Source organism: Cobetia sp. ICG0124 (assembly GCF_004006355.1).
Classification (GTDB): Bacteria; Pseudomonadota; Gammaproteobacteria; order Pseudomonadales; family Halomonadaceae; genus Cobetia; species Cobetia marina.
On record NZ_CP024893.1, the window covers coordinates 2,348,570 to 2,406,240 of the forward strand.

At 64.0% G+C, this 57,671-nt stretch carries 51 protein-coding genes and 2 pseudogenes (1 of these 53 cut by a window edge); 22 read left to right on the forward strand and 31 right to left on the reverse strand.

The genetic code is table 11. The features are described 5' to 3' along the window. The first annotated feature begins 366 nt into the window (after window positions 1–366). The 7 genes from CU110_RS11025 (at window position 367) to CU110_RS11055 (ending at window position 11,172) form a co-directional block, all read left to right on the forward strand. Window positions 367–2,115: a carbon starvation protein A gene (locus CU110_RS11025; protein ID WP_077372250.1), complete on the forward strand. Its 1,749-nt coding sequence runs from the start codon at window positions 367–369 to the stop codon at window positions 2,113–2,115. Beyond that, on the forward strand, window positions 2,105–2,425 hold the full coding sequence (locus tag CU110_RS11030; protein WP_205632707.1) for a cory-CC-star protein: 321 nt from the start codon (window positions 2,105–2,107) through the stop codon (window positions 2,423–2,425). The genes CU110_RS11025 and CU110_RS11030 overlap by 11 nt, the downstream gene beginning before the upstream one ends. Next, complete coding sequence (locus CU110_RS11035) at window positions 2,416–3,006, forward strand: TRC40/GET3/ArsA family transport-energizing ATPase (RefSeq protein WP_127735993.1); 591 nt, start codon at window positions 2,416–2,418, stop codon at window positions 3,004–3,006. Before CU110_RS11030 ends, CU110_RS11035 begins: the two co-directional genes overlap by 10 nt. A 201-nt stretch (window positions 3,007–3,207) precedes the next feature. Continuing rightward, entirely contained in the window at window positions 3,208–7,281 is a 4,074-nt protein-coding gene (locus CU110_RS11040) for an efflux RND transporter permease subunit (protein WP_127735996.1), read from the forward strand. 195 nt (window positions 7,282–7,476) lie between these two features. Further along, window positions 7,477–8,838: a paraquat-inducible protein A gene (locus CU110_RS11045; RefSeq protein ID WP_127735999.1), complete on the forward strand. Its 1,362-nt coding sequence runs from the start codon at window positions 7,477–7,479 to the stop codon at window positions 8,836–8,838. Continuing rightward, window positions 8,831–10,465 (forward strand): intermembrane transport protein PqiB, encoded by a 1,635-nt coding sequence (gene pqiB, locus CU110_RS11050; RefSeq protein ID WP_084209108.1) that lies wholly within the window; start codon window positions 8,831–8,833, stop codon window positions 10,463–10,465. Before CU110_RS11045 ends, pqiB begins: the two co-directional genes overlap by 8 nt. 11 nt (window positions 10,466–10,476) lie before the next feature. Beyond that, entirely contained in the window at window positions 10,477–11,172 is a 696-nt protein-coding gene (locus tag CU110_RS11055; protein WP_164850358.1) for an ABC-type transport auxiliary lipoprotein family protein, read from the forward strand. Between the two features lie 137 nt (window positions 11,173–11,309). Here the strand turns inward: CU110_RS11055 and CU110_RS11060 are convergent, their stop codons facing one another. Beyond that, window positions 11,310–11,864: a glycine zipper 2TM domain-containing protein gene (locus CU110_RS11060; RefSeq protein ID WP_127736005.1), complete on the reverse strand. Its 555-nt coding sequence runs from the start codon at window positions 11,862–11,864 to the stop codon at window positions 11,310–11,312. A gap of 186 nt (window positions 11,865–12,050) precedes the next feature. Then, window positions 12,051–12,359, reverse strand: a complete 309-nt coding sequence (locus CU110_RS11065; protein ID WP_127736010.1) for a hypothetical protein — start codon at window positions 12,357–12,359, stop codon at window positions 12,051–12,053. Here CU110_RS11065 and CU110_RS11070 point away from each other — a divergent pair. Further along, window positions 12,346–12,846, forward strand: a complete 501-nt coding sequence (locus CU110_RS11070; protein WP_077372220.1) for a hypothetical protein — start codon at window positions 12,346–12,348, stop codon at window positions 12,844–12,846. The two genes, CU110_RS11065 and CU110_RS11070, sit on opposite strands and share 14 nt — an antisense overlap. 111 nt (window positions 12,847–12,957) lie before the next feature. Next, window positions 12,958–13,572, forward strand: coding sequence for a CBS domain-containing protein (locus tag CU110_RS11075; protein ID WP_065392490.1), 615 nt, complete (start codon window positions 12,958–12,960; stop codon window positions 13,570–13,572). A gap of 30 nt (window positions 13,573–13,602) precedes the next feature. Here CU110_RS11075 and CU110_RS11080 read toward each other — a convergent pair whose 3' ends face one another. Then, window positions 13,603–14,025: a hypothetical protein gene (locus CU110_RS11080; RefSeq protein WP_127736013.1), complete on the reverse strand. Its 423-nt coding sequence runs from the start codon at window positions 14,023–14,025 to the stop codon at window positions 13,603–13,605. Here CU110_RS11080 and CU110_RS11085 point away from each other — a divergent pair. From CU110_RS11085 to pcp, 4 genes are all read left to right on the forward strand, one after another. After that, window positions 14,024–15,223 (forward strand): MFS transporter, encoded by a 1,200-nt coding sequence (locus CU110_RS11085; RefSeq protein ID WP_077372213.1) that lies wholly within the window; start codon window positions 14,024–14,026, stop codon window positions 15,221–15,223. The two genes, CU110_RS11080 and CU110_RS11085, sit on opposite strands and share 2 nt — an antisense overlap. 213 nt (window positions 15,224–15,436) lie before the next feature. After that, entirely contained in the window at window positions 15,437–16,210 is a 774-nt protein-coding gene (locus CU110_RS11090) for a DUF969 domain-containing protein (protein WP_077372210.1), read from the forward strand. Next, complete coding sequence (locus CU110_RS11095; protein ID WP_077372207.1) at window positions 16,207–17,118, forward strand: DUF979 domain-containing protein; 912 nt, start codon at window positions 16,207–16,209, stop codon at window positions 17,116–17,118. Before CU110_RS11090 ends, CU110_RS11095 begins: the two co-directional genes overlap by 4 nt. 2 nt (window positions 17,119–17,120) lie before the next feature. After that, window positions 17,121–18,890, forward strand: coding sequence for a pyroglutamyl-peptidase I (gene pcp, locus CU110_RS18020; RefSeq protein WP_205694034.1), 1,770 nt, complete (start codon window positions 17,121–17,123; stop codon window positions 18,888–18,890). Here the strand turns inward: pcp and ppc are convergent, their stop codons facing one another. The 5 genes from ppc to cysM all read right to left on the reverse strand — a co-directional run bounded on the left by ppc (window position 18,891) and on the right by cysM (window position 27,376). Continuing rightward, on the reverse strand, window positions 18,891–21,539 hold the full coding sequence (gene ppc / locus CU110_RS11110; RefSeq protein ID WP_077372197.1) for a phosphoenolpyruvate carboxylase: 2,649 nt from the start codon (window positions 21,537–21,539) through the stop codon (window positions 18,891–18,893). Window positions 21,540–21,757: 218 nt separating this feature from the next. Then, entirely contained in the window at window positions 21,758–22,693 is a 936-nt protein-coding gene (gene mazG, locus CU110_RS11115; protein WP_084209114.1) for a nucleoside triphosphate pyrophosphohydrolase, read from the reverse strand. Then, a complete protein-coding gene (gene relA, locus CU110_RS11120) occupies window positions 22,690–24,954 on the reverse strand; it encodes a GTP diphosphokinase (protein WP_077372191.1) in 2,265 nt (754 codons plus the stop codon). The genes mazG and relA overlap by 4 nt, the downstream gene beginning before the upstream one ends. 56 nt (window positions 24,955–25,010) lie before the next feature. Next, complete coding sequence (gene rlmD / locus CU110_RS11125; protein ID WP_084209115.1) at window positions 25,011–26,414, reverse strand: 23S rRNA (uracil(1939)-C(5))-methyltransferase RlmD; 1,404 nt, start codon at window positions 26,412–26,414, stop codon at window positions 25,011–25,013. Beyond that, window positions 26,414–27,376 (reverse strand): cysteine synthase CysM, encoded by a 963-nt coding sequence (cysM, locus tag CU110_RS11130; RefSeq protein WP_127736016.1) that lies wholly within the window; start codon window positions 27,374–27,376, stop codon window positions 26,414–26,416. Before cysM ends, rlmD begins: the two co-directional genes overlap by 1 nt. Between cysM and CU110_RS11135 the strand changes: the two genes are divergently transcribed. Genes CU110_RS11135 through CU110_RS11145 form a run of 3 tightly spaced genes read left to right on the forward strand, consistent with a single transcriptional unit; the run spans window position 27,375 to window position 30,029 of the window. After that, window positions 27,375–29,291, forward strand: a complete 1,917-nt coding sequence (locus tag CU110_RS11135) for an ATP-binding protein (RefSeq protein WP_127736019.1) — start codon at window positions 27,375–27,377, stop codon at window positions 29,289–29,291. The genes cysM and CU110_RS11135 overlap by 2 nt on opposite strands. Further along, window positions 29,260–29,745 (forward strand): response regulator, encoded by a 486-nt coding sequence (locus CU110_RS11140; protein ID WP_164850359.1) that lies wholly within the window; start codon window positions 29,260–29,262, stop codon window positions 29,743–29,745. Before CU110_RS11135 ends, CU110_RS11140 begins: the two co-directional genes overlap by 32 nt. Next, a complete protein-coding gene (locus tag CU110_RS11145; protein WP_127736025.1) occupies window positions 29,679–30,029 on the forward strand; it encodes an Hpt domain-containing protein in 351 nt (116 codons plus the stop codon). The genes CU110_RS11140 and CU110_RS11145 overlap by 67 nt, the downstream gene beginning before the upstream one ends. Here CU110_RS11145 and acpS read toward each other — a convergent pair. The 9 genes and pseudogenes from acpS to CU110_RS11190 form a co-directional block, all read right to left on the reverse strand. Next, window positions 29,921–30,373: a holo-ACP synthase gene (acpS, locus tag CU110_RS11150; RefSeq protein ID WP_127736028.1), complete on the reverse strand. Its 453-nt coding sequence runs from the start codon at window positions 30,371–30,373 to the stop codon at window positions 29,921–29,923. The genes CU110_RS11145 and acpS overlap by 109 nt on opposite strands. Beyond that, window positions 30,370–31,195: pseudogene (gene pdxJ / locus CU110_RS11155) on the reverse strand (pyridoxine 5'-phosphate synthase). Before pdxJ ends, acpS begins: the two are co-directional and overlap by 4 nt. Window positions 31,196–31,225: 30 nt before the next feature. Beyond that, complete coding sequence (recO, locus tag CU110_RS11160; protein WP_077372173.1) at window positions 31,226–31,942, reverse strand: DNA repair protein RecO; 717 nt, start codon at window positions 31,940–31,942, stop codon at window positions 31,226–31,228. Between the two features lie 21 nt (window positions 31,943–31,963). After that, on the reverse strand, window positions 31,964–32,908 hold the full coding sequence (gene era, locus CU110_RS11165) for a GTPase Era (RefSeq protein ID WP_077373161.1): 945 nt from the start codon (window positions 32,906–32,908) through the stop codon (window positions 31,964–31,966). Window positions 32,909–33,000: 92 nt separating this feature from the next. Continuing rightward, on the reverse strand, window positions 33,001–33,693 hold the full coding sequence (rnc, locus tag CU110_RS11170; RefSeq protein ID WP_077372170.1) for a ribonuclease III: 693 nt from the start codon (window positions 33,691–33,693) through the stop codon (window positions 33,001–33,003). A gap of 310 nt (window positions 33,694–34,003) precedes the next feature. Continuing rightward, a complete protein-coding gene (lepB, locus tag CU110_RS11175) occupies window positions 34,004–34,807 on the reverse strand; it encodes a signal peptidase I (RefSeq protein ID WP_077372167.1) in 804 nt (267 codons plus the stop codon). Between the two features lie 54 nt (window positions 34,808–34,861). Next, a complete protein-coding gene (gene lepA, locus CU110_RS11180) occupies window positions 34,862–36,682 on the reverse strand; it encodes a translation elongation factor 4 (RefSeq protein WP_084209117.1) in 1,821 nt (606 codons plus the stop codon). Window positions 36,683–36,719: 37 nt separating this feature from the next. Next, complete coding sequence (locus tag CU110_RS11185; protein ID WP_127736031.1) at window positions 36,720–38,225, reverse strand: DegQ family serine endoprotease; 1,506 nt, start codon at window positions 38,223–38,225, stop codon at window positions 36,720–36,722. Beyond that, window positions 38,222–38,716 (reverse strand): SoxR reducing system RseC family protein, encoded by a 495-nt coding sequence (locus tag CU110_RS11190; protein ID WP_127736034.1) that lies wholly within the window; start codon window positions 38,714–38,716, stop codon window positions 38,222–38,224. The genes CU110_RS11185 and CU110_RS11190 overlap by 4 nt, the downstream gene beginning before the upstream one ends. Before the next feature lies 1 nt (window position 38,717). On the opposite strand from CU110_RS11190, the gene CU110_RS11195 reads away from it, so the two are divergent. Then, on the forward strand, window positions 38,718–38,969 hold the full coding sequence (locus CU110_RS11195; protein ID WP_127736037.1) for a VF530 family protein: 252 nt from the start codon (window positions 38,718–38,720) through the stop codon (window positions 38,967–38,969). A gap of 205 nt (window positions 38,970–39,174) precedes the next feature. On the opposite strand, the gene CU110_RS11200 is transcribed toward CU110_RS11195, so the two are convergent. Then, complete coding sequence (locus CU110_RS11200) at window positions 39,175–39,897, reverse strand: sigma-E factor negative regulatory protein (RefSeq protein WP_127736040.1); 723 nt, start codon at window positions 39,895–39,897, stop codon at window positions 39,175–39,177. A gap of 138 nt (window positions 39,898–40,035) precedes the next feature. Further along, a complete protein-coding gene (gene rpoE, locus CU110_RS11205; protein WP_077372152.1) occupies window positions 40,036–40,638 on the reverse strand; it encodes an RNA polymerase sigma factor RpoE in 603 nt (200 codons plus the stop codon). A gap of 225 nt (window positions 40,639–40,863) precedes the next feature. Here rpoE and CU110_RS11210 point away from each other — a divergent pair, with 225 nt between their 5' ends. Beyond that, window positions 40,864–41,952: a 3-deoxy-7-phosphoheptulonate synthase gene (locus CU110_RS11210; protein ID WP_077372149.1), complete on the forward strand. Its 1,089-nt coding sequence runs from the start codon at window positions 40,864–40,866 to the stop codon at window positions 41,950–41,952. Here the strand turns inward: CU110_RS11210 and dinG are convergent, their stop codons facing one another. Further along, window positions 41,953–44,091, reverse strand: a complete 2,139-nt coding sequence (gene dinG, locus CU110_RS11215; RefSeq protein WP_084209120.1) for an ATP-dependent DNA helicase DinG — start codon at window positions 44,089–44,091, stop codon at window positions 41,953–41,955. Between the two features lie 14 nt (window positions 44,092–44,105). Continuing rightward, window positions 44,106–45,410: a DEAD/DEAH box helicase gene (locus CU110_RS11220; RefSeq protein WP_084209121.1), complete on the reverse strand. Its 1,305-nt coding sequence runs from the start codon at window positions 45,408–45,410 to the stop codon at window positions 44,106–44,108. 361 nt (window positions 45,411–45,771) lie between these two features. Here CU110_RS11220 and CU110_RS11225 point away from each other — a divergent pair, with 361 nt between their 5' ends. After that, window positions 45,772–46,038, forward strand: coding sequence for a hypothetical protein (locus tag CU110_RS11225; RefSeq protein ID WP_077372139.1), 267 nt, complete (start codon window positions 45,772–45,774; stop codon window positions 46,036–46,038). Then, window positions 46,038–46,850, forward strand: coding sequence for an exodeoxyribonuclease III (gene xthA / locus CU110_RS11230; protein ID WP_077372136.1), 813 nt, complete (start codon window positions 46,038–46,040; stop codon window positions 46,848–46,850). The genes CU110_RS11225 and xthA overlap by 1 nt, the downstream gene beginning before the upstream one ends. 136 nt (window positions 46,851–46,986) lie before the next feature. Here xthA and CU110_RS11235 read toward each other — a convergent pair whose 3' ends face one another. The 9 genes from CU110_RS11235 to CU110_RS11270 form a co-directional block, all read right to left on the reverse strand. Beyond that, window positions 46,987–48,207: a hypothetical protein gene (locus CU110_RS11235; RefSeq protein ID WP_127736043.1), complete on the reverse strand. Its 1,221-nt coding sequence runs from the start codon at window positions 48,205–48,207 to the stop codon at window positions 46,987–46,989. Continuing rightward, window positions 48,204–48,380 (reverse strand): TonB family protein, encoded by a 177-nt coding sequence (locus tag CU110_RS18025; RefSeq protein WP_346427130.1) that lies wholly within the window; start codon window positions 48,378–48,380, stop codon window positions 48,204–48,206. The genes CU110_RS11235 and CU110_RS18025 overlap by 4 nt, the downstream gene beginning before the upstream one ends. A 46-nt stretch (window positions 48,381–48,426) precedes the next feature. After that, on the reverse strand, window positions 48,427–48,885 hold the full coding sequence (locus tag CU110_RS11240; RefSeq protein WP_346427131.1) for a hypothetical protein: 459 nt from the start codon (window positions 48,883–48,885) through the stop codon (window positions 48,427–48,429). Between the two features lies 1 nt (window position 48,886). Further along, complete coding sequence (locus CU110_RS11245; protein ID WP_077372126.1) at window positions 48,887–49,285, reverse strand: biopolymer transporter ExbD; 399 nt, start codon at window positions 49,283–49,285, stop codon at window positions 48,887–48,889. Beyond that, on the reverse strand, window positions 49,278–49,877 hold the full coding sequence (locus CU110_RS11250; RefSeq protein ID WP_127736046.1) for a MotA/TolQ/ExbB proton channel family protein: 600 nt from the start codon (window positions 49,875–49,877) through the stop codon (window positions 49,278–49,280). The genes CU110_RS11245 and CU110_RS11250 overlap by 8 nt, the downstream gene beginning before the upstream one ends. After that, complete coding sequence (locus CU110_RS11255) at window positions 49,870–51,219, reverse strand: MotA/TolQ/ExbB proton channel family protein (RefSeq protein ID WP_127736049.1); 1,350 nt, start codon at window positions 51,217–51,219, stop codon at window positions 49,870–49,872. The genes CU110_RS11250 and CU110_RS11255 overlap by 8 nt, the downstream gene beginning before the upstream one ends. Next, complete coding sequence (locus CU110_RS11260; protein WP_164850361.1) at window positions 51,216–52,022, reverse strand: DUF3450 domain-containing protein; 807 nt, start codon at window positions 52,020–52,022, stop codon at window positions 51,216–51,218. Before CU110_RS11260 ends, CU110_RS11255 begins: the two co-directional genes overlap by 4 nt. 141 nt (window positions 52,023–52,163) lie before the next feature. Then, window positions 52,164–53,090 carry an FAD-binding protein gene (locus tag CU110_RS11265; RefSeq protein ID WP_084209126.1) on the reverse strand — a complete coding sequence of 309 codons (927 nt, stop codon included), beginning with the start codon at window positions 53,088–53,090 and terminating at the stop codon, window positions 52,164–52,166. Then, on the reverse strand, window positions 53,087–53,839 hold the full coding sequence (locus CU110_RS11270; RefSeq protein ID WP_084209127.1) for an electron transfer flavoprotein subunit beta/FixA family protein: 753 nt from the start codon (window positions 53,837–53,839) through the stop codon (window positions 53,087–53,089). The genes CU110_RS11265 and CU110_RS11270 overlap by 4 nt, the downstream gene beginning before the upstream one ends. Window positions 53,840–54,280: 441 nt before the next feature. Here CU110_RS11270 and CU110_RS11275 point away from each other — a divergent pair. After that, a pseudogene (locus CU110_RS11275) lies at window positions 54,281–55,751 on the forward strand (electron transfer flavoprotein-ubiquinone oxidoreductase). Between the two features lie 90 nt (window positions 55,752–55,841). Next, the gene (locus CU110_RS11280) at window positions 55,842–57,077 is read left to right on the forward strand and encodes a dicarboxylate/amino acid:cation symporter (RefSeq protein ID WP_084209129.1); all 1,236 of its coding nucleotides are present in this window, start codon (window positions 55,842–55,844) and stop codon (window positions 57,075–57,077) included. 10 nt (window positions 57,078–57,087) lie between these two features. Here CU110_RS11280 and CU110_RS11285 read toward each other — a convergent pair whose 3' ends face one another. Next, on the reverse strand, window positions 57,088–57,671 hold the 3' portion of the coding sequence (locus tag CU110_RS11285; protein ID WP_084209130.1) for a sulfurtransferase. The gene runs 358 nt beyond the window's last position; the window shows 584 of its 942 coding nt (coding positions 359–942); the start codon falls outside the window, past its right edge; its stop codon occupies window positions 57,088–57,090.

The window sequence follows — 57,671 nt, forward strand, 5'->3', positions numbered from 1 at the left end:
ATCGGGCGCCACGAGCGCCGCCACCGGAGTGCGGTGACACGGGAAAGGCATTCCGCGATCCACGACATCGGCGCCTCCTTGTCATTGTTATCGAGAGCCTCATCCGGATGACGGCAATGAGCGACTCCCTGTGCTCCGACTTGCTTGGAGTATAGAAGAGCTGGGCGGAACACAAGGTCGCGTGGATCAACCCACTGATACTCCTTGGTCGCAAGGCGAGGAAGTGCAACAGCGGCTACGGGGCCACGTCGGGTCAGCCCGGGGCGACCAATGGCGAAGTTATATGCACAAACATAGATGTTAGCGTCACGCCGATGACACGCCATGCATTGCCGTCGCCCACTCACACGCCTACTGGAACGCCCCATGAACGCCATCTGGCTCGCCCTGTTCGGCTGTCTCGCCTTTGCCATCGGTTATCGCTTCTACTCGCGCTTTCTGGCGGAACGCATCTTCCGTCTCGACCCCGATTACGTGACTCCCGCCCATGCGCTGCGCGATGACACCGACTACCTGCCGACCAATCGCTGGATACTCTGGGGCCACCACTTCACCTCGGTCGCCGGTGCAGCGCCCATCGTCGGGCCGGCGATCGCCGTCTACTGGGGCTGGCTGCCGGCGGTGCTGTGGGTCGTGCTGGGCAGCCTGTTTGCCGCAGGAGTCCATGACTTCGGCACCTTGACGCTCTCGGCGCGTCACCGAGGCCAGTCCATCGGCACGCTGGCGGACAAGCTGATCGGCAAGCGCGCCAAGCTGTTGTTCCTGTTCATCATCCTGATTCTGGTGCTGATGCTGAACGCGGTGTTCGCCTGGGTGATCGCCAACCTGTTCATCAACTTCCCGGCCAGCGTGCTGTCGGTGCTCATCCAGATTCCGCTGGCGGTCTGGATCGGCCATCGTGTCTATCGGCGTGGCGGCAAGATGCTGTTGCCCTCGATACTGGCGCTGCTGGTGATGTATGCCGCTGCCCTGCTGGCCGGCCAGTACGAATTCTTGCAGATTGATCTGGCCGGCACCTTCACCGCCATGGCAGGCGGCGAGGATGGCACCTTGCTGTTCGGCCTCTCACCGATCTCCAGTGCCTTCCTGGTGTGGATCGTCGTGCTGATGGCCTATGTCTACATCGCCTCGGTGCTGCCGGTGTGGAAGCTGCTGCAACCGCGCGACACCATCAATTCCCATCAGCTGGTGGTCGGACTGGTGCTGCTGTATCTGGGGCTCGCCGTGGGCGGCCCACATCTCACGGCGCCGGCCTACAACACCGAAGCCGAGATGTCCTTCTATCCGCTGCTGTTCATCACCATCGCCTGCGGCGCGATCTCGGGCTTCCATGGACTGGTCGCCTCGGGGACCACCTCCAAGCAGCTTGCCCATGAGCCGGATGCACGCATGATCGGCTACACCGGCGCACTGGGCGAAGGCATGCTGGCGCTGATTTCCATCATCGCGGTAGCGACCCTCTTCGGGACCCAGGCCGATTTCACCGCCACCTATTCAAGCTTCGCCGCCGCCGGTGCCAACGGGCTCTCCAGCTTCGTGGAGGGTGCAGGACAGCTGATCTCGCACCTTGGCCTGCCGGCCAGCATCGGCAGTACCCTGGTGGCGGTCATCGTGGTGAGTTTCGCGGCCACCACACTGGATTCCGCGGTACGTCTGATGCGCTACATCATCGCGGAGCTAGGCAGCGAGTACGGCATGCCGGCACTCAGCCACAAGCACGTCGCGACCAGCATCGCGGTCATCTCCAGCGCCGCGCTGGTCATCCTGCCGCAGGGGCCCAAGGGCTTCGGTTCCGGCGGCTATCTGCTGTGGCCGCTGTTCGGGACCAGCAACCAGCTGCTGGCAGGGATCTCGCTGATGCTGATTTCGGTCTGGCTCAAGCGTCAGGGACGCCCGGTGATCTACACCCTGGCTCCGATGGTCTTCCTGATGATCATGACCCTGTGGGCGATGGTGCAGCAGGTAGTCCTGGACTGGTCCGGCATGGGCAGCAACGACCCGCAATGGCTGCTGTTCACCTTCGGCAGCCTGATCATGGTGTTCGCGCTGTGGATTCTGCTGGAGGCCAGCCGCAGCCTGAAGGCACCCGCTCAGGTGAGCGCCCATGAGAGCTGATGACGACTCCCGCGTGACGCGCTCGCCACGACACCCCGGACTGACGAGGCGCCTGCTGACAGGTGCCGCAGGGCTGCGGGATGGCTGGGAGGCCATGCTGCGCGTCAATCAGCAGCGTGACCTGGCGCAGCTCGCCCGCGAGGAGGAAGACATCTTCATGATGATGAGCTTCGCCGAGCTGATGGGCATCCCCAATCCGGCACCCGCCGTCTCACTGGAGATGCTGCCGCTGATGCTGGAGCGCATGCACGACTGGCACCTGCGCCAGGGGCTTGAGCATTCACCGCTGGAAGGGATCAAATGCTGCTGAACTGGCTCAGGCGGCGTCGCCCCGAGATCTGGTTCTTCGGCGGCAAGGGCGGTGTCGGCAAGACCAGCTGCGCGGCGGCGCAGGCATTGGCGCTGGCAGAGAAAGGCGAGCCGACACTGCTGGTGTCGACGGACCCGGCGCACAATCTGGGCGATCTGTTCGGGGATCTGGGAGGCAGACCGCGCGCCATCGCGGCGTGCCTGGATGTGATGGAGCTGGACCCCGAACAGGAGTGCGAGCGCTATCTCGAGGAGGTACGCCAACGCATCGCGCCACTGGTCAGCGGGGAGCGCAGCGCCACGGTGATGCGCCAGCTGGCACTCGCACGCCATGCGCCGGGCACCAGTGAAGCGGCGCTCTTCGATGCGCTGGTCGAGATCATCCTTACCCCGCCTGCCCCACTGACACCGGACAGCTCATCGTATCGACACATCCTGTTCGATACGGCTCCCAGCGGGCACACCATCCGACTGCTGAGCTTGCCGGAGGTGCTGGGCGGCTGGCTGGAAGGCATGCTGGGCCAGCGCCGGCGAGCCGTCGCGGAGCGCAGCCTGTGGCTGGACAGCCAGCAGACATGCTGATCACCTGGCAACAATCTGTTGCAGCACGATGCGCAATAACTGCACAAAACAACCATACAGCCGCCTCGCCATTCCGATAGAATAGCTGGCTAAATATTTTTCTCATCATGACACCATTGCCTTGGCGTGCCGCACCCGCGGCGGGCCAGGGTGTGACGATTGAAACGCACCTCAGCCCCTGAACTTCGTAAAGGACGCTCCATGGCCCCGACTTCCCTCCGTCTACCCCGCCTGCAGAGACAACCCTTGGCCGTCAATGCCCGCCGCCTTGGCTTGCTTCCGGCAAGCCTGCTGCTGATCGGTGCCCTGTTGGCCGGTTGTAGCGGCGACAAGGAAGAGGCTGCCCAAGGCCCCTCCGCAGGTGCAAGCCAGGCCGCTCAGGTCGATGTCATTACCGTCACCACGCAGGATGTGCCTATCACCACCGAGCTGCCGGGCCGCACGCGCGCCTATCAGATCGCTGAAGTACGTCCGCAGGTGGGAGGCATCATCGAATCGCGTGACTTCACCGAAGGCAGTGACGTCAAGGAGGGGCAGGCGCTTTATCACATTGATTCACGCACCTATCGCGCCGATGTCGAGAGCGCCAAGGCGAGTCTGGCGCGTGCCGAGGCGAGCCTCAACACCTCCAGCCTCAAGGCCAAGCGCTTCAAGAACCTCGTGGCACGCAAGATGGTCAGCCAACAGGATTATGATGATGCCGTGGCGACCGTCGGCGAGGATCGCGCCGATGTCGCCTCTGCCAAGGCTGCCCTAACCAGCGCCCAGATCAATCTGGATTACAGCGTGGTGAAGGCCCCCATCAGCGGTCGTATCGGCAAGTCGAGCGTCACCAAGGGCGCATTGGTCACGGCAAGCCAGGACACCAGCCTGGCAACGGTCCAGCGGCTCGACCCCATCTATGTTGACGTGACCCAGTCCGCTACCGAAGTTCTGCGCCTCAAGCGTGAATTGGCCGAGAATCGCGATGCCGCCGCAGCACCGGCTCAAGCATCGGTGGAACTGGTAATGGAAGATGGCAGCGTATACGGCACTCAGGGCAAGTTGCAGTTTGCGGATATCACCGTCGATGAAGGTACCGGCATGGTCACGCTGCGCGCTCTGTTCCCCAACGAGGACGAGCTGTTGTTGCCCGGCATGTTCGTGCGCGCCCGCCTGACGGAGACGGTGGCCAGGGATGCCATTCTGGTTCCGCAGAAAGCCGTGAGTCGTGACAGCAAAGGCAATGCGAGCGTGATGACGGTCAATGCTGACAACAAGGTCGAAGCGCGGCACGTCCCGAACGACGTTCCAGGAGCCTCAAACGTCATGGTCAGATTCTTCATCGATCGCCCTATCTTCGCCTGGGTGCTCGCCATCATCGTGATGCTGGGGGGTATCTTCAGTATCCTCAAGCTGCCGATCGAGCAATATCCCTCGCTGGCCCCGACCAGCATTACCATTCAGGCCACCTACTCCGGCGCTTCAGCCCAGACGGTAGAAGATACGGTGACTCAGGTCATCGAGCAGCAGATGAACGGCATCGACAATCTGCTGTACATGAGTTCGAGTTCAGACTCCCAGGGCAATGCCAGCATCGAGCTGAGCTTTGACACTGGCACCGATCCCGACATCGCTCAGGTGCAGGTGCAGAACAAGCTGCAGCTGGCTACCCCGCGCCTGCCGCAATCCGTCCAGAACCAGGGTGTCTCGGTCACCAAATCGTCCGGCAGCTTTCTGATGGTGGCAGCTTTCGTCTCTGACGATGGCAGCATGACCAAACAGCAATTGACCGACTATGTCGCCTCCGATATCCAGGACGAGGTAGCTCGCGTTCAGGGCGTGGGCGAAACTCAACTGTTCGGCGCACCGGGGGCCATGCGCGTCTGGCTTGACCCGCAGAAGCTCAACAACTTCAAGCTGACCACCAGCGATGTCACCACGGCCATCAGCACGCAGAACAACCAGATCGCCTCGGGCCAGCTTGGCAACCTGCCGGCGGTGAAGGGTCAGCAGCTCAACGCTACCATCGTGGCTCAGACACTCTTCGAGACACCGGAACAGTTCGGCAACATTCTGCTCAAGACACAGGAAGATGGCTCTCAGGTCTATCTGCGCGATGTCGGCCGTGTCGAGAAAGGGGCGGAAAGCTACAGCACCGTCAGCCGCTACAATGGCAAGCCTGCTGCAGGGCTGGGCATCAAGCTCGCCTCGGGTGCCAACGCACTGGACACCGTACAAGCCGTCAAGGATCGTCTCGGTGAGCTGTCCGACTACTTCCCCCCGGGCATGAGCTTCAAGGTACCTTACGACACCTCGCCCTTCGTCAAGATTTCCATTGAAGAAGTGGTGATGACGCTGCTGGAAGCCGTGGCGCTGGTCTTCCTGGTAATGCTTCTGTTCCTGCAGAACTTCCGTGCCACGCTTATCCCCACCATCGCTGTCCCGGTCGTTCTGCTGGGCACCTTCGGGGTGCTGGAAGTGATGGGCTTCTCCATCAATACCCTGACGATGTTCGCCATGGTGTTGGCGATTGGGCTGCTGGTCGACGATGCGATCGTGGTGGTGGAGAACGTCGAGCGCGTGATGCATGAGGAAAAGCTCTCGCCGCTCGAGGCGACGCGCAAGTCAATGGGACAGATCACCGGCGCTCTGGTCGGCATCGGTCTCGTGCTGTCTTCCGTGTTCATCCCGATGGCCTTCTTCCCCGGCACCACAGGGGCAATCTTCCGTCAATTCTCGGTGACCATCGTCTCGGCCATGACGTTGTCCGTGCTGGTGGCGTTGATCCTGACACCGGCCCTGTGCGCCACGTTGCTGAAGCCGACCAAGGAGAAGACCACCGGCTTCTTCGGGCTGTTCAACCGGGTCTTCGACCGCTCCAACGCGCGCTACCAGAAAGGCGTCGGTGGCATGCTCAAGCGCACTGGCCGTTCCATGCTGGTCTACGCCTTGATCGTGGTCGGCTGCGGGGTACTGTTCACTCGCATCTCCACGGGCTTCCTGCCCGATGAAGACCAGGGCTATCTGTTCAATCAGGTCATCCTGCCGGTGGGCTCCACTCAGGAACAGACGCTCGAGACGCTGGAAAAGGTCGAGCATCACTTCCTCGTCGATCAGGAAGATGCCGTTCAGGAAATGTTCGACGTCGCCGGCTTCAGTTTCGCTGGCCGAGGCCAGAACATGGGCCTGGCGTTCATCAACCTCAAACCCTGGGATGAACGTACTCGTGACTCCTTCAGCGTGGTCGGACAAGCTCAGAGCTACTTCAACACCTTGAAGGAAGCCGTGGTCTTCGCCATCAACCCGCCACCGATCATGGAACTGGGCAACGCCAGCGGTTTCGACATGATGCTGGTGGACCGAGGGGGTATCGGCCATGAAGCACTGACCAATGCACGCAATCAACTGCTGGGAATGGCAGCTCAGAATCCAGCCGTGACCGGCCTGCGTCCCAATGGTCTGGAGGACAGTCCGCAGTTCACGCTCAACATCGACGAGCTCAAGGCGACAGCGATGGGCGTCTCGTTGTCAGAGGTCTACTCGACTCTCTCCACGGCGTGGGGCTCGAGCTATGTCAATGACTTCCTCGACAACGGCCGCACCAAGAAGGTCTACGTGCAGGCAGAAGCCAGCGCACGCATGCAGCCGGAAGATCTCAAGAAGTGGTACGTCCGCAACACCTCTGGTGAGATGGTGCCACTGAACGCCTTCATCCACGGTGAGTGGACCTATGGGTCTCCGCAGCTGGAACGCTACAATGGCGTCTCCTCGATGGAACTGTTGGGTCAGGCGGCACCGGGTTACTCCACCGGTCAGGCCATGCAGGCCATGGAAGACATGGTCGGCCAGCTCGATAATGGCGTCGCGCTGGAATGGACGGGCATTTCACTGCAGGAATCCCAGAGTGGCGGCATGGCTCCTTATCTGTATGCCATCTCGCTGGTCTTCGTCTTCCTGTGTCTGGCCGCGCTCTACGAGAGCTGGAGCATTCCGTTCTCCGTCATGCTGGTCGTCCCGCTGGGGGTCCTCGGCGCCCTGCTCGCCACCTGGCTGCGTGGCCTGGACAATGACGTCTACTTCCAGGTCGGCCTGGTGACCACCATCGGGCTCTCGGCGAAGAATGCGATCCTGATCGTCGAATTCGCCAAGGACCTCGAGGTCCAGGGCCGCTCACTGATCGACGCCACCATGGAAGCGGTACGCATGCGTCTGCGCCCGATCCTGATGACCTCCATGGCCTTCACCGGGGTCCCTGGTCACGGGCCGGGACGCAGCATGGCGGTGTCCGGATGATCGCACGTTGTTTCTGGCCTTCTATGTGTCGCGTGTTCGGGGAGCCGAAAGAGCTCAAGCGGGCCCATGAAGCCGCAAGCCAGGAAGACGATCTTGTCTGAGCATTGATCGCACGCTTCCTCATTGCCGTCACCTCGCGTGATGGCCCTGCACGCCGCCCTCTCCGGGCGGCGTGTCGGTTCATTCAGGAGAGACATGCCTCGTCCTCTAGCTGCCTTGCGTCGTCTTGCGCGCCATACCCTGGAAAGACGTGACCCGCCGACACTGTTCGCGCCTGTCACGCGCAGCGTCTCACGGCGGCGACTTCGCGCATGCGAATGCTGTGACCTGGTCGTGGCCCTTCCGGCGCTCAAGACCGGCGAGCGGGCGCGCTGCCCACGCTGTGATCATCTCTTCGCCCAACGCCACGCCCATTCCGTCCAGCGCACCCTGGCACTGGCGACGGCGTGCCTGGTGATGCTGGGGCTGACGCTGCCCTTCGAGTTCATCGCCTTTGCCACCCGCGGCATCTCCGCCAGCCTCAGTCTGGTGGACACGCCAGCGGCGCTGACGGCAGAGTCGTATCCTTCGCTGGCGGTGCTGCTGATTCTGACCATCGTGCTGCTGCCGGCGCTCTACCTGATCGGGGTGATCTACACCCACACGGCCATCGGCCTGAAGGTGGCGTTGCCCGGCATTCGCGGCATTGCCAGAACGCTCAGCCATCTGCGCCCCTGGATGATGGCCGATGTCTTCCTTGTGGGCGTGATGGTGAGTCTGGTCAAGATCGCCGGCATGGCCGATATCAGCTTCGGCCCGTCGTTCTGGGCCTTCTGTGCCTTCGCCCTGCTGATGACCAAGACCCTGGCCAGCATCGACGGTGATCGCATGTGGTTCGCCCTTGCGGGCGAGCCGCCGGCCCCGGAGACAGCCAGACCGGGGCTGGGGGCCGCGCTGCAGGGGCTGGGCAGCTGTCACAGCTGCGGGTTGATCAATGAATGCACGCAGGACCAGCACGTCAACTGCCGGCGCTGCGGCGACCCGGTCCATCAGCGCAAGACACATAGTCTGCAACGTACCTGGGCGTGGTTGATCGCGGCGCTGATACTGTATCTGCCGGCCAACCTCTTCCCGATCATGAGTACCGTGAGTCTGGGCGAGAGCGACCCGCAGACCATCGCCGGCGGTATCGTGGTGCTGTGGTCCCACGGAGACTGGCCCATCGCGATGGTCATCTTCATTGCCAGCATCCTGGTGCCGGCCTCCAAGATGATCGCCATCGCCTGGCTGTGTCTCAGTGCGCAACGCCCGCAGGTCCAGCATGCCCGCGCGCGCGTCACGCTCTATCGCATCACCGAGTACATCGGCCGCTGGTCGATGGTCGACGTCTTCGTGGTGGCGCTGCTGGCGGCATTGATCCAGCTGGGCGCCCTGATGTCCGTGCACCCGGGGCCGGCAGCGCTGTCCTTTGCCAGCGTGGTGGTGCTCACGATGCTGTCCGCCCAGAGCTTTGATCCACGTCTTGTCTGGGATACTCCTCCCCTATCGATTCACCGTCACAGGATGACCTATGAGTGATGACTCTCGTGCGCGTCGTGAAAGCCGACGCCGTCTTTCGCCGATCTGGATCGTCCCGATCGTGGCATTGCTGATCGGTGCCTGGATGGTGTGGCACAACATCGCCAGCCGTGGCCCGCAGATCACCATCGAGATGGAGACGGCAGAAGGTATCGAGGCCGGCAAGACCTTGATCAAGACCCGTAACGTCGAGGTCGGCAAGGTCGAATCCGTACGCCTGTCGGACAACCTCGACAAGACCATCGTCACGGCACGCATGTCCAAGGACAGCGAGCGCATGCTCAATGAGGACACGCGTCTGTGGGTGGTCAAGCCGCGTATCGGACGCGAAGGCATCAGTGGTCTGAATACCGTGCTGTCAGGCGCCTACATCCAGCTGCAGCCCGGCGACAGTCGCGAGGAAGCCGACCACTTCGTGGCGCTGGAGCAACCTCCGGTCACGACCCAGGACGCCAAGGGGCTGCGCATCGACTTGACCAGCAATGATGGCAGCGTGCTGTCCGATGGCGACCCCGTCACCTACGAGGGCTTCGTCGTGGGGCGCGTGGAATCCAGCGAGTTCCGCCCCAGCGAGAAGGAAATGCATTACACCCTGTACATCGACTCGCCCTACAACGAGCTGGTGACCTCGACCACGCGCTTCTGGTCCACCAGCGGTGTCAGCCTGCGCCTGGACTCCCAGGGGCTTCAGGTGGACGTGGGGTCACTGGAAAGCGTACTGAGCGGCGGGGTCGCCTTCGGCATCCCCGAGGACCTGCCGCGTGGCCGCCCTGTGGTGGAGAACACCTCCTTCACCCTGTATTCCGATCAGGAAGAGGCCCGTGAAGGCAGCTTCCATCAGGCCATCGACTACGTGATCATGGTCGACGACACCGTGCGCGGCCTGTCGCGTGGCGCACCGGTGGAATTCCGCGGCGTGCGACTGGGCACGGTGGTCAGCGTGCCCTACCGCCTGACCCATCAGCGGGTACGCACGCTCTCCAGCTTCGAGATTCCCGTGCTGATTCGCATCGAACCGGAACGCCTCGAGGGTCAGGTCGATGATGAAGGCGTCAAGCAGTGGGAGAAGCGACTGGAGCGACTGTTCAAGCGTGGTCTGCGCGCGACGCTCAAGTCCGGCAACCTGCTGACCGGTGCCTTGTTCGTCGACCTGGACTTCTATGACAATCCACCGCCGTACAAGACCGATACCTTCGATGACATCGAGGTCATGCCCAGCGTGTCAGGCGGCCTCGCGCAGATGGAAGCCAAGCTCAATGCGCTGCTCGACAAGCTCAATGGCCTGGACATCGAGCCTGTACTGGGCAATCTCAACAAGACCCTGTCAGCCTCCGAGAGCCTGGTGAAGCGTCTCGACAAGACCGCCGGCCATGTCGATGCCCTGTTGGGTTCCGATGAGGTACAGAAGCTGCCGAGCGACATCAGCACCAGCCTCGACAACCTCAATCGCACCCTGGATGGCCTGACACCGGAGTCTTCTGCCTATCGCAAGCTGGAGGGAGACCTCGAGCGCCTGGACCGCGTGCTCAAGAAGGCCGAGCCGCTGCTCGACACGCTGGAGAAGAATCCCTCAAGCCTGATCTTCGACAAACCGACGACCCGTGATCCGATTCCGAGGGCCCAATGATGACAACAGCCATGAGTCTCTCGATCCGCACGGCAGCCATGCCGCAAGCGTGCAGCGCGTCTGCCTCACCGCGCACTTCAACGTCGCACAAGGGCCGCTTCGGCGGCCTGATGGCAGGTTTGTTGATGCTCGGCACACTGGCGGGTTGCACGACCGCCGCCACTGGTGTCGCTTACCTGCTGCCACAGACGACACAGACCGCTGCCCAGCGCAGCGTTGCCGCCGATGCACCCCTGCTGGAAGTGATGCCGGTGCAACTGGCCAGCTATCTGGAAGGCGGCAGTCTGGTCTATCAGACGGACGACATCACCCTGGTACAGGCCAGCCAGAACCTGTGGGCCGATGACCTGCAGGACATGCTGACCCGCCAGCTGCTGAACCAGCTGAAAGCCAGCCCCGCCCAGCCGCTGAGCCAGTACCGTATCGCGGATACCAGCCTGAGCGGATTGAAGGGTGCCCGCCTGAGCGTCAGCCTGGATCGCTTCATCGGTCGCCATGATGGCCAGTCCGTCATCACCGGTCGCTGGCGCCTGCGCGGCGTGGATGGCAGCGTGCTGGAGGAAGGCGACATCCAGACGCTGACTCCACTGACGGATGACGGCTATCCGGCACTGGTCAACAGCCTGGGCGAAGGCTGGCGTGTGACCGGCGAGCAGTTGGCACGTGAGATCGCCAAGGCATTGCCGGCCACGGCAGGTGCCAGCTGACGGTCTGATAGGCTGACAGAACGGGGCACGGTATGATGCCCAGAAACCAGAAGACCCCGGCTATCTGGCCTCAGCCCTGCTGTGGCAGTACCAGCTCACCGTCACGAATCTCGAAGCGCTTCACATCCGGCTTGTCTTCAAGACGCACGGTGCGAGTCTCGTCGCCCATGTCGACCTTGACGTTCACGAATCTCGAAGCGCTTCACATCCGGCTTGTCTTCAAGACGCACGGTGCGAGTCTCGTCGCCCATGTCGACCTTGACGTCATAACCCACCACCTTGTCGCTGGCATCCTGCACTGTCTCGCAGCGCTGCTCGGTCGTGGTGTAGGTATCGCCCTTCTTCATCTGTCCCTGGATCTGATTGCCGGCATAGCCGCCACCCACGGCACCCGCGGCGGTCAATACCTTCTTGCCGTTGCCACCGCCGAATTGATTGCCCACCACGCCTCCGACGATCGCACCGACGGCAGTGCCGACGACATTGTGGGTATCCTTGCTGGGCGCCTGATGGGTCACGGTCTCGTTGTGGCATACCTGACGCGGGGTGGTCACGGTTTCCGTCACCGCATCCACCGCCACGATATCGGCGTATTCAGGGCCTGAGTTGCTGGCCGTATAGCTGCCGATCGCCACTCCACCACCAATGCCCAGTGCAGCAACGATCGCGCCAATCAGGATGGACTTGTTCATGCGTGTTCTCCTCACCGAATAGTGTTGCAGCCTGGCTCGTCGGCCAGTCAGCCATGCCCCTGGATAACACTTGAGGGGCGTGCCGCTGCGTTCGGAGAGTAATCTAACACTGTTCGATAAACTCGGTAATGTGGCAACTTCACCACCCGGCTGTCTCAAGAAAGCAACAACCAGCCCGATAACGGCTCAGTCCCGCTGCGTCGCGGTGATGGAGACAGCCTCGTCATTGCAGAACTGGACACGAACATCTCCCCACCAGCTGAGCAGGCGACATGACTGATTGTCGGCGATGGTCTCGCTGACATCACTGGGCTTGCCCAGCAGGGACACCGCCTGAGACTCACTCATGCCTTCCACCAGATAGCCATCATCGATGGCCGAGCGAATCCGGTATTGGCGCTGGCTCTCCTGACGGGCCGCCAGAGTCCGCTGCTTTTCGCGCTCGAGACGCTCCGCGGTGGCGTCTTCAAGAGAGTATTCAATGGACGCGACCACTCTGACGCGCGATTTCCACCTGTGGCAGCGTTTCTCCAAGCAGGATCGTCTCGAGCGCGAACACCGTGCTGCCCGTCGCAAGATTGCCGAAGCCGGCACCATGGCGACCCGCATGATTCAGGCCTACCAGAGCATGGCGGCCAAGGGTGCCTCGGAAAACGCCTGCTACCGCACGATCTACAAGCACAAGGATGCCCAGGGGGATGTCCTGGTGCGCGAAGGTTGGCTGAAAGTCCGCCGGATCGTCGCCGAAGGCGGCACTACCCGTCTGCGTGGCACGCTGATCACCACCTTCAGTCTGGCAGATGGCGAGCGGGAGCCTGCCGATGCCGAGGTGGAGAAGCTGACGCTGGAGGTCTATGACGAGATCGTGGCCGGGACTCGCATGAAGCTCGCCTGCAAGGTCGATCGCTGCGATGGCGAGGGTCAGACGGACTTCATCACCTTCCTGGACTCGGTGCGCGGCGACTTGAAAGAGTGGCTGTGATGCGTTGCGACAACAGCAACAAGTCGTTACTCCCGGTGCAGGAAACTCCCTTGATCAGCGTGACTCTCATCTTGCAGACGCTCATCGTTCATCAAGTATCGGAGTCATTCCATGAATGCCATCGCCCCATCTGCCTATCACACCCTCGAAGTGAAACCGCTTGAACAGGTCACCACCTCACGCCTGCCTCTCCAGCCTCTGGGCGACATCAACATGGACAGCCCCGCCAGCGAACTGCTGACCGATTTCTCGGTGACCGCGGGTCGCAGCATCCAGGGGAGCGCCTCCATCGGTCAGGCGCTGGCGACCATGAAACAGGCAGGCGTGCGTCTTCTGCTGGTGCATGATCACGACGGCACCTTCACCGGCGTCGTCACCTCCCGCGAGCTACAAGGCGGGCGCGTGGTGATGCGGGCCATGACACGCTTCGATGTGCAGCGTGATGAAGTCACCGTCGACATGGTGCAGGTGCCACGCGCCGAGCTGCACGGCATTGCCCTGTCAGTGCTCAAGCGCGCCAGGGTGGGCGATCTGGTCGAGACCCTGCGTCAGAGCGGAGAATCCCACCTGCTGGTCACGGAAGAGGACAGCGATGGCCACCCCTGCATCCGTGGTTTGATCGCGGCATCTCGTGTCGGGCAGGCCCTCGGACTCCACCTTGAGCATCCCCCGGAAGCCCGCAGCTTTGCCGACATCTGCCGGGCGGTACTTGGCAAGTACGAGTGACATGAGAGGATTCCCGCCATGCCCTTGAGCTCATTGCGTAATCAACTGTTCAAGCAACGCCACGTCGAGGTGCTTGTCATCAAGCAGATCGACGGCGAACTGTTGCACGTCTGTGGCGTGGGTGTCCTGGAAGGGTCTGGCAGCGTCAACCACAAGCGACGTGAACTGTCCCGCGACAACCACGCCTTCCCGGTGCGCATGCATGAAGGCAACCAGGTCCTTCAACCCCAGGACTTCAATCGTCTGGTGTTGCTGGAAGAGGTACAGCTTCATCCTCGGGGCTGCCGTCCCAGGGAAGCCGTATCGCTGGAGGTGGAGGGCCACCGCTACCGCGTCGCCCATACCCCGATGCGTTGCTGGCACTTCAAGGGCCTGTTGAAGATCGAGCGTACCCAGCAGGGCCTGCTGCTGAGTACCGAGGACATGTCCCTGATTCGTGCCAAGGCGCCTCATGCGCCGAATGTCCGTCCCGCTGTTTCTGCTCATCCTGATACTGGTCGCCCTCAATCTACGACCGGCGCTGTCCTCGCTGGCCCCCCTGCTGGATCGCATCACGCAGGATCTTGGCCTGAGCACACTGGCCGCCGGCCTGCTGACGACTCTGCCGGTGATATGCCTGGGACTGTTCGCGCCACTGGCACCCCGCCTGGCGGGGCGACTGGGGGCGGAGCGTACCTTGAGTCTGGCGCTTGTCATCCTGGGAATCGCCTTGTGGCTGCGCGCCAGCGACCTGACCCTCCTTCTCTATCTGGGGACCTTGCTGTGCGGTGGCAGTATCGGTATCGCGGGCACCCTGTTGCCCGCCATCGTCAAGCGCGAACATCCCGAGCGCGCTGACCTGTTCACCGGTGTCTACACCATGGCGCTATGCCTTGGCGCCGCCCTTGCCGCAGGGCTCAGTGTGCCGCTGGCCAACTGGCTGGACAGCTGGCAGGCCTCTTTGAGCTGCTGGGCATTGCTGGTGGTGATCGCCCTACCGGTCTGGCGTCTGAGCATGCCGCACCCCTGGCCTCGGCGCCTGCCGGCCGGTCAACATGACGCGCCACGCCTGTGGCACCTGCCACTGGCACGACAGATCACCTTCTTCATGGGCTGCCAGTCATCACTGGCGTATATCGTCTTCGGCTGGCTTCCGTTTCTGTTGCAACAACGTGGCTTGAGCGATGTCGAGGCCGGCTGGCTGATGGCCGCCTCGGTGATGGCCCAGGTACTCACTGCCCTGCTGGCGCCGGTGATCGGGCGCATGGGACGGGATCAGCGTCCCGCCATCCTGCTGCTGCTTGCCTGTTCGGCGGTCGGCTTGCTCGGCCTGATGGTCGGCCCGCTGTCACTGCGCTGGCTGTTCGCCGTACTGCTGGGCTTTGGTCAAGGAGGCAGCTTCTCGATGGCGCTGACCTTGCTGGTACTGCGCAGCAACGACGCTCGCCTGGCCGGGGCGCTGTCGGGAATGGCGCAAGGCACCGGCTACATGCTGGCGGCGCTCGGCCCGCTGGCGGTGGGCATACTGCTTGAATTCACCAATGACCTTGACGTGATCGCCTCGCTGTTCGCGCTGATTCTCATCGCCGCCGCAGCGCTGGGTCTCAAGGTCGGGAGACGTCAGCGCATCTGTCTGCGCGATGATGGCAGCCCCGAGGTCATCGACGGCTGAGTCCTCTGCTGCGCATTCAATTTATATATTCCGAATGTCTCATTTGGATTATTCCTGCCTGACCCTACCCTCTGAACTCGCGTAGTAAGACAACGTACTTCACGGTACCTACTTCGCGGCACGTACTTCACAACAACAAGCTCACACTCAGAGGTGAAAGCCCATGTCCTGCCTCCGCAACAGACTGTCCTCCTCAGGCTCGGGAGATATCACATGTTGTCATTGATCGGCGTCGCCATCATCGTGGTCGGTCTGGCACTGCGCTTGAACGCTCTGCTGGTGGTCCTGGTGGCAGGCTTTGCCTCGGGACTCGTGGCCGGCATGACGCCCACCGAGATCCTCGGCGCCCTCGGCCAGGCCTTTACCGACAACCGCGCCGTGTCACTTTTCATCATCACCCTGCCGGTCATTGGCCTGCTGGAGCGCAATGGCCTGCGTGACCAGGCCGAGCATCTCGTGCAGAAGCTGCGTGCCGCCAGTGCCGGCCGCATCACCCTGAGCTACCTGCTGCTGCGCAAGGTGACCAACGCCTTCGGGCTGCAGCTGGGTGGGCACCCGGCGATGATCCGTCCGCTGGTCGCGCCGATGTCGGTCGGTGCCGCCGAGCGCGACCTCTCCGAGGAAGCCGTGGCCTCCCCCCGCTTCAAGACCCTGAGCCAGCGCATCCGGGTACTCAATGCCGTCAGCGAGAACTTCGGCAACTTCTTCAGTCAGCTGATCTTTGTCGCCTCGGGCGGCCTGCTGCTGATCAAGAGCGTGCTGGACAAGAGCGGCACCAGCGTCAGTCTCGCGGACATGGCGCTCTATGCCATTCCTACCGCACTCGTCTCGCTGGTCGTGGTCTTCATCCTGTGTCGCCGGCTGGACAAGCGCATCCAGCAGGAGCATCGACTGCTGCGCGAGGAGTATCCCGCCTCCCCTTTGCAGGCAACCCCCGCGTCAGCCCCTGACAGCTACACCACTCCCGTGACGGAGAGCCACTCATGAGCGGTATCGATGCCCTTTACCTGATCACCGGCTTCGCCGTCATGGTGTTTGCCCTTCTGACCCTGACCGACCGCGACCATCCGCGTCGCCTTGGCACCAGCGCCTTCTGGATGATCTTCGGGATCAGCCTGGCCTTCGGCCAGTGGCTGCCCAATGTCGTGGTCGGCCTCGCCATGCTCGCCATGGCGCTGCTGGCCGCCACCGGTCAGCTCGGCTTCGGCAATTACGGACAGCTCAGCGATGAAGCCCGCCAGCAGCGCCGCCAACGTCTGGGGTCTCGGCTGTTCATTCCGGCACTGGTGATTCCCATCGGCACCTTCCTCTACACCCTCACCACCGGGCAGAGCGCACTGGTCGGGCTGGGGCTTGCGACCGTGCTGGCGTTTGCCGTTGCCCTGCTGCTGCTGCGTGAGCGCCCCGGCACCGGCATGCAGGAAGGTCGTCGCCTGGCGGATGCCATCGGCTGGGCCGCCATCCTGCCGCAGTTCCTGGCCGCGCTCGGTCTGCTGTTCGATCAGGCCGGTGTCGGCCAGACCATCGCGGGGCTGGTCTCAAGCGTGGTTCCCGATACCAGTCTCATCGCCTGCGTGATCGCCTACTGTGTCGGCATGGCCGTGTTCACCATGCTGATGGGCAACGGCTTCGCCGCCTTCGCCGTCATCACCTCCGGGATCGGCTATCCGCTGGTCATCGCCCTGCATGGTGGCAATCCCGCCATCGTCGGCGTGCTGGGGATGCTGTCGGGCTATTGCGGCACGCTGATGACGCCCATGGCCGCCAATTTCAACATCGTGCCGGCGGCGCTGCTGGAGCTGGATGATCGCTATCACATCATCCGCGCCCAGATCATTCCGGCGCTGGTGATGCTGATGGCCAACATCAGCCTGATGCTGCTGCTGGCATTCTGATCATGTCCCGTCTGCTTCTCTGTGGTTTCGAGCCCTTCGGCCACGACAGCGTCAATCCGGCACTCAAGATCATCGAGCAGCTGGAGGGTCAGACCCTGGCCCTGCCGAATGGCTCATCGGACAGTGTCGAGATACGCACCTGCCGCGTGCCGGTGACGCGCTACGCCGCGATCGAGAGCGTGGTGGAGGCCATCGAGCGTCACGCCCCCGATACCGTGATCATGCTGGGCCAGGCGAGTGGTCGCAGCGCCATCACGCCGGAGCGCGTCGCCATCAATCTGGATGACTACCGCATCAAGGACAATGGCGGACACCAGCCGGTGGATGAACCCATCGAGGTCGCAGGGCCCGATGCCTGCTTCACCACCCTGCCCATCAAGGCGATGGTCAATGATCTTCAGGCAGCGGGTCTGCCGGCCAGCGTCTCCTATACCGCCGGCACCTTCGTCTGCAACCACCTGTTCTACGGCGTGCAACGCCATCTGGCGGACAGTCCGATCCGCTCCGGCTTCGTGCATATTCCGGCGCTCCCCGAGCAGAGCCTCGATGGCCGACTGCCGACCATGAGCCTGGAGAGCCTGCTGGAAGGCGTGCGCGTCCTCTGCATCAGCGCCATGACCCATCAGCAGGATGTGCGCATCGGCGGTGGCAACATCAGCTACGTCTCACCCGCCAGCCGGCATGCGTTACAATGCCGGCTTTCCCATTTCTGGCAGGTGGATACGATGACTCCCGAGACACACATCCTGGTGCTGTATACCGGCGGTACGCTGGGCATGGTCGAAAGCGAGCAGGGCCTGGTGCCGGCCGGAGACTTCGATGCGCGTCTGCGAGCAGCGCTGGAGGATCTGCCGCCCAGCCGTCGTGGCCGTCTGCCCGCCTTCACCCTGCGCGAATTCCCGCAACTGATCGACTCCTCCTCGGCGACGCCCGCTGACTGGCAGCAGATCGCGGGCGAGATCGCCGATGCCTATGACAGTTTCGATGGCTTCGTGGTGCTGCAGGGCACCGACACCCTCGCCTGGACGGCGTCAAGCCTCGCCTTCCAGCTCAAGGGCACCGCCCGCCCGGTGATCGTCAGTGGTGCCCAGCTGCCATTGGAGGCCGACGGCAGCGATGCTCTTGCCAATGTCGAACTGGCCCTCACCGCCGCCGCCCAACCGACCCTCAATGAGGTGGTGGTCGCCTTCGGCGGTCAGCTGCTGCGCGGCGTGTGCACCCGCAAGTGGTATACCCAGGATCACCGCGGCTTCACCACTCCCAATGCCCCCCTGCTGGGCGAGTGGGTCGATGACCGTGTGGTGGTCTATCCGGGCCGCCTGATGGATGACCAGGGGCCGGCCTTCGAATTGCCGGATTACGCCTGCCTCGGCCAGGATGCCGTCATCCGCCTGCCGCTCTACCCCGGCATCAGCGCCGAGAGCGTACGAGTGCAGTTGCTGCGCAGCGAAGTGAAGGGCGCGGTGCTGGAACTGTGGGGCAGCGGCAATCTGCCGGCGGATGCCGAGCTTCTGGGCGTGCTGGCCGATGCGCGCGGCGAAGGCAAGCTGCTGGCCGGCATCAGCCAGTGTCCGCATGGCCCGGTCAGCATCGGCCACTATGCGGCAGGCGCGGGCCTTGCCACCATCGGGGTACTGTCCGGTGATGACATGACGCTGGAGGCCGCCTTCACCAAGCTGCTGCATCTGGTCGCGCTCAATCAGGATGAGGACTGGCAGCGGGAACGCTTCCTGATGCCATGGGTAGGAGAGCGCGCCAGCGGCCTGCTGTAATCAGCCGGTGTTGCGCAGACCGGCCGAGATACCGGCCATGGTCACCATCAGGGCGCGCGACAGCTCGGCGGAGATGGCGCCATCGGCATCCCGGTTGCGCTGCAGAAGCTCGGCCTGCAGGCCATGCAACGGGTCGATGTAGGGGTTGCGAACATCGATGGCCTGACGGATCAGCGGCATGTGCTCCAGCAGCGTCTGTTGATCGCGGATCTCCAGCACCACCTTCTCCAGACGCTCGAGACGATCACGCAGCGACTGCCCCAGCTCCTTGAGCGCCGGCTCATCCACCAGACGTTGCTCGTAGTAGGCCGCCGTCGAGAGATCCGCCTTGGACAGCAGCATCTCCAGCATGTCGACATAGGTGGAGAAGAACGGCCAGTCGTTCATCATCTCGCGCAGGATTTCCAGCCCACCCTCTTCCTCGAGCCGATTGGCGAAGGCTTCGCCACTGCCAAGCCACGCCGGCAGCATCAGACGAATCTGGGTCCAGGCGAAGATCCACGGGATCGCCCGCAGCGTCTCGACGCCTCCGTCCTGACGACGCTTGGCCGGGCGTGACCCCAGCGGCAGGCGCGCCAGTGCCGTCTCCGGCGTGACCGAGCGGAAGTAAGGCACGAAGTTCGGGTCCTCGCGCACCACTCCGACATAGGCCTTGTGCGCGACGTCCGCGAGACGATTCATCTCGTCGCGCCATTCCTGACGCGGGGCGGGCGGCGGCAGCAGGCTGGCCTCGAGGACTGCACAGACATAGATCTCCATCGAGCGGCTGGCGATGTCCGGCAGGCCGAACTTGAAGCGGATCATCTCGCCCTGCTCGGTCACGCGCAGGGAACCGGTCACCGAGCCCGGCGGCTGCGAGAGGATCGCCGCATGTGCCGGACCGCCCCCGCGACCCACCGTGCCGCCACGACCATGGAAGAGCGTCAGTTCGACGCCGTGCCGCTTGGTGACATCCACCAGCGTCTCCTGAGCACGATACTGTGCCCAGGCCGCCGCCAGCTGGCCGGCATCCTTGGCGGAGTCGGAATAGCCGATCATCACTTCCTGACGATTGCCGGCGTGCTTGCGATAGATCGGCATGCCCAGCAGCGTGTCGATGACCGGGCCGGAGCGATCCAGGTCGTCCAGGGTCTCGAACAGCGGCGCGATGGGCAGGCGCACATCACCGCCCACCTCCTTCATCAGCAGCGCCACCGCCAGTACATCGGAGGCCTGGCCCGCCATCGAGATGATGTAGGTGCCCAGCGCCTCACGATGTTCACGCGCGATGACCTTGAAGGTATCCAGCACTTCGCGGGTATCGGTGGAGCACTCCCAATGACGCGGGATCAAGGGACGCTGACCGCCCAGCTCCCTGGCGAGGAATTCACAGCGCTTCTGCTCATCCCACTCGAAGTAGCTGCCCATGCCCAGCGACTGGGTCAGCTCGTCGAGCACCTGGGCGTGGCGCGTACTTTCCTGACGGATGTCGAGCTTGGTGAGAGTCACGCCGAAACAGGCCACGCGGCGCAGCGTGTCGAGCAAGGCGCCATTGGCGATGGTATCCAGTCCCACGTCACACAGCGAGCGGTAGCAGGCCAGCAGCGGTGCATAGAGCTGCTCACGCGTCTCGATGATGTCGAGCCCCTCGTGACGCTTGCCGTCCAGGCCAGCCTTGGCCCAGTCACGGGTGCTTTCCATGCGCAGGATCAGACGCCGCAGGATCTCGCGGTAAGGTTCCGCCACGTCGCCGGCCTCGGCACGCAGCGCCGCGGAGCACTTCCACATGGAGAGCTCGGACTTGAGCTGCTCGAGATCCCGCAGGTAGAGATCCGCCGCCATCCAGCGACCCAGCAGCAGCACGGTGCGGGTGACCCGCGCGGTGACATTCGGGTTGCCATCGCGGTCGCCCCCCATCCAGGAGGCGAAGCGCAGCGGCGCGGCGTCCAGCGGCAGACGCTCGCCGGCCGCCTCCAGTGTCATCTCGTCCAGCTGACGATGGAAGTCAGGCACCGCCTGCCACAGCGAATTCTCGATGGTGGCAAAGCCCCACTTGGCCTCGTCCACCGGGGTCGGGCGCTCGTGACGGATCTCGTCGGTATGCCAGGCCTGGCTGATCAGCTCAGAGAGGCGTGCACGCGCGAGCGTCGCCTGTTCCGGGCGATCACAGGCACCTTCCATCTGGGTCAGGCAGCCTTCGATGGCATCGTACTTCTGGATCAGGGTACGGCGGATGACTTCCGTCGGGTGGGCCGTCAGCACCAGCTCGACGCGCATCGCCGACAGCTCCTCGACGATCTTCTGGGCACTGAAGCCACGCTCACGGATACGCGTGATCAGCTCGCCCAGATCCGGCTGACTGCCGGGACGATAATCCTCGACACGCTTGAAGCGGCCGCGGTAGTGCTGCTCGGCGATGTTGGAAAGATTCAGAAACTGATTGAAGGCGCGGGTGACCGGCAGCAGATCGCTGTCGGGAAGGTCGCGCAGGTAATCGATCAACTCGCGGCGGGCCGCGAGGTCGCCTTGCTGGCCTTTCTTGGCCAGGGCGCGGATGCGTTCGATACGCTCGACGAAGTCATCGCCGAGGTCGGCCGCGATGGTCTGGCCGAGGTTGTCCCCGAGAATGCGCACATTGTCGCGCAACGATTCATGCAGGTCGTGACTCATGCAACCCTCCTTGGGAGTGACGGTGCCGCCGCGGGAATCATCCCCTGTCATCAGGGGCATTCAGTGAAAGGCCCGCGGCGCAGCAGACCGAAAAGCAGGACAAGGCACTTGCCCTGATCGCTTACCATCAGCATACGACCGCGGGCCTTGGCTCCACAATCCGACTATCGCGTAAACTTACTACATTTTTCTTTCTGCCGCCCGACGACGGCATCACATCACCTGACAAGCGGAGTCACCGCGCGCGCGTTCGACGAGCCATCCTCGAGACTCTCGGACTGACTGGCCGCCCGCTCCCGGCGCTTGGCCTCATCCCAGTGCGCATCCATCTCGGCGAGACTGGCCTCCTTCAGCGAACGCCCCTCTGCCGCAATCGCGGCTTCCACATGACGGAACCGGGACGCGAAACGGGCATTGGTCGCCCGCAGCTGCTGTTCCGGGTCCGCCTTGAGCGTCCGCGCCAGATTGACCACCGCGAACAGCAGATCCCCCACCTCCTCACGCGCATGGGCCTCATCGCCCTCGGCCAGCGCTTCCTCGACCTCGCCGAGTTCCTCGCGGATCTTGTCCAGCACGCCACTCGTATCCGGCCAGTCAAAGCCCGAACGTGAGGCCTTCTTCGAGAGCTTTGCCGCCCGCGTCAGCGCCGGCAGGCCCAGCGGCACGCCATCCAGCACGCTGACGTCAGCGGCCTGGCTGGCAGATGGCTCGCCGGACTCCTGCTGCTTGAGGGTCTCCCACTGGGCATTCAGCGACCCTGCGTCCACCTCATGCGTGGCGATGCCCTCACGGCGCGAAGCCAGAGTGCCATCCGGGAAGACATGCGGATGGCGGCGCAGCATCTTCTCGGTGAGCACATGGATGACGTCATGGAAGTCGAAACGCTGCTGCTCGCTGGCGATCTGGGCGTAGAACACGCCCTGAAAGAGCAGGTCGCCCAGCTCCGCCGGCAGCTCGTCGAGCACCTCGGCATCTGCCGCGGCCCGCTCGATCACGTCGGCGACTTCATAGGCCTCCTCCAGGGTGTGCGGCACCAGGCTCGCGTAGTCCTGTTTCAGATCCCACGGACAGCCGTACTGCGGGTCACGCAGCACGGCCATCAGGGTCAGCAGATCCTCAAGGCCATGGCGTCCGGGGGGAGTTGCGGCACTCATGACTTGTTGCCACCGACCCGCAGGCGCTTGACGTCGATGATGTTGGGCAGCTGCTGGATACGTGCGAACACGCGTCCCAGCACATCGAGGTTCTCGACCTCCAGCGTGATCCTGAGCGTGGCGATGTTGTCGAGCTGGTCGGTGCGCGTATTGACCGACAGCACATTGACCTTGTCGCCACTGAGCACATTGGTGACATCGCGCAGGAGCCCCGAGCGGTCCCAGGCCTGGATCTCGATATCCACCGGATACTGGCTGCGTGACCGCTGGCCCCAGTCGACATCGACGATGCGCCGCGGCTCGTCCGAGCGCAGCTGGATCAGGTTCGGGCAGTCCTGACGATGCACCGTCACGCCACGCCCCTGGGTGATGAAGCCAGCGATCTGATCCCCCGGCACCGGGTGGCAGCAATTGGCCATGGTGGTCTTCAGGTTGCCGACCCCCAGCACCATGACGGCGTCCGGCTTCTCCTTGCCCTGCGGCTTGCGCTGACGCAGCAGGCGCTCGAGCTGCTCCTGATCATCGGTGTCGCCGAACAGCTGCTGCGCCTGATGCAGCACCTGGCCGACCCGCAGGTCCCCCGCGCCGATGGCGGCGTACATGTCATCACGTGTCGGATAGTTGACGGCGTTGGCCAGCTTGTCGCGATCAAGGTTCTCCAGCGCCAGACGCGAGAATTCCTTCTCGAGCAGCGCCTTGCCCTCGTCGACGTTCTGATCCCGCGCCTGGAGCTTGAACCAGGTCTGGATCTTGGCGCGAGCGCGCGAGGTACGCACATAGCCCAGATTGGGGTTGAGCCAGTCACGACTCGGCCCGCCCTTGGTGGCCGTCAGGATCTCGACCTGCTGGCCGGTCTTGAGCTTGTAGGTCAGCGGCACGATACGGCCGTCAACCTTGGCACCACGACAGCGATGCCCCACCTCGGTGTGCACGCGATAGGCGAAGTCGATGGGCGTGGCGATCTTGGGCAGATCGATGACGTGCCCTTCCGGCGTGAAGACATAGATACGGTCAGGCGCCACGTCGGAACTCAGGCCCTGACGGATGGACTCCTGTCCCCCGCTCTCGCCGACCTCGTCCTGCCATTCGAGCACCTGACGCAACCAGGCGATCTTGTCCTCGTAGCTGCGACTCTTGTGGCCGACGTCGTGGCCCTTGTAACGCCAGTGGGCACACACGCCCAGCTCCGCCTCCTCGTGCATGTCGAAGGTGCGGATCTGGATCTCGATGACCTTGTTGCTGGGCCCGACCACTGCGGTGTGCAGCGACTGATAGCCATTCTTCTTCGGGTTGGCGATGTAGTCATCGAACTCGTGAGGCACGTGGTGCCAGCGCGAGTGGACGATGCCCAATGCCGTATAGCAGTCACTGACGGTGCCGACGAGAATCCGCACCGCACGCACGTCATACACCTGCGAGAAGGCGATGCGCTTGATCTTCATCTTCCGCCAGATGGAGTAGATGTGCTTGGCGCGGCCGGCGACATCGAAGTGCTTGATGCCCTGATCGCGCATCAGACTGCGCATCTCGACCAGCAGATCGGCGATGTAATGCTCGCGCTCCAGACGCTTCTCGGCCAGCTGCTTGGCGATGTTCTTGTATTCGGTCTCCTCGCGGTAGCGGAAGGACAGATCCTCCAGCTCCCACTTGAGCTGACCGATGCCAAGACGGTGAGCCAGCGGACCATAGATGTCGAAGACCTCATTGGCGACCCGCATGCGCTTCTCGCGCGGCGCATCCTTGACGTGACGCAGGGCGACGGTGCGCTCGGCGATCTTGATCAGCGCGATGCGCACGTCATCGATCATCGACACCAGCATCTTGCGCAGATTGTCCTGTTGATCGTGCTGCGCCATGCCATGACTGGGCGCCTGCAACTGACTGATGGCGGCCATGTTGAGCACGCCCTCGATCAGGCGTGCCACCTCGGCACCGAAGTGCTTGTCGATGGCCTCAAGCCCCAGGTGCCCCTCACGCACCGCGCGATAGAGCACTGCCGCCACCAGCGCAGGCTGGTCAAGCTTCAGCTCCGAGAGGATATCCGCCATCTCGAGACTGAAGCGGAAACTGACCAGCGGCTCACGCCAGGGCTTGTCGCCACGCGCATCCGCCTCACGCGCCACCTTCAATGCGACTTCACAGGCTCGCACCATGACCTCGGCATTCACCGACGGGACTTCCTCGCGCAGTCGCGCGACCCACACCGGGATGTCCACACCACCGCTATCGGTCAGCGGCTGATCTTCGCGCACCTTGACCATGACCCTATGTCCTTGAATATCTTGCCATCTTGATGACAGCGCCCGGGGGCGCCGTCTCAGTCTTCCATCCGCTCCAGCAGCAGCATCGATTCCAGATGTGCCGTGTGAACGAACATGTCCGCCATCAGCGCACGCGTGACACGATAGCCGGCGTCGGTGAGCATCTTCACGTCACGCATCAACGTGGTCGGGTCACAGGCGATGTACAGCACCCGTGCGGGTGCATGGGAGACCTTCCCGGCATGCAGGTGACGTGCCAGCTCATCGCATAGAGGCTGAGCGCCATCGCGCGGCGGGTCCAGTACCAGAAGGTCGATACCCTCGAGTGATGGCAGCGCACGACTGAGGTCGGCGCGTCGAGCGCTCACCTGAGGCAGCGCGTTGTGCTCGGCATTGGCGATCAGCTGATCCACCATGCCCTGGCTGCCTTCGATGCCGGTTACCTTCGCGGCCCCCGCTGCCGCCACGGCCAGCGTGAGATTGCCGACTCCGGCATAGAGGTCCATGACCGCAAGGCCACTGACGTCGCCCAGCCAGTCCAGCGCCGTATCCACCAGGCGCTGATTGAGCGCGGCATTGACCTGCACGAAGTCACCCGGCGAGAAGGCGAGACGCAGTGTCCGCTCGCCGACGCGCACGGAGTAGGCGGCGTCCGGCGTGCCGGCCAGCCATTCCAGCACCACCGGATCACGCCCGACTCGCCAGCCGACCACCAGCCCATGCTGTTCGGCAAAGGCCTGCCAGCGCTCGGCATCACGCGGCACGGCCTTGAGCTGTCGAATCACCAGGATGACCTGGTCATCCGCGGCCGTCAGCTCCAGATGGCCCAGACGCTTGGGCGCTTCCAGCGTATTGATCAGCTCGCGCAGCGGCGTGATCAGTCGATCCAGCGCCGGCACCAGCACGCTGCAGCTCTGGATATCCACCAGCTGATTGCTGCCACGGCCGCGGAAGCCCAGCTGGATCTCGCCGCTGTCCGTGACGCGCACCCCGAGGCGTGCACGCCGACGATAACGATGCTCGTCCTCGCCCAGTGGCTGGATATCCGCCAGCGCCACGCCATTGCGCTGTGCATGCTCACTGAGCACCTGCACCTTGTGGGTGCGCTGGGCCGGCAATGCCAGGTGCTGGAGATCACAACCACCACAGGTGCCAAAGTGCGCACACGGCGGCGTCACGCGACTCTCGGCAGCATTGTCCCGCGAGCGCACATGCGCCTCGTTGAAGCGCTTGTGGGTTCGGTGGATGGCCAGCGTGACCCGCTCACCGGGCAAGGCCTGGTCGATGAACTGGGTCTTGCCGTTCTCGTCATGCGCGACGCCTCGCCCATCATGCGCCAGACGTTCCACCGTCAGCCATTGGCTGTCGGCATCACTAACGTTGCGCGTCTCGCGACTGGCCACTTCCTTCTCACGACGCGTCGGTTTGCGCGCTGGGCGTTTCTGTCCGAGCAGTGCCATCAGAGGTCATCTCCGTGGGTGTAGAGGCCGGTCGACAGATAGCGGTCGCCACGGTCACAGACGATGAACACGATCACCGCGTTCTCGACCTGCTCCGCCACCGTGAGCGCCCCTGCCAGGGCGCCGCCGGAGGACACGCCCGCCAGAATGCCTTCCTCACGCGCCAGACGGCGCATGCAGACTTCAGCGTCCCGCTGAGCGATATCCAGGGTGCGGTCGATGCGCGAGGCATCGAAGATGCGCGGCAGATAGGCCTCGGGCCAACGACGGATGCCGGCGATGCTGGCGCCGTCCGCCGGTTGCAGTCCCACGATCTCGATGGCGGGATTCTGCTCCTTGAGATAGCGCGAGGTGCCCATGATGGTGCCGGTCGTGCCCATGGAGGAGACGAAATGCGTGATGCGTCCCTGAGTCTGTTGCCAGAGTTCCGGTCCGGTGGTGCGGTAGTGCGCCAGGGGATTGTCCTGATTGGCGAACTGATCAAGGGCCTTGCCCTCGCCACGCGCGATCATCCCATCGGCGATGTCCCGCGCGTGCTCCATGTTGTCTGCCTCGATCAGCGTCGCGCCATACGCGCCCATGGCCTGCTTGCGCTCGCTGGAGGCAGTGGAGGGCATCACCAGCACCATGCGGTAGCCCTTGATGGCCGCGACCATCGCCAGCGCGATGCCGGTGTTGCCGGAGGTGGCTTCCACCAGGGTGTCACCGGGCTGGATCTCGCCACGGGCCTCGGCTTCATTGAACATCGAAAGCGCCGGACGATCCTTCACGGAACCCGCGGGATTGTGGCCTTCCAGCTTGGCCAGCAAGACGTTGTTGCGACCGGCGGTGATACGCGTCAGGCGTACCAACGGCGTATTGCCGACGACATCGGCAAGACTGGGGAATTCAGTCGCGGCAAGGGGGTGTAGAAGATGTGCGCAGTATATCGCTCCCGCCGCCCCGTCGCGATGGACTGCCATGCTGCTTAGAACCCGCTTTCAGCTCGCGTTGCTTCTGCTGCCGCTTGCCACGAGCCTGCTGTTCAGCCTCTATGTGGTGGATCGTGAGATCAGTCGTGAACGCACCGCCATGATGCAGCGTCTGCAGGCCAGTGTGCAGGCGATCATGCCCGGGCTTGCCAATGCCGCCCTGGAAGCCGACGACCAGCGTCTGCATGAACTGGCACAGATGCTCATCGATCAACGCGACGTGCGAGGGTTGACGCTGCGAACCCCCGAGGGTGGCACCCTGCTTCACATGGGGCCGAGCCAACGTCCACAGACAAGCTCGCTGCTGGAAAGCGACGCCTATCCGCAAGCCCCCGACGCGCTGGTGCTGGTGACACCGGTGATCGACCCATGGCGGGAGGCACGACGCGGAGACCGCATCTCCTGGCTGATTCTCGAGGCCTCCGATACCCGTATCGTGCTGCACCGCTATCAGCTGCTGGTCGGCTATGGGCTGGCCAATCTGGTCTTCGGACTGGCACTGCTGCTGTTCGCCTACCATGCCTCACGTCGCATGCTGCAGCCCTTCCATGACCTTGGCGAAGCCATGACCCGCCTCGCGCGCGGCGAGACTCACCAGCGTCTACCGGTGCAGGGCAATGACGACATGAGCGAGCTGGCCGAGCACTACAATCTCAGCGTCGAGCAGCTCAAGCGCGCGCGGGAAGACATGCAGGACCAGATCGACCAGACGACGCGTGACCTGCACGAGTCGATGGAAACCGTCGAGATCAAGAACATCGAACTGGACATGGCACGCCGCAAGGCGCTGGAAGCCAACCGCATCAAGTCGGAATTCCTCGCCAACATGAGCCATGAGATCCGCACGCCGCTCAATGGCATCATCGGCTTCAGCAACCTGCTGGGGCGCAGTGACCTGGACAACCGCCAGCGCGACTGGCTGGGCCACATGCAGAACGCCTCCTCCTCGCTGATGTCATTGATCAATGACATCCTGGACTTCTCCAAGATCGAGGCCGGCAAGCTCGAACTCGAGAAGGTCCAGATGGACATCGAGCCGCTCATCGAGGAAGTGCTGGCGATGCACGCCCCGGAGGCGCATCGCAAGCATCTGCACCTGCTGGGGCTGGTCTACGATGACGTGCCACAACGCTTCGAGGGTGACCCGCTGCGCATCAAGCAGGTGGTCACCAATCTGGTGGCCAATGCGGTCAAGTTCACCGAACAGGGCGAAGTGATCGTCCGCGTGATGGTGGATGACCTATCCGGCAGCAGTACCCGCCTGAAGATTGCCGTGGCCGATACCGGCATCGGCATGGACAGTGCGCAACGCAACCGCCTGTTCCAGGCCTTCTCCCAGGGTGACCCGTCCCGCGCCCGCCAGTTCGGCGGCACCGGCCTGGGCCTGATGATCTCGAAGCGCCTGGTGGAGCAGATGGGTGGCGAGATCCAGGTCGAAAGCCTGCCCGGACATGGCTCCACCTTCCTGTTCAGCGTGCCGGTGGCCGTCAGCAGCATCGAGGAGCGCCCGCGCGAGATCGTCTTCGATCATCAGCGCATCTGTCTCATCGAGCCACACCCGGCCACGCGCCGCGCCCTGAGCTACCTGCTCTCGCGCTGGTCGCTGGACCTCGTCGGCATCGAGGAGCAGCCTGATCTCGTGGTAGTCGCCCTGGAAAGCCGTGACCTGAAGCGGCTGGAGGAATGGAGTCAGCGCCTCAAGCACCTGCCGTGTCGCGTGCTGTGTCTGCTGAATGCGCCACTGCCGGCCAATATCGAGGACCTGCAGCAATACGGGATCGACGAACTGCTCAGCAAGCCGGTCACACGCCTGCAGATGCGCCACAAGCTGGCCAACCTGCTGCATTCACCGCGGCGCGACGGAGACGCCGAACATGACGCGCAAGTGCGTGATGGTCGTCGATGACAACCCCTCCAATCGCCTGCTGGCCGAGGAACTGCTCACCGACATGGGACTGGATACCCTGGCCGCCCAGAGTGGCGAGGAAGCGTTGGCCCTGGCACAGCAGCAGCCGGTGGATGCGGTACTGATGGATATCCAGATGCCGGGCATGAACGGCCTGGAAGCCACCAAGGCTCTGCGCCATCAACAGCGCATGCGCCATGAGCACCTTCCCGTCATCGCGTTGACCGCGCACGCCCTGGCACACGAGCGCCGGGAGCTGCTGGCCGAGGGCATGGATGACTACCTCATCAAGCCGGTCGACGAGCACCTGCTGGCCAACATGCTGAGCCGTCACCTTGGCATCACGCTCAGCGTGCCGAGCAGGATGGCGAACTGCCCATCGTCGACATGGCACTGGGCATCGAGATGGCCGGCGGGCGCAAGGCGCTGGCCCTGGAGATGCTGGGACTGCTGATCAAGAGTCTGCCGGAGAGTGAGGTCACCATCCGCAGGGCCTGGGCGGTGCAGGATGGCGAGGCCATGCTCGATGGGGTGCACTATCTGAATGGCGCCTGCCGCTACTGTGGCGTGCCGCGCCTGGCACTGCTGGTCGAGGCGCTGGAGACACGCCTGCGCGTCAGTGGCCTGGATCAGCTGGAGGACGACGTCGCCGCGCTGTTCGATGCCATCGCAAGCCTTGCCCAGTGGGCGCAGAGCGAGGAAGCCAAGCGCTCCAGCACCACGAAGGCGATGGCCTGATCACGCTCATCACTGATCGACAGATGCAGATGACGAATCCCGGCACGTGCAGTCAGCGCTTCCGCCTCATCTGACAGCACGAAGGACGGCTTGCCCAACGCATCGTTCACCACCTGGATCTGGGTGAAACGCATGCCCTGGCGCAGCCCGGTGCCCAGCGCCTTGACGAAGGCTTCCTTGGCCGCGAAACGCTTGGCCAGAAAAGCCGCCGGCTGGGGGTGATCCGCGAAGCGTGCCAGCTCCTGCGCTCCGAGCAGACGCCGAGCGAAGCGCTCTCCGTGACGTGCCATGCCGGCCTCGAAACGCTCGATTCGCGCGATGTCCGTGCCTATCCCGACGATCATCCGCAGCAGCCTGACCTCCTGCACGTGCTCATGATCCTCATCGTGCTCATGGTCATGGTCGTGTGCATCCAGCGCTGCCATCAGCCCCGCTTCCTGTCCGGCGATGCACAGGCGCTTCATCTCGATGACGGCCTCCTTGAGGCCGACGAACATGGCACGCGCGATGATCGCATGGCCGATGTTCAACTCGTTCAGCCCCGAGATGCCCGCGATGGCCTCGACGTTGTGATAGTTGAGACCATGCCCGGCATTGACGATCAGGCCCAGCTCGTTGGCGAGCTCGGCTGCAGCCGCGATGCGCTCGAATTCGACACGCGCCGCTTCACCGCTGGCATCCGCGTAGGCACCGGTGTGAAGCTCGACGACTGGCGCCCCGGCCTCGAAGGCGGCCCGAATCTGCTCAGGCTCCGGGTCGATGAACAGCGAGACTTCACAGCCCGCCGCCGCGAGACGCTCACAGGCCGCACGGATGCGTTCCAGATCCCCGGCGACATCCAGACCACCCTCGGTGGTCAGTTCCTCGCGCTTCTCCGGCACCAGGCAGACATTGGCCGGACGCACTTCCTCGGCCAGCGCCAGCATCTCGTCACTGACGGCCATCTCGAGATTCATGCGCGTATTGAGCACCTCGGCCAGAAGACGCACGTCGCGCTCCTGGATATGGCGACGGTCTTCACGCAGGTGCACGGTGATGCCATCGGCGCCGGCTTCCTCCGCGACCAGCGCGGCCTGGACCGGGTCCGGATAACGGGTGCCACGCGCCTGGCGCAGAGTGGCGATGTGGTCAATATTGACCCCGAGCAGGATACGCAGCGGGTGCATGATCAGCTCCTAGCGATGGAGATGGAAACATCATCCCGTCTGACGACTTTCACGTCGCCGGGCGGTCAGCTGACGCATCAGTTCACGCGAGCGCAGCGGACGCTCTCCCAGCAATGGCGCCAGTGCGCGCCGCGCCAGCCATAGACTCTCGCGCGACAGGCCGGCGTGCCCCCAGTCCTCACTGGCCAGCAGCTTCAAGGCACGCCCCTCGATACCTGCCGCCCCCTCGGGTTGGGCGCGAAAACGCCGCTCGCTGGCGACATAGTCGTAGCGCACGTCGGGCATCAGAGGGGCATCCTCCAGCGTACGAAACTGCGGCAATTGCTCAAGGGCTTCCAGCAGGGTGTATTCCAGTCGCCTGAGTGCCGGGGCGCGACGAGCAGGCAGCGCCACGTCATCCAGGGTCAGCGAATAGAGGGCGAACAGCTCCGGTACCGGCATTTCCACCGGCAAGGTGCGCGTCAATAGCTCATTGGCATAGAAGCCACACAGAAGCCCTTCCCCCGCCAGCAGACTGGCGCTGCCGCCGGTCTCCATCAGGTTGAGCGTCTTGAGATCGCTTTCCCCGCGCCAGGTGACGTGCAGGGGAGTGAACGGCTGCAGTCGCGCCCGCGACTTGCTGCCCGGACGCTGGACACCGCGTGCCACCGCGCGCACCCGACCATGCTCGAGGGTCAGCAACTCGATGATGGCACTGGTTTCACGATACGGCTTGCGATGCAGCAGGAAGGCCGGTTGCGGCGTCATCGGACAGGCTCACGACAGACATCAGTCCTTGTCGTGGGTGTAACCCAGGCTTTTCAGGGCGCGCTCGTCATCCGACCAGCCACGCTTGACCTTGACCCACAGGTTGAGCATCACCTTGGCATCGAAGGCACGCTCCATCTCGAGACGCGCTTCGCGACCGATGTTCTTGATGCGCTCGCCATTCTCGCCGATCAGGATCTTCTTCTGGCCCTGACGCTCGACCATCATCAGCGCGCTGATGTGCAGCGTGCCGCGCTGATCGGTCTTGAATTCCTCGATCTCGACGGTCATCTGGTACGGCAGTTCGTCACCCAGCTGACGCATCACCTTCTCGCGCACCAGCTCGGAGGCCAGGAAACGTGAGCTCTTGTTGGTGATCTGATCATCCGCGAACATGTGCTCGCCGTGCGGCAGACGCCCCATCACGTTCTCGAGCAGCAGGTCGATGTTGGTGCCATTCTTGGCCGACATCGGGATGATGGCCGCGAAGTCACGACGCTCCTGAAGACTCTGGAGCCAAGGGGCCAGAGTGGTCTTGTCCTTCAGCCAGTCGATCTTGTTGACGACGAGAATCACCGGCGCCTTCACGTGGGCCAGCTTCTCGAGCACGATCTGGTCTTCTTCCATCCAGCGGGTGCGGTCGACGATGAACACCACGGCGTCCACATCGCGCAGCGCCTGGGTGGCGGTCTGGTTCATGAAGCGGTTGATCGCCTTGTTGCGATCGCGCTGCATGATGTGGATCCCCGGGGTATCGACGAAGACGCACTGGGTGCCGTCCTCGGTGTGGATGCCCATCACCTGGTGACGTGTGGTCTGCGGACGACGCGAGGTGATCGAGACCTTCTGGCCCAGGATGTGGTTCATCAGCGTCGACTTGCCGACATTGGGGCGCCCGACGATGGCGACGAAGCCACAGCGGGTATCCGGCAGCGGCTGATCGCTGACACCGGCGGCCGCCAGCATGCCCTCGAGGGCATCGGCGTTGCCGGTGTGCGTCTCGGTAGAGGCATCAGGGGCGTCGCCGCTCGGGGTGACGTTGTCTTCTGGGGTATGGCTCATGAGCGGCCTCCGCGGGCAGGTTCGAGCAGTTGCAGCGCGAACTCGGCCGCCTGCTGTTCAGCATGGCGACGGCTGGAGCCGACGCCTGTGGTCTTGGTGTCGATCATCTCGACGTGGCAATCGACGCTGAAGGTCTGCGAATGCGCTTCGCCTTCGACGCTGGTCACCTCATAGCGCGGCAGGGCCGCCTGACGCGATTGCAGGAATTCCTGCAGACGTGTCTTGGGATCTTTCTGGGTGTCCTGAAGGTTCAACGCCTCAAGACGGCTGTCGTACCAGCGCAGCACGTGTTCACGCACGACCTGCATGCCAGCATCCAGATAGATGGCACCGATCACGGCTTCCACGGCGTCAGCCAGGATGGATTCGCGACGATGACCGCCGCTCTTCATCTCGCCGGAGCCCAAGCGCAGGTTCTCGCCCAGCTTGAACTCACGGGCAAGCTCCGCCAGGGTCTGGCCCTTGACCAGACGCGCACGCAGGCGTGACAGCTGGCCCTCACGGGCCTGGGGGAAGCGCAGGAACAGCGCTTCGGCGATCACGAAATTGACGATGGAATCGCCAAGAAACTCGAGCCGCTCATTGTTCTGGCCACCATAGCTTCGATGGGTCAATGCCAGTTCCAACAGACTGGCATCCTCGAAGGTGTGGCCGATACGCTTTACAAAGGCATTCAGCGGGCTACTCACAGGTCTCCCTACTCTCTTTTTGTCGCTGACGCCCGCAGGCGTCCTGTCGAATGGTGCATCAGTCTTGACGGCTGATGCCTGTCGTCATCGACATGCTTCGCGATGCCCGAAGCCTACACGGCTTGAGGAGTTGCCGATCGCCACCATCCCAATCCGATATTCGTCAGCCGCGCTGCCCGCAGGCTCGTGGCCTCGGGTCCGACATGATGAACAGCAGGTTGACATGGCAGGCACGACGCATCGTCCCATGTCGAAGCGGCGCTGCCAGACACGACCGGGCCGCCTCTCGGCGGCCCGGTCAATGCACTGATCAATGAATCAGGCGTACCGAGGAAAAGTCCGGGAATCCGTCCTTCCAGTGCATCCACACCGCGACCGCCTTGCCGACGATGTTCTCTTCCGGCACGAAGCCCCAGTAGCGGCTGTCGTTGGAATGGTCGCGGTTGTCACCCATCACGAAGTACTGCCCTTCAGGCACCCGGATCTCGCGCATCTGCGGACCGGGGTCCTGAGGGTTATTGTAGATTTGATGGGCGTGTTTCCCCAGTGTCTCATCCAGCAGACTCTCGCCGGGCTGCTCACTGACGTTGCGCGCATTGAGCGTCTTGCTGACCGCCTGACCATTCACGTAGAGCTGCTTGCCCTCATAGCGAATGGTGTCACCGGGCAGACCGACGACGCGCTTGATGAAGTTGGTGGACGGGTCCTCCGGGAAACGGAACACCATCACGTCACCACGCTCGGGCTCGCCGACCTCCAGCACCTTGGTGTCGACCACCGGCAGGCGCAGGCCATAGTCATACTTGTTGACCAGGATGAAGTCGCCGATCTTGAGCGTCGGCAGCATCGAGCCGGAGGGAATCTGGAACGGCTCATAGGCGAATGAGCGCACCACCAGCACCAGCAACAGTACCGGAAAGAACGACTTGGCATAGTCCACCAGCCACGGGTCCCGCGTCAGCTTCTCACGCGTACCACTGTCCAGCTCCCCTTCGACGGATGCCTCGGCCTTGGCCAGACGCGCCTTGCGCGCACCGCGCAGGGCAATCAGATCTATCAGCCACACCACGCCGGCTACCGCTACGGCAATCACCAATACTAGCGAGAAATCCATCGTCATCCCTGTCTGCCCTGGGTCTTGGGGCAGGCCGCCAGCCGGCGGCCTGCATCAGTCGTTCATCTTGAGCACGGCAAGGAAGGCGTCCTGGGGAATTTCCACCCGGCCGACCTGCTTCATGCGCTTCTTGCCCGCTTTCTGCTTCTCGAGCAGCTTCTTCTTGCGGCTGACGTCGCCGCCGTAGCACTTGGCGGTCACGTTCTTGCGCAGCGCCTTCACGGTGGAGCGTGCCACGACCTGACCTCCGACGGCCGCCTGGATCGCCACGTCGAACATCTGACGCGGGATCAGTTCCTTCATCTTCTCGACCAGCAGTCGGCCACGGCCGTGAGCATGGTCGCGGTGGATGATGGCCGCCAGCGCATCGACGCGATCGCCATTGATCAGCACGTCCAGACGTACCAGCTTGGCCGCCTCGAAACGCTCGAAGCTGTAATCCAGAGAGGCATAGCCCTTGGAGATGGACTTGAGGCGATCGAAGAAGTCCATCACGACCTCGGCCATCGGCAGCTCGTAGACCAGCTGGATCTGGCTGCCCAGGAACTGCATGTCGAGCTGGACGCCGCGACGATTGACGCACTCGGTGATGACGTTGCCGACGTATTCCTGTGGCACGAGGATGGTGGCGCGGCAGATCGGCTCACGCAGTTCATCGACGTTGGCCATGTCCGGAAGCTTCGAGGGGTTGGACACCGGCAGCACTTCGCCGTTGTCCATCAGCACCTCGTAGATCACCGTCGGCGCAGTCGTCAGCAGGTCGAGATTGTACTCGCGCTCCAGACGCTCCTGGATGATCTCCATGTGCAGGGTGCCCAGGAAGCCGACGCGGAAGCCGAAGCCCAGTGCGTCGGAGTTCTCCGGCTCGTAATCCAGCGAGGCATCGTTGAGCGCCAGTTTCTGCAGCGCGTCACGGAAGTCCTCGTAGTCATCGGAGCTGATCGGGAACATGCCGGCGTAAACCTGCGGCTTGACCTTCTGGAAGCCCGGCAGACGCTCGACCTTGTCGGCCGTCTTGGTGTGCACGATGGTGTCACCCACCGGCGCGCCCATGATGTCCTTGATGCCGGCGACGATGAAGCCTACCTCGCCGGCACGCAGCACACCGGTTTCCTTGCGCTTGGGCGTGAAGATACCGATCGCGCCGGTTTCCCAGTCGCGGCCGGTGGACTTCAGGCGGATCTTCTCACCCTTCTTCAGGGTGCCGTCGAAGATACGCACCAGCGAGACGACGCCGAGGTAGTTGTCGAACCAGGAGTCGATGATCAACGCCTGCAGCGGCGCTTCCGGATCGCCCTTGGGCGGCGGAATGTCACGCACCAGACGTTCGAGCAGCGCTTCCATGCCCATGCCGGACTTGGCCGACACCTGACAGGCATCCGTCGCGTCCAGACCGATGATCTCCTCGATCTCCTGGGAGACCTTCTCCGGGTCCGCCTGCGGCAGATCCATCTTGTTGAGGACCGGCAGCACCTCGAGGCCCTGCTCGATGGCGGTGTAGCAGTTGGCCACCGACTGGGCTTCGACGCCCTGACCGGCATCCACCACCAGCAGCGCCCCTTCACAGGCATACAGCGAGCGCGAGACTTCATAGGAGAAGTCGACGTGGCCCGGGGTATCGATGAAGTTCAGCTGATAGGTATTGCCATCATCGGCGTGGTAGTCGAGGGTCACCGACTGAGCCTTGATGGTGATGCCGCGCTCACGCTCGATGTCCATCGAGTCAAGCACCTGCTCCTTGAGCTCACGGTCACTCAAGCCTTCGCACAGCTGAATGATGCGGTCAGCCAGCGTGGACTTGCCGTGGTCGATGTGGGCGATGATTGAAAAGTTGCGGATATGCTTCAAGGACGGCGGCGTTACGCGTTCGGTCATGGATCACTGCTCTGTATTTGTGCCCGTCTCCGTGAAATCACACGGCCAACACGGGAGACGACGGAAATCGAATTGCACGCATTGTACAGTCCGACTTGAGGCGATGATAGAAGGCGTTACCTTTTGCACCTCTCTCACCCAGCCCGCGCATGCGCAAAGCGATGTACAGCGGGCGACCGTTGCGCACCAGGCGCAGCGAGACCGGGCGATCCGCCGGCAGCTTGGCCACCACGTCACGCAGCGACTGCACGCTGGTCAACGGCTGCTGATTGAGCTCGACCAGCACATCGCCGGCAGTGATGCCCGCCTCTGCCGCCACGCCCTGTGGGTCGACCTCCAGCACCTTGACGCCATTGTCGAGGTTCATGTCTGCCAGCGCCGCCTTGCCAAGCTCGGTCACGGCAATGCCCAGGCCTTGCTTGTCATTGCTGGCAGCGGCGATCTTGTCCTGATCGCTGCCCGGCCAGTGACCTACCTTGGCCTGCAGGGTCTGATGCTTGCCATCTCGCAGGATGGAAAGCTTGAGCGAATCCCCCGGCGAGCTGGCACCGACCATGCGCGGCAGATTGGCGGAGGTTTCCACCTCATCGCCATCGACCGCCATGATGATGTCGCCCGCCTTGAGGCCGGACGCTGCGGCCGGGCCATCCGGGTCAAGATCGGCGATCAGCGCGCCACGCGCCCGGTCCAGCCCGAAGGATTCGGCCAGATCCTTGGATACCGGCTGGATGACGACCCCCAGCCAGCCACGATCGACGCGACCATCGGTCTTGAGCTTGTCGGCCACATCCATCGCCACATTGATGGGAATCGCGAAGCTCACCCCCATGAAGCCACCGGAGCGGGTGTAGATCTGGGAGTTGATTCCGACCACGTCTCCCTCGAGATCAAACAGCGGCCCCCCGGAGTTGCCCGGGTTGATCGCGACATCCGTCTGGATGAAGGGCACATAGGCATCCGAGGGCAGCGTGCGATCGATGGCACTGACGATCCCCGCCGTGACGGAGTGATCGAAGCCGAACGGCGAGCCGATGGCCGCCACCCACTGACCGACTTCCAGGGCATCACTGTCGCCCATCGGCAGAGTGGGCAGATCATCCGCCTTGACCTTGAGCAGCGCGATATCGGTCTTCTTGTCCTCGCCGACCACCTGAGCCTTCAGCTCCCGACGGTCATTCAGGCGCACCATCACCTCGTCGGCACCATCCACGACGTGGGCGTTGGTCATGATGTAGCCATCGTCGGAGATGATGAAGCCGGAGCCGAGGCTGGAGCGCTTCTCGATCCCCCCACGCCCCTGACCGGGGAACTGATCACCGAAGAAGTGCTTGAAGAACTCCGGCATTTCCTGGCCATCCGGGCCACGGAACACCGGGCCCGAGGTACGTTTGATCTCGGTGGTGGTCGCGATGTTGACCACGGCAGGCGCCGAATCCTTGACCAGCTGGGTAAAATCGGGAAGTTCACGCGCCTGGGCCATCTGGGCACCCATCAGGGCAGCCATGGCCAACGCGGGCGCCATCAGGCGAGAAAGCGATTTCATCGATGCGACTCCTGGTACGTCCTGTCAGCCTTGATGGCCAGCGAGTCCACTCCCAGGCGACGCAGCAGGCGGGGACGATACAGCGCCTGCTGCTCAGGACGCGCGGCATGCCAGCGCACCACGCCCAGCCCCGCCGCCAGCGAGAGCGCAAAGCCCAGCGGCACCACCAGAGCCCCTGCGCCTGCCAGCTGCTCGGCCACGATACCGCCGAGCATGCCACTCATCAGCGGCAGGCCATACAGCAGTCCGGCACTGCGCAGGAAGGCGGATTCGTCGATACCGATCACGACCCGTTCGCCGACCATCGGCCACGCCTCGCCAAGCGGCACATGAATCAGCACGCGGTGTGCCTTGCGGCGCGAGAACTGGCTCAACAGCCCGCTCCCGCAACTGCTGCGAGCCTTGCAGGCTCCGCAGGTGGAGCGGCGCTGGGTCTCGACCCACACCCCTTCCCTGCCATGACCGGTGACCTGCCCTTCTTCCTGCATCATCTTGCCGACTCCTGAAACGCCACCCTCCACCTCGCGTCTCGACCCCCTGCACGGGGTCACCCTCAAGGCGTTGCTGACCTGGCTGGTCGACCATTACGGATTCGAGACGCTGGGCGAACTGATCCCCATCAATTGCTTCCTGAGTGACCCCAGCATCAACTCCAGCCTCAAGTTCCTGCGACGCACGCCCTGGGCACGCGCCAAGGTCGAGGCGCTCTACATCCAGACGGCAGATCGCTATCTACATGACTGAGGCGGAGAGTGGCCACACCGCCAGGTGACGGCGCTGACCGGACGCGACCAGGATATGCGGGCGCAACCAGAATATGCGGGCGCAACCAGGATATGCAGACGCAAAAAGAGGGGCAGCCATTGGCTGCCCCTCTTTTCCTGTCGCCACTTGCTGCTTTCACCTACCCTGGCAACGACGCCATCGCAGGCCAGTCATCCCGCGAAGGTTACTGGGCGACATCCTGCAGACTGATCCATTCGCTGCGCTCCGGCACGGGGCCGCGCTCGGACGACTTGCTCAGGTACGCTTCAAGCAGTCGACGCTGGGCAAGATCCGCCGCCGCGACGTTGCTGGACGACATGCCGGATTCATAACCGCCATTCTGCGGGGCCATGAACATGGGACGCGACGGAGAAGCCGTCACGCCGACCTGCATCAGGCCGCCTGCAGCACTCGGTTGTGCCCACTGGGAAGCCTCGGCATTCACGGACGGCTGGCTGACCTGATGCACCGCGCCCTGGCGCCCCTGCAGGCCTGAAGCCCCGCTGGCCAGCTCCGCGCCTGAGCCGTTGAGGCTCGGCACGCCGGTGTCAGTGCCGTTGAAGACCTGCACACCGGTGATCACCATCACCGCGACACCCGCCGCGATCGCGGCAGAGCCTGCGAAGGAGAAGAGGCTGCGGCGCTCGGCCACGGGTTCGGCAACCGGCGCTTCACGGGAGATCATCTCGACCTCGGCACTCACGGCCGCCGAGATATCCATGGTGAAGCTGCTCTCGCGCTCGCGGTGCATGACGCTGCGCGCAAGATGATAGCGACGCCAGGTGTCTGCCGCCTCAGGCGATTCGTCGAGCCCCTTGAGGACACGTCGCAGATCCAGCTCGTCACCCTCCGCATCCATCAGCGCGGACAGCGACTCCTTCACGGATTCGGTGGTCTTAAGATTCATGCGTAAATACCCTCACACTCGACAGCTGCACACTATGATCACGCGCGCGCCAGTTCGTTCCGCGATTCATTCAGAAAACATTCACTTTTCATGCACTATCTGAACAAGCCATTGTTTTTGATGAGTTTTCTCGACAGATCAGTCAGCTACCGCCCCAGCTGCAGCAGGACTGAGCAGCCCCTGGATGGCCTTGTCCACCGATTCGCGAGCACGGAAGATGCGTGAGCGAACGGTCCCCACCGGGCACTGCATCACCTCGGCGATATCCTCATAGGACAGACCGTCGAACTCGCGCAGCGTGATGGCGGTGCGCAGGTCTTCCGGCAATTTCTCGATAGCATCGAACACCACCTTCTCCAGCTCGTCACGCGCCATGGCCGCTTCCGGTGTCTCGACATCCGCCAGACGCCCGGACTGATCCAGCACCTCGGCATCCCCGATGTCCAGATCCGTCCCCGGGGGACGCCGCCCCCGCGAGACCAGATGATTCTTGGCGGTATTGATGGCGATGCGATACATCCAGGTATAGAAGGCGCTCTCCGCCCGGAAATTGGGCAAGGCGCGATAGGCCTTGATGAAAGCTTCCTGGGCGACATCCTGGACTTCGGCATGATCATGCACATAACGGCTGATCAGGCCGAGAATCTTGTGTTGATACTTGTTGACCAGCAGATCGAAGGCGCGGTTATCCCCTTTCTGGGCGCGCTCGACCAGCTGCTGATCTGTCTCATTGACACTCATTCACTCGCTCCCTCCGCGGGAGTGGAGGCACCGCTCCCGTTCGGGCGACCAAAATCAACGCACAGTGTTCCTGTTTATCATTTGCACGGCAAGACACGTGGTGGCCAAAGCCACAGGTTTTCCATGCCTACGCCTGAGATGACCGTGTTTGGCGACGCTGACTCGCTCAAGTGTAACGATTACTTTACGACTGACTGCGGACCGAACAACGCTCAGGACACCGTCATGTCAGAACAGCACGTCAACAACCTCAACGTCCTGTCCCAGGATGTACTGATCACTCCGCAGGCGCTCAAGCAGGACATCCCGCTGACCGACAAGGCCGAGCAGACCGTCATCGAAGGCCGTCGCACCATCCAGCGCATTCTGGACGGCGAGGATCCGCGCCTGCTGGTGGTGGTCGGCCCCTGCTCCATCCATGACCTGGACGCCGCCCGCGACTATGCTCGCCGCCTGAAGGTGCTCGCGGAAGAGGTCAAGGACAGCCTCTACATCGTGATGCGCGTCTACTTCGAGAAGCCGCGCACCACGGTCGGCTGGAAGGGATTGATCAACGACCCGCACCTCAACGATTCCTTCGAGATCGAGGAAGGCCTGCACATCGCCCGCGGCCTGCTGGTCGAACTGGCCGAGATGGGCCTGCCGCTGGCCACTGAAGCGCTGGACCCGATCTCCCCGCAGTACCTGCAGGACTGCATCAGCTGGTCCGCCATCGGCGCGCGCACCACCGAATCCCAGACTCACCGTGAGATGGCGTCTGGCCTCTCATGCCCGGTCGGCTTCAAGAACGGCACCGACGGCTCGCTGGATGTCGCCGTCAACGCCCTGCAGTCCGTCTCCCACGGCCACAACTTCCTGGGCATCAATCAGGCCGGTCAGGTCGCGATCATCCGCACCCGCGGCAACGCCTACGGCCACGTCGTGCTGCGGGGTGGCAACGGCAAGCCGAACTATGACAGCGTCAGTGTCGCCCTGGCCGAGCAGGAACTGGCCAAGGCCGGCGTCACCGCCAATCTGATGGTCGACTGCTCCCACGCCAACTCCAACAAGGACCCGGGCCTGCAGCCGCTGGTGCTGGAAAACGTCACTCAGCAGATTCTCGAGGGCAACCGCTCCATCATGGGCCTGATGGTCGAGTCGCACATCAACTGGGGCGCCCAGAAGATCAATGCCGACCGCAGCAAGATGGAATATGGCGTTTCCATCACCGATGCCTGCATCGACTGGGCGACCACCGAAGAGACCTTCAAGACCATGGACACCAAGCTCAAGGACGCCCTGCGCGCCCGTCTCGAGCAGTCCGCCGAAGCCTGATCAGTTCTGACGTACGCCGTCAATCTCGCGCACGAAGGGCGGCAATGCCTCGATCAGCTGCTGACCGTAACGCTTGGTCAGAATGCGCCGATCCAGAATCGTGATGCGCCCCTCATCGGCCTCCTTGCGGATCAGGCGCCCGCAGGCCTGTACCAGCTTGATGGACACATCGGGCACCGCGATGCGCATGAACGGATTGCCGCCTCGCGACTCGATCCACTCTGCAAGCGTCGCACCGACCGGGTCATCCGGCACCGCGAACGGCAGCCGCGTGATCACCACATGGGTCAGGTACTTGCCGGGCAGATCGATCCCCTCGGCGAAGCTCGCCAGACCGAAGATGATGCTGCCGCGACCACCATCCACCGCCTTGCGGTGCTGACTGAGCAGCTCGTGCTTGGGCAGGCGACTCTGGGCCAGCACCCGCTTGCGGGTCTCGTTGTCCAGCGCCTTGTTGACCGCCGCCAGCTGCTTGCGCGAACTGAACAGCACCAGCACCGCCTCGCGCACATCCAGCGCATTGACGAAATCGACGATCGCCTGCTCATGCGGGCCGGGCGGCGACGGTTCTACCGCCTCGCGCGGGATGGCCAGCACCGCCTTGCCATAATCGAACGGGCTGGGCAGTCGCTGATAGCGATAGCGATTGGCCAGACCAGCGCGCTCCTGCAGGCGCTCGAAGCGGTTGAGCGCCGTCAGGGTCGCGGACGTCAGTACCGCGCCGAAACAGGTCCCCCACAGGTGGCGCGCCAGGGTCTCCGCCGCCGAGACGGGGCTGGCCGAGACGGTCATCTCCGGTTCGCCATTGAAGCGCTCGAAGGTCAGCCAGCGCGCATGCGGCGGGCCATCCGCGGGGTCGCTCAGGCCGATGGCCTCCCACAGCGCATGGGCTTCCAGCGCACGTCCATGCAGCAGGGCCACCAGCGGCAACCAGTCCTCAGCATTCTCCTTGGGCAGGCCTGTCGCCTTCTCCGGGTCCAGACTCTCGCGCAGGATATCGGCGATCTGCTCCAGCGCCCGTGACAGCTCCGCGAAGCCCTTGAGCAGATTGTGCCCCAACTCCTTGAGCGCCTGCGGTGCCTGGCCGCGCTCGAAACGATGATTGGTGGCATCATCGCCCGCCCCCTCCGGCAGGTCAGCCAGCTGGTGGCCCAACCCGAACACCTCGCCCAGCCGCGGCTCGATGTCGGCCAGCAACTCCGGCATGCGCGCCAGCAGGCGCCCGATGGTCGGCTGACTGCCCAGCGCCGCGTTCAGCTCGGTGAGCGACTTCTTGAGATTGCCCAGCCAGCGCAGCGTCTGATTGATCGGCGTGCGGTGGTGGAAGTGATCCAGCGCCTTGTCCGGCAGGTGATGCGCCTCATCGAAGACGTAGATGCAATCACTGGGCGAGGGCAGCACCAGCCCGCCGCCCAGCGAGAGATCCGCCAGCACCAGATCATGGTTGGCGACGATGATGTCGGCCTGCTCCAGCTGACGGCGGGCACGGAAGAAGGCGCACGCCGAGAAGTGGCTGCAGCGGCGATTGGTGCACTGGCGGTGGTCCGTGGTCAGCCGCGCCCAGTCGCGATCCTCGACCTGCAGCGGCCAGCTGTCGCGGTCCCCGGCCCACTCGCCGCTGGCATAGTCCTCGGCCATCTTGCCGGCCAGCTCCACGAAGCTGCCGCCATCGCTGGCGATCATGTCGCGCTCGAACAGCGCCATGGTCGGGTTGTCCTCGACGCCTTCCAGCGCCTGATCCAGCTTCTGTACGCACAGATAGCGCCGCCGCCCCTTGGCCAGCGCATAGTCGAAGGTCAGCCCCGAATGCTTCTTGAGCGCCGGCAGGTCCTGATGCATGACCTGCTCCTGCAACGCGATGGTCGCGGTGGAGACCACCAGCCGCTTGCCGCGTGCCTTGGCGACCGGCAGCGCGGAGAGCAGGTAGGCGAGCGTCTTGCCGGTACCGGTACCGGCCTCCAGCACGCAGACGTGCTCGTTGCCGAGGCGATACCCTTCCGGATTCTGCTCGATGTTGCCCAGGGTGCGTGCAATCTCGGCGATCATCAGCCGCTGTCCATAGCGCGGCGTCAGCTCAAGCCCCTCAAGCAGCTTGCGATAGGCGGTCTGAATCTCGCCCTTGAGACTGTCTTCCAGCATTGCGTGTCTCTCCGTCACAGCATGCCCTGTGGCGGTTGCTCGCGGGGCAGCGTTTCCTGGATGTACTCCTCGATCTCCGGCAGGGAGAACACATCCTCCTCGCCGATGAAGCTGATCAGGCTCACGTCACTGAAGCTGGCACGATGCACGTAGTCTTCCGGCACCTCCGGCAGCGTGAAGTTGATGGCATGGGTGGCATCTTCCAGCGGCAGTCCCCGCCCGGCCACGTCACTGACCACCAGCACCTTGAGCTTGCCGTTGCGGAAGGCTTCCTGCGCCTCGAGACGTGCCGTCTGGGTCTCGGCACCCGACATCAGCGCCACCTCGATGCCTGCCTCACGCAGAGCGGCATCGATGCGACGCACCAGCGCACGGGTATTGCCGAACACCACCACGCGCTCCAGCGCGTCCTGCTCGACGAGCTTGACCAGCAGTCGCAGCTTGTCGTCGTCGCTGACGGTGTAGGCCTGCACGCCCGCGTTGTCCGCCGGGATGGCGGCCGCGGCTTCATGCTCCACCGCCACCTGAGCGGCCTCATGCGTCCACTGCTCTGCCAGGCCCAGCACGTCGGAGGACAGCTCGGCGGAGAACAGCAGTGTCTGGCGCTCCTCGGCACGCGGTGTGGCGCGGATGATGCGCTTGACGTCCGGGATGAAGCCCATCGACAGCATGCGGTCGGCCTCGTCGACCACCAGCACTTCGGTCTCGGAGAGATCGACATCGCGCTTGGTATGGAAGTCCAGCAGGCGACCCGGCGTGGCGACCAGCAGGTCGACCTTGCGCTCGAGACGCTCACGCTGCTTCTGGTAGTCCATCCCGCCGACCACGCAGGCCACGGAGATGCGCGCGAATTCGGAGAATGCCTTGGCATCCTTCTCGATCTGCAGCGCCAGCTCACGGGTCGGCGCGATGATCACGGCACGCGGGGCACCCGGCTTCTGACCTTCCGGCGCCTTCTCTTCCAGGAAGTAGGCCAGCGTGGCGATCAGGAAGGCAGCCGTCTTGCCGCTGCCGGTCTGGGCGCGCCCGACCACGTCACCGCCCAGCAGCGCCTTCTCGAAGGTCTGGGTCTGGATCGGGGTGCAGTATTCGAAACCGGCCTTCTGGATGGCACGCATCAACGGCAGCGGCAGATCGAAATCGTGGAAGCGCCACTGACCGGCGACCGGCGCGACCTGGAACTGATCAAGGTTCCACTTGGACTGGGAGCGACGCGGCTTGCGGCGGCGACGCTTGGGCTTTCTGGGCTTCTGGTTCGGGTCCTGCGGCTCTTGCTGAGTCTGCTCAGCGGCTGGCTGGGTCTGATCCGTCTCGCTCATGTAATCCGTTCTTTTCAAGGGTTCATATGCGACAGGCGCGGGCCGCTCTCGGAATCTCGCCACGACAGGCCACACCCGGATGGTTCGTCATGCCCAGTGGTCTCACCTGGTTCGCCTGACCCGCTTGTGACAAGCGGTCGTCTCGGGCTGCATGCGCCTTTGCCGGATTGGGAGTCATCCCGTGCCTGTCTGCTCCCCTTCGGGGGTATGCGTCTCCAGGGCCACGCAGGCCCCGGGTGCAGACATGCACGAATGCTCTCACCTGTTCTGAACGGATTCACGCATCCGGATCTCCCCTGCCCGAATGTTCGGCAGGGGCCCGAGGCTGGCGACTGCTGACACCGAACAGGAAAGCCCGAAGATGACACGCAGAAAGAAGAGCCGCTCCATCGCCGACAAGGTGCAGATTCGCACCGGCCGCCGCAAGGACTTCAAGAAGTGGCGCGCCGAGAATCCGGATCAGGTACATTCCGGACCTCGCTATGTGGCCAAGAAGAAGGATCAGCGCAAGAGCCAGGCAGCCGCCAAGCTGGAACGCATGAACGCCGCCCCGCTGCTGCCGCTGCATCCGGACGCCCCTGCCGAGCAGGACGACAAGGGCGGGAATGATGAGGGAGGCAAGGCGTGATGCGACTGGTGTCCTTCAACATCAATGGCATCCGTGCGCGTCCGCATCAGCTGGAAGCGCTGATCGAGGCGCATCAGCCGGACGTCATCGGCCTGCAGGAAACCAAGGTGCAGGACAGCGAGTTTCCCCACGCGCACATCGAGGCACTGGGATATCACGTGGTCTGGCACGGCCAGAAGGGCCACTACGGCGTCGCGATGCTGACCCGCCAGGTGCCGAAGAAGGTGCATTACGGCATGCCCGATGACAGCGAAGATGCCCAGAAGCGCATGATCGGCGTCGAGATCGACGGCCCGAACGGCGAACCGCTGATCGTCTACAACGGCTACTTCCCCCAGGGCGAGAATGTCGAGCACCCGGTGAAGTTTCCCTACAAGACGCGCTTCTATCAGCAGCTGTTCCGCCTGCTGGAAGAGGACCACACCCCCGATCAGCACGTGGTGGTGATGGGCGATTACAACATCTCGGCCACCGACCGCGACATCGGCATCGGCGAGCCCAACCGCAAGCGCTGGCTGCGCGAAGGCAAGACCAGCTTCCAGCCCATCGAGCGCGAGTGGATGGAGCGCCTCTACGCCTGGGGCCTGACCGACAGCTTCCGTCACGTGCACCCGGAAGTCGATGACCAGTTCAGCTGGTTCGACTATCGCTCGCGTGGCTTCGAGCGCGAGCCCAGACGCGGCCTGCGCATCGACCTGATCATGACCAGCCCGGGCCTGACCCCGCTGATCAAGGATTCCGGTGTCGATTACGTGCTGCGTGGCATGGAAAAGCCATCGGACCACGCGCCCGTCTGGACCGATATCGGCTGACACGCTGAGCAACGCCAGCGCGAACACGATCGCCAGATACGCAAACGCCGCCTTCCCCCGTCTCAGGACGATCAGGAAAGGCGGCGTTTTCGTTGCACTGCCGGTCAGACAGCCAGGAGTCGCGGGGGTGGGCGCCTCAGCGCTGCGCGAGTGACTTCAGCCAGTCATCGGCCTCTTCGGCGCCGCGTGCCTGCGCCTTCTTGAAGGCCTCACGCGCGGGGTCCAGCTGGTCAAGCTGACGGGCGACCACACCGCTGAGCAACCAGTGGCGCGCGGAATCATCCCCGCGCTCACCGGCACTGGCCAGGGCACCGCTCGCGATATCCCAGCGCCCCCAGTCATAGGCCAGTTCCGCCAGCTGCCGAGCATCCTCGACACGGCCACTCTGCTCGGAAACCGTCGCCCACGCCGTCAGCGAGTGCTCGATGTCGCGCGCCGAGGTCCAGGCCTCTGCCAGCTGACGACGCAGTAACGGCGTGTCTACCAGCAACGGCTGCCCCTCGGGAGTTGCCGACGTCGAAAGTCCCGCCTCGATCAACTCCGCGGCCCGCGCCGGCGCGCCGGCGGCCAATTGCAGATCGATGCGCTGCTGATAGGCCTCGCGCCCACTGACGATTCCCGCCGCCCAGGCGGCTTCCCAGGTACTCGCCGCACGCCGCTGCTGATTGAGACGCTGATAGAGCGCCACGGCGCGCTGCCAGTCCTGCGCATCCCGCGATTCGCCAAGTCCCTGCTCGACCAGTGCCACCGCCGCAGCATGTCGTCCCGTCTGCTGATAGACGCTGACGGCAAGTTTCAGACGATCGCCTTCAGGCGCACTCGCTCTGCTGGCGCGCTCCAGCCAGTCCTCGGCCCGCGACCACTGGCCACGGTTGGCTTCCAGGCTGACGGCCAGCCACAGATCATCGGCACTCGCCGAGCCACCATGCAGGTACTCCGCCAGACGTGCGGTACCGGCTTCCTGCTCTCCCGCCCGCAATCTCAGCATGGCTTCGCGCCGCAGCCACTTGCGCGCCTGACTGGCATCGACGCCCGGCAACCGGCGCGCTTCGCCATAGAGACGCGCCGCCTGGGCCTGATCCCCTTGTCTTGCCCGCGCACTGGCGGCCAACGACAGATACAGCGCACGCACCTCGCCACGTTGCTGACGGGCTTCCCGCTCGGCACGCTCGCCGACCTCGTCGTAATCCCCCTCCTCCAACCGTGACTGGAGCGTACGCAGCTGCCCCGCGACCTCCGCCGACACGCGCATTGCCCCATTCGCGGTGGCGACGCCCCCGACCTCCATCATCAGCATCAGACAGGTGGAGACCAGGGTCACGCGCGTCAGGCGACGCCCGCCGCGGGGTTGCCTCAACGCAACTGGAACTCAAGCCGTTGACGCGCCTGACGCGCTGTCTGGGCCGCCGGGAACTCCCAGCGCGCGATAGCCTTCATCGCGGCGCGATCAAAGACACCGGAAGGCTCTGCACGCACCACCCTCAGCGAACTGCCATCGACATTGCCATCCGGACGAATCACGAAGGCCACCTCGACGAAGCCCTCGATGCCACGCCGGCGTGCACGACTGGGGTACTCAGGCGCCGTGCGCAGCGTCGGGCGGGGCGAGCCCCCTTGCGCCGCGGGTGCCGGGCTTCGGCGTTGGCTTGGGTTTCGGATCCGGTGTCGGTCTCGGCGGACGCTTCACCTCCAGTGGCGGCAGGCTGTCATCCAGCGTCAGCTCCGGCGTTGGCGGCAGTGGTGTCTTGACCTCAGGGATCGCCACCGTGCTTGTCACCTCTGGTGACGGCATCGGTGCCGCTTTAGGCGGCGGCGGTGGCTCGGCCGGTGGTGTCGGCAAGGCCTCTGCCGGCGCCGCTTCAGGGGCGGGTGCCTCTTCAGGCGCCTGAACGGTCGAGACCGACAGCGGCTCAGGCGCCGGCGCATCGTTCACCGGCGGCGCCACCAGCAGTGCCAGGGCATAGAACAGGGCCAGCGCCAGCAGGGCTCCGCCCAGCAATCCGATCAGTCGATTGGCATACAGACGTCGCGTCATGTCATTCGCCTTTCGATGCCGCGACCGCGATGTCCTGCACTCCCGCACTGCGCAGCGCATCCATCGTCTCCACCAGCAGCCCGGTCCGCGATTGACGATCCGCCTGGATCACCACCGGCTGGCCGTCGGCCAGCTCCGCCACCGCGTCCCCGACACGGTGGGCGTCCACCGGCTTGCCATCGACCCATACCGCGCCCTCGGCGGTGATCGCCACCATCACGGCCGCATCCGGACGTGCCGTGGCATGCGAGGCCTCGGGGCGCTGGATCTCGACCCCCGACTCCTTGACGAAGCTGGTGGTGACGATGAAGAAGATCAGCATGATGAAGACGACATCCAGCATTGGCGTCAGGTTGATCTCGCCGCTGTCTTCCGCGGCTTCCATGCGACGTCTACGCATGCGGTGTCTCGCTTGTATCAGAGGACTTGCCCTTGCGGGCATCATCCACGGCGCGCGCCAGGCGGTCGTGCAGGCGTTGGTCCTCACGACGCACGACACGCTCGAAACGGGTCACGAACAACAGTCCCACCACCGCCACCGCCATGCCGGCCAGGGTCGGCAAGGTGGCACGGGCCACGCCATCGGCCATCGCTCGCGCCTGGCCGGTACCGGCGATCGCCAGGGAATCGAAGACGTGAATCATGCCGGTCACGGTGCCCAAAAGGCCCGCCAGCGGGCAGATCATCACCAGCAGCTTGAGCCACGGCAACGGCGCGCGCAGGCGTGACAGCAGCTCACGGGTCAGTACCTCGCGGTGAGTGAGCGCCGACCAGCTGTGGTGCTCGCTGCGCGCCACCCAGTCGTGGATCAACTGGCGGCGTGCCGGCCGATGCACCAGCCGCCAGTAAAGGCCGCGCTCCAGCGCCAGACCGAACAGCAGCATGGCGATCAGGCAGATCACCACGATCAGAGGCCCGCCGCTATCCACCAGCCGCATGACCGGTGCCAGCGCACCGGGCAACAGGGAAGAAGAGGCCAGCGACTCAGGCATGCTCGGTTTCCCGCGTGCGGGCATTGGCCGTCGCCGCGGCGGCGGGCGCACGACGCTCGAGGTGATCCGCCAGACGCGCACTGGCACGCCCTTCCAGGCGCCCCATCAGCCCCTTCGACAGGCTCGACATACCGGTCTGCGCGAACAGCAGCGGCACGGCGGTGATCAGACCCAGCACGGTGGTCACCAATGCCTGGGAGATGCCGCCGGCCATCAATTTCGGATCGCCGGTACCGAAGACGGTGATCGACTGGAAGGTGCCGATCATGCCGGTCACGGTGCCCAGCAGACCCAGCAGCGGCGCGATGGCCGCCAGCAACTTGACCAGTGCCTGACCACGTTCCAGCTTCGGTTGCTCGGCGAGCAGCGCCTCATCGAGACGCGCTTCCAGCGCTTCCGGCTCATGATCATGACGCATGCCTTCAAAGCGGGTCAGCACGCGGCCCAGCGGGTTGTCATCCTTGAGCTGGGTCAGATCCGCTTCCTGACGCTTGACCGCGCGCCGCGTGGCCGTCAGGCGCACCAGCTGGATCAGCGCGATGATCAGCCCCAGCACGCCAAGCCCGACGATCACGTAACCGACCGCCCCGCCCTGCTTGAGTCGCTCGGTCAGCCCCGGCGCACGTGACAGGGCGCGGGTGACATCACCCCCGGTGGGATCGAAATCGAGTCGATCGGTATCGCCGGCATTGAACGCCGCCAGCTGATCACGCATGGTCGCCGGTGTCTTGCCGGCAAGGCCGAGACTTTCCAGTGCGCTTGCACCATCCACGGCCTTGTCATCGGACAACGGTGAGAGCAGCAGATCGCCACTGAAGGCCATCTGCTCGCCGACACGCACGATCTCACGTGGCTTGATGCTGCCATCGGCACCGGCCAGCGGTGCCTTGAAACGCAGCGCACGGCCACTTTCGCGGGCGATGCTGCCGATGTCGGCCGTCAGGGCCGCGAGTCGCTCACGACCGGGCACTTCATCCCGCGGACCAAGGTCCGGCAGTCGGGCCTGCCCACCGGCCAGCAACCAGTTGCCGGCCACCCCTTCACGGACTTCCCGCGCATGCTTGCGCGCCACCGTGAAGACCTGGCCGAGATCCCCCTGCTGCGCCTGGCGCTCGTCATCCAGACCACTGAGGGTCGCCTGCTGCTGCTTCGCTTCGGCTTCAAGGGTCTCGCGCTTCTCGCGCAGGCTGTCACGTTGCGCCTCGGCCTTGGCCACGGCCGCCTTGAGCGCGTCACTGTCCGACAGCAACGTCTCCAGGCGTGTCTGATCACGACCTTCCGCCTGACTGGCCGCCTGCTCGAACTGCTCGACGCTCAGTGCCTGTGCCGCGGAGCCGGTCACGGCAGCTCCACGTTTTCCACCGGGACGGACAGCGGCAAGGTGAGCAGTGACGGTGCCTGCTGGTCACGCGCCATGCTGATTCCCTGGCGCAGCTCGCTCAGCGCACTGTCATCCAGTACCTGCCAGCTGTCATTCTGCGTCTTCCATGCCCCGCCGTGCTGGCCATCCAGCGTCAGGTAATAAAGCCCCACGCGACCGACACGCAGATACTGCACCTCGGTGTCCTCCGCACCGATCAGCCCCGCACGCCAGGTATCCAGGCCCTGGCCGTAGCTCAGCTCCTGCTGCCAGGCATTGAGCAGCTGATCGAGGCGCTCGTCATTGGTGAGACTGGCGTTGGACAGGTTGTCGCGCAGCCGTGCGACACGCGCCAGACGCTCTTCCTTCAGGAAGGGCAGGTCCTGCTCGATGAACGCTTCCAGCTCATTGACCTGCTCACGCAGCAGGCCCGGCAAGGACTCGCGGGTGGCCTCGAGATTCTCGAGCGCCGTGCGCTGACGCTCGATTCGCGCGGCACGGTCGGCATTGAGCGGGGTCAGTTCCGCGGTATAGCTTTCCAGACGCGCCGCTTCCTGACGCGCCTCGCGCAGCCTCACCAGCAATTCGCGGGTCTCGTCGTCAGCCGCGTCGATGCGCGACTGCAACTCCCCCTGGGTCTGCTGATGACTCGCCGCACTGTCACGCAGCGTCTGTGCATGAACCGGCAGACTCGTGGCACACAGAGGCACCATCAGCGCCAGCGCGGGCAGCATGCCGCCAAACGCGCGCGCCCTCGGGAAAGAGAAAGAAGTGGAACGCCGCACGGACATCTCCTGAAGAACAAGACTGGGTTGCATCCTCGGTCACTGGCCATGCTGCCAGAGAATCGCGAGTGGAAATGCAAATCACTGGCAGGGACGGTATTACAAACAAGAACAATTATCAATTGATCTCGATCCGCACTCTTACAGCTTGCCTTCCAGCTCCGGCAGCACCTCGAACAGATCACCGACCAGACCGTAGTCGGCAACCTGGAAGATCGGCGCCTCATCATCCTTGTTGATCGCGACGATGACCTTGGAGTCCTTCATGCCCGCCAGGTGCTGGATCGCACCGGAGATGCCGACGGCAATGTACAGGTCCGGGGCAACGATCTTGCCGGTCTGACCGACCTGCATGTCGTTGGGCACGAAACCGGCATCCACGGCGGCACGTGAGGCACCGATGGCGGCGCCCAGCTTGTCGGCGATGCCGTCGAGCAGAGCGAAGTTCTCACCGTTGCCCATGCCGCGGCCACCGGAGATCACCACCTTGGCAGCACCCAGCTCCGGACGCTCGCTCTCGGCCAGCGTCTCGTTGACGAAGCTGGAGACACCGGCATCCTCGACGACATCCACCGCCTCGATGGCCGCCTGGCCGTCAGCCGCCACCGGGTCGAAGCCGGTGGCACGCACGGTGATCACCTTCAGAACGTCGTCACTCTTGACGGTCGCGATGGCGTTGCCGGCATAGATCGGACGCAGGAAGGTATCGGCACTCTCGACCGCGATGATCTCGGAAATCTGTGCGACGTCCTTCAGCGCTGCCACGCGCGGCATGAAATTCTTGGCCGTGGTGGAAGCACCGGACAGCACATGGCTGTAGTCGTCCGCCAGCGCCACGACCAGTGCCGAGACATTCTCCGCCAGCTGATGGGCGTAGACCGCGTTGTCCGCCACGCGCACACGCTTGACGCCGGCAAGCTTCGCGGCCTGCTCGGCAACGCTCCCGACACCTTCCCCCGCGACGAGAACATCGATATCGCCACCGATGGCGCTGGCAGCCGCTACCACACTGGCAGTGGTACCTGTCAGCTGGCCATCGTGATGATCGGCAATGACGAGAATGCTCATGAGATCACCTTTGCTTCATTCTTGAGTTTGTCCACCAGCTCATCGACGGAGCCGACCTTGACGCCACCCTGGCGCTCGGCCGGCGGCGTCACCTTGACCAGCGTGACCTTCGAGGCCGTGGAGACACCCAGCTCTTCTGGCGTCTTGAGGTCCAGCGGCTTCTTCTTGGCCTTCATGATGTCCGGAAGCTTGGCGTAGCGCGGCTCGTTGAGGCGCAGGTCCGTGGTGACCACCGCCGGCAGGCTGAGCTTGACGGTCTGCAGACCCCCGTCGATCTCACGAGTGACGTTGACGCTCTCGCCGTCGACCACCACCTCGGAGGCGAAGGTGCCCTGCCCCATGCCGGTGAGCGCCGCCAGCATCTGGCCGGTCTGGTTGTTGTCGGCATCGATGGACTGCTTGCCGAGAATCACCAGGCCAGGCTGCTCTTCCTCGACCACCTTGGCCAGCAGCTTGGCCACTGCCAGAGAGTCGACGGCGTCATCGGTCATCACCTGCACGGCGCGATCTGCCCCCAGCGCCAGCGCGGTACGCAGCTGTTCCTGGGCGGCCTTCGGCCCGATGGTCACGGCCACGACCTCGGTCGCCACGCCTTTTTCCTTCAGGCGTACCGCTTCTTCCACGGCAATCTCGCAGAAGGGGTTCATGGCCATCTTGACGTTGGTCAGATCCACGTCAGACTGATCCGCCTTGACGCGAATCTTGACGTTGTAATCGATGACGCGTTTCACCGCGACGAGTACTTTCATGGTGTCCTCGCTGATCTCTCATGGAGCGAGAGGCTGCTCGAGGCGCCCCCGCTCGATTCATGCAAGCGTTTGATAGGTGAATATCATCCAAAATAGGTCGTGCTGACAAGCACCGCGTCACGGCACCCCATCATTCTCATGGGGGCATCTTGCGCAGAATTGGGGGTCGGGGTCAAACCGGAAAGCCACCATCCGGGTGCCCGGACATGAAACCCGTCAGGCGATATCCTGCAACACGCCGTGTGGCTATTACGTCAGACCCAAGCATAATAAACAAACGGTCGTTTTAAATGCTACTGTTGCGGCATGCTATGCGGCTGCCTTGCGCCGCGCGCCGCCGAAGATCAATAGCCCTGCGATCAGCAACGACTGATCGTGATACGCCCACCCCGCCGGATCCGCGGGGCCTGATACAGGGCATCAAGATTGAGGAGACGGGTCATGGAACGCGAATTCATGGATTTCGACGTCGTCATCGTCGGTGCCGGGCCTTCCGGCCTGTCGGCGGCCTGTCGACTGATGCAGCAGGCCAATGAGGCGGAGCACGAACTGACGGTCTGCGTGGTCGAGAAAGGCTCTGAAGTCGGCGCCCATATCCTGTCAGGCGCAGTGCTGGAGCCACGCGCACTCACCGAACTCTTCCCCGACTGGGCCGAGCGCGGCGCGCCGCTCAATACCGCCGTGACCCGTGATGAAGTCGTGCTGCTCAAGGATGACCAGAAGGCACAGGTCATCCCCAATGCACTGGTTCCCAAGACCATGCACAACGATGGCAACTACATCATCAGCGCCGGCAACCTGACCCGCTGGCTGGGCGAGCAGGCAGAGGAACTGGGCGTCGAGATCTTCCCGGGCTTCGCCGCTCAGGAAGTGCTGCATGGCGAGGATGGCACGGTGCGCGGCATCGTGGTCGGCGACATGGGCGTGGCCGCCGATGGCAGTGAAAAGGATGGCCACATGCCGGGCATGGAATTGCGCGGCAAGTACACCCTGTTCGCCGAGGGCTGCCGCGGACATCTGGGCAAGCAGCTGATCTCGCGCTTCTCTCTCGACAAGGGCGCCGATGCCCAACATTACGGCATCGGCCTCAAGGAGCTGTGGGATGTCCCGGCCGAGCAGCATCAGCCGGGGCTGGTAGTCCACGGCAGGCGGCAAGCGGGTCTCCTACGGGGCGCGCGCCATCGCCAAGGGCGGCCTCAACTGCCTGCCGAAGATGAGCTTCCCGGGTGGCCTGCTGATCGGCTGTGACGCCGGTACGCTCAACTTCGCCAAGATCAAGGGCCTGCACACCGCGATGAAGTCCGGCATGCTGGCGGCGGAGAGCGTGTTCGCCGCCATCAAGAGCGGCGATGAGGGTGGCGAGGACCTCGTCGACTTCGGCAAGCGCTTCCAGGACAGCTGGGCCCATGAGGAGCTGGATGCCTCGCGCAGCTTCGGCCCGGCGATGCACAAGTACGGCACCTTCCTCGGTGGCGCCTACAACTTCCTCGACCAGCTGATGGGCGGCCGACTGCCGACCCTGCATGACACCACCCCGGACTACGCGCGCATGCGCCCGGCGGATGAATGCACGAAGATCGAGTATCCCAAGCCGGACGGCAAGCTGTCCTTCGACAAGCTGTCCTCGGTGTTTCTCTCCAACACCAATCACGAGGAAGACCAGCCGTGTCACCTGCGTCTGGCAGACCCGGCGCTACCGGTGCGTGACAACCTGCCGCGCTTCGCTGAGCCGGCCCAGCGCTACTGCCCCGCCGGGGTCTACGAGATCGTCGAGGAAGCCGGTGAGCCGCAGTTCCAGATCAACTTCCAGAACTGCGTGCACTGCAAGACCTGTGACATCAAGGACCCGGCGCAGAACATCACCTGGGTCGCCCCGGAAGGTGGCGGTGGCCCCAACTATCCGAACATGTGACCCATCGCTGCCCGCCAGCTGACAACGCCGCCGTGGCCCTGCCGCGGCGGCGTTGTCGTTTCTGGCCTCCCCCCTTGCTTCGGAGCCACCATGTCCGTCACTCGTCAGATACTGCTCGCCCTGGGGCTGGGTATCCTCAGCGGCCTTGCCCTGAACGCCGGAGCAGGTGCCTTGCCCGAGGGCAGTGTCGCCTGGCTCGACGCCAACCTGCTGACGCCGGTAGGCCAGATCTTCCTGCGTCTGCTGCAGTTCGTGGTGGTACCGATGGTCTTCGGTGCCCTCATCCTCAGCCTGACCAGTCGCGAAGGCGGTGCCGACGTGGGCCGCCATGCCGGGCGTCTGCTGGGCAGCTACGTGGTCACCAGCGCCGTGGCGCTGACGCTGGGCATGCTGGTCGCTCATTGGCTCAGCCCGGGCAGCGGTGCCGAGAGCCTGGTGGACTCGGCGCCTGAAGGCCGCAACGCCGACAGCATCGCCCAATGGCTGGTGGGCCTGGTGCCCAACAACCCCTTCACGGCGCTGGGTGGCGGCGGCCTGCTGCAGGTCATCTTCGCGGCCGCCTTGATCGGCCTGGCGATGCGTGCCCTGCCGGAAGAAAGCGCGCCGCTGCATCGCGTGATCGAAAGCGGCTACACCGTCAGCCTCAAGGTACTGTCCTTCGTGCTCAAGCTGGCCCCGCTTGGTGTCTTCGCGCTGATCACCTCGGTGATCGCCACCCAGGGGCTGGATCTGCTGATGCGGCTGGGCATGTACGTGATCGGTCTGATCATCGCGCTGGCCTTGATGGCACTGCTCTATCTGGTGCTGCTGGCCGTGACCGGTGCCCGCCCGCTGGCCTTCATGCGCCACTTCGGCCAGAGCCTGGGCTTCGCCTTCGGTACCGCCAGTTCCGGTGCCACCCTGCCGCTGGCGCTGGGCAATGCACGCGACTACGGCATGCAGGAATCCCTGGCCAGCTTCGCGCTGCCCTTCGGTACCGCGCTCAAGCGTGATGGCGCCGCCGTGCTGCAGGGCTTCAATGCGTTGTTCGTGGCGCAGCTGTTCGGTATCGACGTCACGACGTCACTGGTGATCACCGTCTTCACCACCGGTCTGCTGGTCAGCTTTTCCACGGCCGGCGTGCCGGGTGCCGGGCTGGTCGCGATGACCACCGTGCTGGGCGCGGCGGGCCTGCCGCTGGAGGGCGTGGCCGTGGTCGCCGGCGTCGACCGCTTCACCGACGGCCTGCGCACCGCCCTCAACGTGATGGGCAACTGCGCCAACGCCGCCCTGCTGGAGCGCTTCGAGTCGCGCAAGCCCGCCGCGGAGCCCAAGACGCCAGCCTGAGCGCGCACGGCTACCCTTCGCTGGCCTCGCCGGTGGCGACCGGGCGCTCGGCGTCACTGATCCAGTCGCTCCAGGAGCCGGCGTACAGACGCGGCAGCGGCAGTCCCGCGATCGCGAAGGCCAGGATATTCTGACAGGCGCTGATGCCGGAACCGCAATAGGCGATCACGGCGCTGTCATCCGGCAATGTCCGGCGCAGCTCGCGCATCAGGCTCATGCGGTCCTTGAAGCGACCATTGGCCTCGAGATTGCCGGGGGTCGGGCGACACAGGGCGCCGGGGATATGGCCGGCCACCGGGTCGACCGGCTCCTGCTCACCGCGAAAGCGCGCTTCACCCCGGGCATCCAGCAGCACCGCCTGACTGCCCACCACCTCCTCGGCAGTGACCAGCAGGCTGTCGTCAAAGCTCGGCTGCCAGTCACTGGGCTCGGAGGTCACTGGCTGGGAGGGAGCGCGCTTGAGCTCGCCCATGGCCTGATTCCAGGCCTGGATGCCGCCATCCAGAACACGCACATCCGGATGCCCGGCCCAGGTCAGCATCCACCACAGGCGCGCCGCCGCCATCTGGCCGCCCATGTCGTCATAGACCACCA

What these genes read in the sequence shown, in the direction of transcription:
- CU110_RS11140 (WP_164850359.1), top strand. Translation starts at nt 29,260, where the DNA reads ATGACGCGCAAGTGCGTGATGGTCGTCGATGACAACCCCTCCAATCGC.
- CU110_RS11025 (WP_077372250.1), top strand. Translation starts at nt 367, where the DNA reads ATGAACGCCATCTGGCTCGCCCTGTTCGGCTGTCTCGCCTTTGCCATC.
- CU110_RS11210 (WP_077372149.1), top strand. Translation starts at nt 40,864, where the DNA reads ATGTCAGAACAGCACGTCAACAACCTCAACGTCCTGTCCCAGGATGTA.
- era (WP_077373161.1), bottom strand. Translation starts at nt 32,908, where the DNA reads ATGCTGGCGGCCGCCGGTGTCAGCGATCAGCCGCTGCCGGATACCCGC.
- CU110_RS11040 (WP_127735996.1), top strand. Translation starts at nt 3,208, where the DNA reads ATGGCCCCGACTTCCCTCCGTCTACCCCGCCTGCAGAGACAACCCTTG.
- pqiB (WP_084209108.1), top strand. Translation starts at nt 8,831, where the DNA reads ATGAGTGATGACTCTCGTGCGCGTCGTGAAAGCCGACGCCGTCTTTCG.
- dinG (WP_084209120.1), bottom strand. Translation starts at nt 44,091, where the DNA reads ATGCTGGAAGACAGTCTCAAGGGCGAGATTCAGACCGCCTATCGCAAG.
- CU110_RS11035 (WP_127735993.1), top strand. Translation starts at nt 2,416, where the DNA reads ATGCTGCTGAACTGGCTCAGGCGGCGTCGCCCCGAGATCTGGTTCTTC.
- CU110_RS11090 (WP_077372210.1), top strand. Translation starts at nt 15,437, where the DNA reads ATGTTGTCATTGATCGGCGTCGCCATCATCGTGGTCGGTCTGGCACTG.
- CU110_RS11250 (WP_127736046.1), bottom strand. Translation starts at nt 49,877, where the DNA reads ATGCCTGAGTCGCTGGCCTCTTCTTCCCTGTTGCCCGGTGCGCTGGCA.
- CU110_RS11200 (WP_127736040.1), bottom strand. Translation starts at nt 39,897, where the DNA reads ATGAATCTTAAGACCACCGAATCCGTGAAGGAGTCGCTGTCCGCGCTG.
- cysM (WP_127736016.1), bottom strand. Translation starts at nt 27,376, where the DNA reads ATGGCAGTCCATCGCGACGGGGCGGCGGGAGCGATATACTGCGCACAT.
- CU110_RS11055 (WP_164850358.1), top strand. Translation starts at nt 10,477, where the DNA reads ATGAGTCTCTCGATCCGCACGGCAGCCATGCCGCAAGCGTGCAGCGCG.
- CU110_RS11085 (WP_077372213.1), top strand. Translation starts at nt 14,024, where the DNA reads ATGCGCCGAATGTCCGTCCCGCTGTTTCTGCTCATCCTGATACTGGTC.
- xthA (WP_077372136.1), top strand. Translation starts at nt 46,038, where the DNA reads ATGCGACTGGTGTCCTTCAACATCAATGGCATCCGTGCGCGTCCGCAT.
- CU110_RS11045 (WP_127735999.1), top strand. Translation starts at nt 7,477, where the DNA reads ATGCCTCGTCCTCTAGCTGCCTTGCGTCGTCTTGCGCGCCATACCCTG.
- CU110_RS11265 (WP_084209126.1), bottom strand. Translation starts at nt 53,090, where the DNA reads ATGAGCATTCTCGTCATTGCCGATCATCACGATGGCCAGCTGACAGGT.
- CU110_RS11240 (WP_346427131.1), bottom strand. Translation starts at nt 48,885, where the DNA reads ATGACGCGACGTCTGTATGCCAATCGACTGATCGGATTGCTGGGCGGA.
- mazG (WP_084209114.1), bottom strand. Translation starts at nt 22,693, where the DNA reads ATGAGTGCCGCAACTCCCCCCGGACGCCATGGCCTTGAGGATCTGCTG.
- lepA (WP_084209117.1), bottom strand. Translation starts at nt 36,682, where the DNA reads ATGACCGAACGCGTAACGCCGCCGTCCTTGAAGCATATCCGCAACTTT.
- lepB (WP_077372167.1), bottom strand. Translation starts at nt 34,807, where the DNA reads ATGGATTTCTCGCTAGTATTGGTGATTGCCGTAGCGGTAGCCGGCGTG.
- rpoE (WP_077372152.1), bottom strand. Translation starts at nt 40,638, where the DNA reads ATGAGTGTCAATGAGACAGATCAGCAGCTGGTCGAGCGCGCCCAGAAA.
- CU110_RS11080 (WP_127736013.1), bottom strand. Translation starts at nt 14,025, where the DNA reads ATGAGGCGCCTTGGCACGAATCAGGGACATGTCCTCGGTACTCAGCAG.
- CU110_RS11135 (WP_127736019.1), top strand. Translation starts at nt 27,375, where the DNA reads ATGCTGCTTAGAACCCGCTTTCAGCTCGCGTTGCTTCTGCTGCCGCTT.
- CU110_RS11185 (WP_127736031.1), bottom strand. Translation starts at nt 38,225, where the DNA reads ATGAAATCGCTTTCTCGCCTGATGGCGCCCGCGTTGGCCATGGCTGCC.
- CU110_RS11245 (WP_077372126.1), bottom strand. Translation starts at nt 49,285, where the DNA reads ATGCGTAGACGTCGCATGGAAGCCGCGGAAGACAGCGGCGAGATCAAC.
- ppc (WP_077372197.1), bottom strand. Translation starts at nt 21,539, where the DNA reads ATGAGTCACGACCTGCATGAATCGTTGCGCGACAATGTGCGCATTCTC.
- CU110_RS11070 (WP_077372220.1), top strand. Translation starts at nt 12,346, where the DNA reads ATGGACGCGACCACTCTGACGCGCGATTTCCACCTGTGGCAGCGTTTC.
- CU110_RS11095 (WP_077372207.1), top strand. Translation starts at nt 16,207, where the DNA reads ATGAGCGGTATCGATGCCCTTTACCTGATCACCGGCTTCGCCGTCATG.
- CU110_RS11225 (WP_077372139.1), top strand. Translation starts at nt 45,772, where the DNA reads ATGACACGCAGAAAGAAGAGCCGCTCCATCGCCGACAAGGTGCAGATT.
- acpS (WP_127736028.1), bottom strand. Translation starts at nt 30,373, where the DNA reads ATGATCGTCGGGATAGGCACGGACATCGCGCGAATCGAGCGTTTCGAG.
- recO (WP_077372173.1), bottom strand. Translation starts at nt 31,942, where the DNA reads ATGACGCCGCAACCGGCCTTCCTGCTGCATCGCAAGCCGTATCGTGAA.
- CU110_RS11030 (WP_205632707.1), top strand. Translation starts at nt 2,105, where the DNA reads ATGAGAGCTGATGACGACTCCCGCGTGACGCGCTCGCCACGACACCCC.
- CU110_RS11270 (WP_084209127.1), bottom strand. Translation starts at nt 53,839, where the DNA reads ATGAAAGTACTCGTCGCGGTGAAACGCGTCATCGATTACAACGTCAAG.
- CU110_RS11145 (WP_127736025.1), top strand. Translation starts at nt 29,679, where the DNA reads ATGGCACTGGGCATCGAGATGGCCGGCGGGCGCAAGGCGCTGGCCCTG.
- pcp (WP_205694034.1), top strand. Translation starts at nt 17,121, where the DNA reads ATGTCCCGTCTGCTTCTCTGTGGTTTCGAGCCCTTCGGCCACGACAGC.
- rlmD (WP_084209115.1), bottom strand. Translation starts at nt 26,414, where the DNA reads ATGGCACTGCTCGGACAGAAACGCCCAGCGCGCAAACCGACGCGTCGT.
- CU110_RS11220 (WP_084209121.1), bottom strand. Translation starts at nt 45,410, where the DNA reads ATGAGCGAGACGGATCAGACCCAGCCAGCCGCTGAGCAGACTCAGCAA.
- CU110_RS11060 (WP_127736005.1), bottom strand. Translation starts at nt 11,864, where the DNA reads ATGAACAAGTCCATCCTGATTGGCGCGATCGTTGCTGCACTGGGCATT.
- CU110_RS11190 (WP_127736034.1), bottom strand. Translation starts at nt 38,716, where the DNA reads ATGATGCAGGAAGAAGGGCAGGTCACCGGTCATGGCAGGGAAGGGGTG.
- CU110_RS11280 (WP_084209129.1), top strand. Translation starts at nt 55,842, where the DNA reads ATGTCCGTCACTCGTCAGATACTGCTCGCCCTGGGGCTGGGTATCCTC.
- relA (WP_077372191.1), bottom strand. Translation starts at nt 24,954, where the DNA reads ATGGTCAAGGTGCGCGAAGATCAGCCGCTGACCGATAGCGGTGGTGTG.
- CU110_RS11075 (WP_065392490.1), top strand. Translation starts at nt 12,958, where the DNA reads ATGAATGCCATCGCCCCATCTGCCTATCACACCCTCGAAGTGAAACCG.